We start from the raw sequence: 57671 nt of genomic DNA, 5'->3' as shown, positions 1-57671 counted from the left end.
GTTTTATGCCAGACTAAGTACTCAAATTAAAAAAGACGGCATCTATTTGAAGTTTTTTCCCTTTCAATGGTCATATAAGTATTACAATTGGGATATGATTGATAAATGCTACGTTAGAACGTATAATCCATTAGGAGAATATGGGGGCTGGGGTGTTCGTTACAGTATGTCTGGTCAAGGAATGGCCTATAATGTATCTGGGAATAAAGGATTGCAGCTGGAACTCAATAATCATAAGAAGGTATTGATAGGTACCAATAAATCTACAGAACTTGAAGAAGTACTTACTAAGTTAAAATAAATAGACCTTATCAAAATGACAAAAAACCCTTCCATTTTGGAAGGGTTTTTTGTTTTGTGCCCTGAAACTTATTCTTGCTATATATTGTTGTGTATTGATAATCAGATATTTACCTCTTATTGTCTGATTGTGGTATGCCAATTGGCTATTGCTCATCAAAAACAACACAATTATGTTAACAATCCTTTTGCTTCTTGCCCTGCTGCTACTGTGCTGGGTGTTTTACAAATCAATCGACTGGTTCGAGAAAATCTAAAAATCATGATCGCATTATTCATTATCGCATTGGCCGTATTCATCTATATGATTTACGTGCTCATTAAACCCGAAAAATTTTAATTAATAGCTATGAACACTGAATTACTTGGAATTATCGCTACCTACCTGCTTACGCTGGCTATAGCCATTCCACTGGGAAAATACCTCGCAAAGGTTTTTGCCGGAGAAAAAGTCTGGACGGACTTTTTGAAACCTATTGAAAACGGCATATTTAAACTGTCTGGTATCAATCCTAAAGAAGAAATGAACTGGAAGCAGCACATGAAAGCGCTTTTAACCATCAATCTGGTTTGGTTGGTGTATGGTTTTTTTGTATTGCTATACCAAGATAAACTGCCGCTAAACCCTGATGGAAATCCGGGTATGTCGCCAGATCTTTCCTTTAACACGATAATTAGTTTTGTGGTAAACTGTAACCTGCAACATTATTCTGGTGAAGGTGGCGTAAGTTATTTAACCCAGCATTTTGTATTGATGTTCTTGCAGTTTGTAAGCTGTGCGACAGGAATAGCAGCTGCAGTGGTTTTATTTAAGGCTTTTAGAGATAAAACGTCAGCTAAGCTAGGTAACTTCTGGGATTTCTTTGTGAAATCGATCACACGTTTGTTGTTGCCTTTATCATTAGTTGTCGCTTTAGTTTTAGCTTTCAATGGTACACCGACCAGTTATGAAGGTAAAGATCAATTTATATCAGTACAGGGTGATACCGTAAATGTATCTCGTGGTCCGGCAGCTGGATTTATTGCCATAAAACACTTGGGTACAAACGGTGGGGGATGGTTTGGTGCAAACTCTGCACATCCATTAGAAAATCCAAGTTATCTTACAGCTATGGTTGAGCTGTTTGCTCAGGTAGTTATTCCTATTGCCATGGTTATTGCTTTTGGTTATTTCATCAGACGCAAAAAACTAGCCTGGATGATATTTGGCGTAATGACTATTGGGATGCTACTCTTGCTTATTCCAACGCTTAGTTCGGAGCTTGGTGGAAATCCGGCTATTGCAAAAATGGGTATTTCGCAGGCTACAGGGGCTATGGAGGGTAAAGAGGTTCGTTTCGGTCCGGCCTTATCCGCATATTGGAGTACCGTAACGACGATTATTTCTACAGGTTCGGTAAACAGTATGCACGACAGTACCATGCCACTTACTGGTGTTTGGCAATTGTTGGGGATGATGATCAACTCCTTCTATGGTGGTTGTGGGGTAGGTATCCTCAATTATTTCATCTATCTGATTATCGCCGTATTTATTTCCGGATTAATGGTTGGGCGTACGCCAGAGTTTTTGGGCCATAAAGTAGAAGCCAGGGAGATTAAAATAGCTGCATTGGTAACTTTGCTGAGTCCTTTCTTAATTCTCGCAGGTACAGCAATTGCGAGTTACGTATTTACCAATTATGGAGAAGCAGCCTGGGCCGTTCAACCTAAGAATTGGTTAAATAATCCGGGCTTTCATGGTTTCTCAGAAATGTTGTACGAAATGACTTCATCCAATGCCAATAATGGGTCAGGATTTGAAGGTTTGGGCGATAACAATGTGTTCTGGAACGTAGCTACTGGATTTGTATTGATGCTAGGTCGTTTCTTACCTATTATAGGCCCTATAGCCATTGCAGGCTTGCTAGGTGCTAAAAAACACATTCCTGAATCTGCTGGTACACTGAAAACAGATACACTGACTTTCAGCTTAATGACCTTCGCAGTTATTGTGGTGCTTAACGCCCTTTCATATTTCCCTGCGCTGGCTTTAGGTCCATTGGCAGAATACTTTACGATGCTTAAATAGAAAATATTCAAATGAAAACTTCTAATAAATTATTTGAACCTGCTTTAGTGCAAACTGCATTGAAACAATCCTTTATCAAGCTAGATCCACGGGTTATGGTTCGCAATCCGGTGATGTTTACCGTTGAGATTGGTACGCTTGTGATGGCTTATGTTACAATTTACTCGTTTACGCATACTGATCAAGGCTCGCCTTTATACAACTTCCTGATCTTTCTGATCTTATTGCTCACTGTTCTTTTTGCCAACTTTGCTGAGGCTATTGCCGAAGCGCGAGGTAAAGCACAAGCCGATAGTTTGAGGAAAACAAGAGAAGAAACTCCCGCAAAAGTGCTCTTGGCCGATGGTAAAACTGAAATTCGCTCTTCCAATCTGCTTAAAAAAGGTGATGTCTTTATATGTGTAGCAGGCGATACCATACCCACCGATGGTGAGATTATTGAAGGTATCGCTACCATTGATGAGTCGGCCATTACCGGTGAATCTGCTCCTGTGATCCGCGAATCTGGAGGTGACAAATCATCTGTAACCGGTGGTACTAAAGTGTTATCCGATGAGATTAAAGTACAGGTGAACACACAGCCCGGCGAGAGCTTTTTGGATAAAATGATTGCACTGGTAGAAGGGGCATCCCGTCAAAAAACACCTAACGAGATTGCATTAACGATCTTGTTGGCCAGTTTTACACTCGTGTTCATCATTGTATGTGTAACCTTAAAGCCTTTTGCGGATTATGCGAATACACCTATTACAATTGCAGCATTAATTTCCCTGTTTGTATGTTTAATCCCTACCACCATTGGTGGTTTACTTTCTGCCATCGGTATCGCTGGAATGGACAGAGCATTGCGTGCCAATGTGATCACTAAATCCGGTAAAGCAGTAGAAACGGCTGGTGATATTGATGTGTTGCTGTTAGATAAAACAGGTACCATCACTATTGGTAACCGTAAGGCAACCAATTTTTATCCTACAGCAGGCGTGATGATTAAAAACTTTATGGATGCCTGTGTATTGAGTTCTTTGGCAGATGAGACCCCCGAAGGGAAGTCTATTGTAGAACTTGCAGGGGTTCAAGATACCCATGTTTTGACTACAGCACCTGAGGGCGCTAAGTTCATCAAGTTTACAGCCGAAACCAGATCAAGTGGTATCGATACGCCAGATGGTAAACGGATTAGGAAGGGGGCTTTTGATTCGATTAGAAACATCGTTCTGACGGCAGGTAATCCTTTCCCTATAGACATTGAGGATCAGGTAAAAGCCATAGCTAGTAATGGCGGAACGCCATTGGTCGTTGCCGAAAATGAAAAAGCATTGGGGGTAATTGAATTACAAGATATTATAAAACCAGGTATTAGCGAGCGTTTTGAACGCTTGCGTAAAATGGGGGTAAAAACAGTGATGGTAACTGGTGACAATCCACTTACTGCTAAGTTTATTGCCGAAAAAGCTGGTGTTGATGATTTTATTGCAGAGGCTAAGCCTGAAGATAAAATGAACTACATCAAAGAAGAGCAAGCTTTAGGTAAGCTGGTAGCGATGATGGGTGATGGTACCAATGATGCTCCTGCTTTGGCGCAAGCTGATGTTGGTGTAGCGATGAATAGTGGAACGCAAGCAGCTAAAGAAGCTGGTAACATGGTGGATTTGGATAATGATCCGACAAAGCTGATTGAGATTATTGAAATAGGTAAACAGCTGCTGATCACTCGTGGTACATTAACAACCTTTTCTATTGCCAATGATGTGGCCAAGTATTTTGCCATTGTGCCAGCCTTGTTTATCGCATCTATTCCTGCTTTGGAACATTTGAATATCATGGGCTTGCATACTCCGGAAAGTGCGATTCTATCGGCCGTAATTTTTAATGCCATCATTATTCCCTTCTTGATTCCTCTGGCCTTAAAAGGTGTGGCTTATAAGCCTATCGGAGCTACTGCACTGTTGCGTAGAAACCTGTTTATATACGGATTAGGAGGTGTTATTGTGCCATTTATTGGCATCAAATTAATTGATTTGTTTGTTGGATTATTTGTTTAAAACATAAAAATATCATGAAAAAGTATTTGTTACAATCTATACGCCTTACTGCAGTGTTGTTGGTGCTGCTGTGCGTTATATATCCTTTAATTGTTGCCTTTGGAGGCGGTTTTTCTAAAGGAAATGGTGGCGGTGAGAAAATTACTAAAAACGGTAAAGTTGTTGGTTATGCTTTAATTGGGCAGAACTTTAGCAAACCAGAATATTTCTGGGGCAGACCATCGGCAGTTGGTTATAATGCTGCTGGATCAGGAGGTTCTAATAAAGGTCCATCTAATGAAGAATACCTGGCTGTGGTGTCGGGCAGAATTGATACACTATTAAAATACCACCCTTATTTGAAAAAAGCAGATATACCCGCTGATATGGTAACTGCATCGGGTAGTGGTTTAGATCCTAATATCTCTGAACAAGCTGCAATCATTCAGATTAAAAGAGTTGCTGCAAATCGTGGTCTTACCGATAGGGCGGTTGCAGAACTTGTCGTAAAAAATACGGAGGGCCCTTTGCTGGGCATGTTTGGTCCCTCTGTTGTAAATGTCTTAAAATTAAACCTTGCCCTTGACGAATTAAAAAAGTAAAATGAAGAAACTATTATTGCTTACAGCGGCCTTAAGTTCGGCCGCCTGTACTTACGCGCAGGAAGAAACCAAAATTAAAGTATCGGGTTACCTGGAAACATATTATGGATACGATTTTAACAGGCCATCGGATAACAACAGACCGGGCCTTATTTACTCACACAACCGCCATAATGAGGTGAATTTAAACCTTGGCTTTATCAAAGCAAATTACGACAATGGATCGATTAGAGCCAATGTGGCTATCATGGCTGGTACTTATGCCAATGCCAATTTAGCTGCAGAACCGGGGGTATTAAAAAACATTTTTGAAGCCAATGCAGGTATAAAACTCTCTAAAACAATTAATTTATGGGCAGATGCAGGTATATTTTCTTCGCACATAGGTTTTGAGAGCGCTGTATCAAAAGATTGCTGGGTATTAACCAGAAATATCTCTTCAGAAAACACGCCTTATTATGAATCGGGCGCCAAGGTAAGTTATGCAACTAATGATGGTAAGTTTTCTGCAGTATTGTTATATTTAAATGGATGGCAGCGCATTAACCGCTTAAATGGAAATAGTAAACCAGCAGGTGGTGTACAGTTAACCTGGAAACCTACGCCTAAAATTACCGTAAATTACAGTAATTATTTAGGAACTGAAGGTGCTGATAGTGTTCGGGTAAAACGTTTTTATCACAATGTATACGCAATATATCAAGTGACAGATGATTTCGGTGTAACGGTTGGCTTTGATTATGGAACGCAGCAAAAAGCCAAAGGTAGCAGCGAACGTAGCGAAGTATTGTCGCCAGTTGCCATTGCACAATACGCCATTGCCAGTAAATGGAAAGTTGCTGGTAGGGTAGAGTATTACCAGGATAAGGATGGTGTTTTGATCGCCACAGGTACAGAAAATGGGTTTAAAACCACTGGTTATTCTGTAAACCTGGATTATGCTCCATTTAGCAACGCAGTGGTTAGAGTTGAAGGAAAAGTATACGATAGTAAGGATAAGATTTTTATCCGCAATGAAAACCCCGTTAATCACAACGCTGCAATTACAGCGAGTATAGCGGTTTCTTTTTAAGATCGTATTTTTTACAGGGCTGGTTTTGGTGTGGCCGGTCCTGTATTAATATTTAATAGCATGGATAGAAAAAATATTGGTAAACTGATTCCTGTTTTAAGTGTTTGTTTATTGTTATTACTCGGGATTTGGTACTTAATAACTGAAGCGTATATCATCATTAAATGGTAATCCCTGATGGAAGAAGAGCATAAAGAAAGTTCCGTACGTAAATTCCTCGATCTTGTAAAGAAGTCAAGAAGGGGGAAGTTTAAGGTTTATATAGGCATGAGCGCAGGGGTTGGTAAGACTTACAGGATGCTGCAGGAGGCACATGCCTTAATGAAAAACGGGATTGATATACAAATTGGATATGTTGAAACGCATAATCGTGTAGAAACGCAAGCGCTTTTGGCCGGCATTCCCTTAATCGCCAGAAGGAAAATATTTTACAAAGGTAAGGAGTTGGAAGAGATGGATGTCAACGCCATTATGACCCTGCATCCCGAAGTTGTTATCGTTGATGAGCTTGCGCATACCAATGTTGAAGGAAGTAAGAACGGAAAAAGATGGCAGGATGTTGTGGATATTCTGGAAGCTGGAATTAGTGTAATATCAGCCGTAAATATCCAACATCTGGAAAGTATGAACGATGATATTGAAAAGATAACCGGCATACCCATTAGAGAAAGGATACCCGATAAGATTTTAGAGCTGGCAGACGAGATTGTAAATATCGATTTAACGGCTGATGAATTGATAGACCGTTTAAAAGCGGGTAAGATTTACGATGAAAGTAAAATAGGACCTGCGTTAGGAAACTTTTTTCAGTCGGAAAGGATATTGCAGTTGCGGGAGATGGCTTTAAAAGAGGTGGCCCATCATTTGGAAAGAAAGATCAGTATAGAAATTCCTAAACAGATTAAACTAAGACAAGAGCGGTTTATGGCTTGTATTTCTACCAATCATGAGACGGCTAAAATTGTGATTCGTAAAACTGCCCGGTTGGCTTCGTATTATCATTCGCCCTGGATTGTTTTGTATGTACAGACTGATCATGAGCGTGGAGATCGTGTAAAGCTCGATTTACAGCGACATCTGATTAATAATTTTAAGCTGGCAACAGAGCTGGGAGCAGAAGTGATTAAGGTGAAAAGTAACGATATCACTAAAACTATTATAAAAATGGCTGAAGAAAAGGAGATCACTACAATATGTATGGGCAAGCCACATTTAAATTTATTTCAAATTATCATGAGAACTGCGATTTTTAACCAACTTTTGCGAAGTATTTCGGCTACGGAGACAGATTTAGTCATTTTGAGTTAGCTTCGTCATCCTTTAAAGCGATACGTTGTCCTGAATTTATTTCAGGATCTCAAAAGAGAAAGGCGGCTTTGCAGGTGCGAGATCCTGAAATAAATTCAGGATGACGACAGTTACAGCAGGTATAGCAGAATGACGACAGGCAAACAGGATGATGACAAGTATAATGCAATAAAATAAAATAATAATGAAGATAAAAAATAAACTTCGCCTCGGATTCGGGTTCTTGTTCGTGGTGATCCTCTTTTTTGGAGGTGTTTCCTTATACTATATGAATGAAATCTCCATCAGATCGAAGGTTATTTTGAAAGATAATTACGAGACGCTGAGCTTTACCAGTAAGATGCGATCTATCATAGATGAAGATTCGCTGCCTTTATCGGCAAAAGCTCAGGAAATGTTTAATCATCAATTGGCACTGGAAGAAAAGAACATTACTGAAGCAGGGGAAGGCAAGGCGGTAACGGCGTTGAAGGTGGCTTATGCCCGTATTATAGATCCTGCAACTGATTTAGCTACCAAGCAGAAAGCTCTAAGGGAGGTAAGATGGCAGTTAAAAATAATCGATGATGTGAATATGAATGCCATTGTAAGGAAAAACGCAGTTGCGCAGAGATCAATAGAAAAGTCGGCAATGTATGTGATTTTTGCGGCATCTATCTGCTTTCTAATCCTGTTTTCTTTTATCGTTAACTTCCCAGGCTTTGTGGCCAATCCATTAAGGGAGTTTGCTGATGCCATACGCGAAATTAGTCGTAAAAATTATAAACAACGACTGGAGTTTAAAGGTTCTGACGAATTTTCGGAATTAGCTGATTCTTTTAATGTTATGACTGCGGAGTTGAATAAATGGGAGAATAGTAACCTGGCTAAATTACAATCCGAAAAGTTAAGGATTGAAACTATTATTGAGCAAATGCAGGATGCTATAATCGGGTTGAATGAGCGGCAGGAAATTATTTTCTTTAATAAAGTAGCAGGCCAGTTGTTGAATCTTGATCAACAACAAGTGATAGGTGCGAATGCCATGGAGCTTAGGAAAAAGAATGATCTGCTAAACAGAATCTTGCAGGAAGATAGTGTGAGCAAACCCATGAAAATCTATGCGGATCAAAAAGAGTCATATTTCCAATTGGAACGTAGAGAAATCAGGATACCTAATTACGATGATGGTGCTGAACATGCTTTGGTTGAGATAGGGAAGGCAGCCGGAGAGGTTTACATCCTTAAAAATATAACGAAGTTTAAGGAGCTGGACGAAGCGAAAACTAATTTCATAGCTACGGTATCCCATGAGTTAAAAACACCTATATCGTCTATTAAAATGAGCTTAAAACTAATGGATGATGAACGCGTGGGACCAATGAATCCAGAGCAAAAAGAATTGGTGCAGCACATTAAGGAAGATTGTGGTCGTTTGCTAAAAATTACTACAGAATTGCTTGACCTGGCTCAGGTAGAAACCGGTAACCTCCAAATGAATGTTGTAAAATCTGATCCACGAAAAATTGCCATTTATGCTATGGATGCAGTAAGGTTTCAGGCAGAGCAGAAATCTATTGAACTGGAACTGATTTCCAGGAATAATTTGCCTCATATCAGTGTAGATATTGAGAAAACAGCATGGGTGCTGGTTAACTTTCTGTCCAACGCGCTTAGGTATAGTGCTGAGAAGTCAAAGATTATTGTTCAGGTAATAGAAAATAACGACGCAATAGAGTTTTCTGTTCGTGATTTTGGTAAAGGGATTGAAGAACAATACCAAAAGCGATTGTTTGAGAAGTATTTTCAGGTGCCTACCGATGGAAACAATAAATCAGGCTCTGGACTGGGATTAGCCATATCCAAAGACTTTATAGAAGCAGAGAACGGTACAATATGGGTTGAAAGTGCAATAGGAGAAGGCAGTAGGTTCTGTTTTTCTTTACCTGTTGTCAGTTAATCCGGTTCTACAATTGGGCCAGTGCTAACTTTTGCCTCAAATTTTCCTTCAGAAAACATTTTGAACTCTGGAACGTGATTTGGGTCGGTTGAGATTATAGCGACTTCTCCTTTGAATTGAAATTCTCCTTTTATACTTTTTCCTTCAGTAAATTCGGTGATTTTAATTGTGCCTACACTGCCGATTATGCTCTGTTCGAACTCTGGACTGGTATAAAGTCCTAAGATATTTTCTTCACCGCTATATTCTCCAACGCCATGGAAATTGTTAATCAAGAGAGAAATTTGCTGATCGCCTGCGGCATCCATATTTCCGATAATCATCATTACCTTTTCCTCCTTTGCGTGCAGGCCGAATACATTTTGAATTCCCTTGGCTTCTTTATATACCCCGTCAACTTTGAAGGAGATACTAGAATTTGTGTATTCGACCACAGGTATTTTTTTGCAAGATCCTGTTATCAATATCACAAGCAGTAGCAGAGCGGAAAAGTAGAATTGTTTCATTAGCGTTATTTGATTTAAAAACGGAAGGTAACAAAAATCAAAAGAATATAAATAAAATGTTTTAAAATTCAGGCTTTACACTACCTTTACGCGATATAAGTTCTTTACTTTATTTCTTCATCAACCGATAATGGTTTTACTTAATTGTAGATTAATAGGGAATCGTGTGTAAATCACGAACTGTCGCGCAACTGTAAGTAACATTCAAAGTTTTTACCCATAGTTTATCCACTGTTTCAAAATGAAATGGGAAGGATGGTAAAAATGTTACAAGTCAGGAGACCTGCCTTTATCGAATTGACAATGCTTTCGCGATATAAAGCACGAGTTAAGTTTGATGCATTTTAAATGCAGACATTCAATAGAATGCCTGTGTCTGTGCATTTCTATTTTTTCTCTTCTTTTATTTCCGACAGCATTGCGATTTAAGCAAAAGAGCTTTTAACTGATCTTTTCATCAATTAAAAAGCAAGAAAATGCTAACAAACAATCTGGGCTACCCGCGTATAGGTAGTAAAAGAGAACTCAAAAAAGCCTGCGAGCAGTATTGGTCAGGCAATTCAAGTATTCAAAGTCTGGTGCAAACCGGACGGGACATCCGTAAGCAGAATTGGGAACTGCAAAAGGAGGCGGGTATAGACCTGATCCCTTCTAATGATTTTTCATTCTATGACCAGGTATTAGATCTATCTCTTACTGTAGGGGCTATCCCTAAGCGTTACCACGAGGTAATCTTAAACAAAGGCAACTCAGAGCTCGATCTTTATTTTGCGATGGCCAGAGGGTATCAAAAGGATGGGCTTGACATTACAGCTATGGAAATGACCAAATGGTTTGATACAAATTACCATTATATCGTTCCTGAGTTTTTCAAAGATCAGCAGTTTAAACTGTTTTCAACTAAGCTGTTAGATGAGTATCATGAAGGATTAAGATTAGGGATTAAAACCAAGCCGGTGATTATTGGTCCGGTTTCCTATTTGTTGCTGGGTAAAGAAAAAGAAGCTGGGTTTGATAGAATTGACTTGGTGAAAAACCTGTTGCCTGTTTATATTGAACTACTTAAAAAGCTAGAAGAGCAGCATGTAGAGTGGGTACAATTTGATGAACCTTTTCTATCCCTGGATCTTACAGATAAGGATAAAGCGGCTTATAAGTATGTTTATAGCGAGCTTAAAAAGCAATTTCCTAAACTAAAAATATTATTGGCTACTTATTTTGCTGCGCTACAAGACAATGCGGTGTTGGCTACATCATTACCAGTACATGCCTTACACATTGATTTGGTACGTAGTCCGGAGCAGCTAAAAACTGTTTTGGAGCTGATCCCTGCTAATATGACCTTGTCTGTAGGCGTGGTTGACGGCAGAAATATCTGGAAGAATGATTTTCAAAAATCGCTGGTATTAATTAAAGAGGCACTCGAGAAAGTAGGAGATGACAGGTTAATCATTAGTCCATCATGTTCATTGATTCATTCACCATGTGACTTAAACCTTGAAACGAATGAAGATACTTTAACTCCTGAAATTAAGGATTGGATGGCATTTGCTAAACAGAAGGTTTATGAGGTAGTGGTATTGAAGCAATTGGCTAATGATGAGGAGATTGCTGATGCTAAACTCCGTGCAAATTTTGATTCAAATGAAAACCGCAGATCATCAAAGTTGATTCATAATCCTGTTGTAAAGCAACGTGTAGCGGGTATTTCATCGAGAGATGATCAGAGAGCTAGCGAATTCTCTGTTCGTCAGAAATTGCAAGGCGAATCGCTAAAACTTCCTTTGTTTCCAACTACAACGATTGGTTCATTTCCACAAACGGCAGAAGTGCGCAGTTGGAGGGCTAAATATAAAAAAGGTGATTTAAGCCTGGCTGAATATGTTGCATTAATAGAAAGGGAGACCGCAGAAACGATCCGTTTTCAGGAAGATACTGGCATCGATGTATTGGTACATGGTGAGTTTGAACGGAACGATATGGTTGAATATTTTGGGGAGCAGTTGGCTGGGTTCGCCTTTACCAAAAATGGTTGGGTGCAAAGCTATGGTAGCCGCTGTGTAAAACCACCTGTAATTTATGGAGATGTATATCGCCCTGCGCCGATGACGGTAAGGTGGTCTGCTTATGCGCAATCCTTAACTGATAGATGGGTAAAAGGAATGCTTACAGGCCCTGTAACTATTTTACAATGGTCTTTTGTACGAAATGATCAGCCAAGATCAGCAACCTGTACACAAATAGCACTTGCAATTAGGGATGAGGTAGTTGACCTGGAAAATGCGGGCATCAAGATTATTCAGATTGATGAGCCTGCAATAAGAGAAGGATTGCCTTTACGTAAAGCGGATTGGCAAAATTATTTGGCATGGGCGGTACGTGCTTTCAGGATTTCGGCAAGTGGAGTAAAAGATGATACACAAATCCATACGCATATGTGTTATTCGGAATTTAACGACATTATTCAAAATATAGCGGATATGGATGCGGATGTGATCACGATTGAATGTTCGCGTTCGCAGATGGAATTGCTCGATGCCTTTGCTGATTTTAAATATCCTAATGAAATTGGTCCAGGCGTGTATGATATTCATTCACCCCGTGTGCCGGCTAAGGAAGAAATGGTTTTTCTGCTTGAAAAGGCCAAAAAAGTGATTCCGGCAAGCCAACTTTGGGTCAATCCAGACTGTGGTTTAAAGACCAGACATTGGGACGAAACGAAAAAAGCTTTAACAGAAATGGTCGCTGCTGCAAAAGTACTGCGGGAATCTGTGGAAGAAGCTGTAACTTTGTAAAAAAAAGAAGGTAGGTGCTATGCGCCTGCCTTTCTTTACAGAATTACGTACGCACAAATGAGAATAAGGAAAAATGCGGTGATTACCGCGATTGGAGGTTATGTTCCAGATACGGTTTTAAGTAACCATGACCTCGAAAAAATGGTGGATACCAATGACGATTGGATAGTTGCAAGGACAGGGATTAAAGAGAGAAGGATTGTAAACGACCCAAATATTGCTACTTCGGATATGGCCACTTATGCCTTGAAGAGACTAATGGAAGATGGTGATGTGAATCCGGATGAAATTGATTGCGTAATTGTATCAACTTCTACACCTGATTATGTGATGGTAAGTACAGGAAGTATGGTATGCGAAAAAGCAGGTTTGAAAAATGCCTGGGGAATTGATACCAATGCTGCTTGTAGTGGCTTTTTATATGCTTTAACACTTGGTGCCAGTATGATTGAAAGCGGTCGCTGTAAAAAAGTGATTGTAATTGGTGCAGATAAGAACAGCGCTATCGTTAATTATACAGACCGTAATACTTGCATCCTTTTTGGTGATGGTGCCGGAGCAGTTTTATTGGAGCAAACAGAAGAGCCTGTAGGCTTAATGGACAGTTTTTTTAGAACAGATGGTTCTGGTAAAGAGAATCTGATTGTGACTGCGGGAGGATCTAAATTCCCTGCATCTCAAGCTACGCTTGATGAAAAGCTGCATTATGTGCGTCAGGATGGAAGAGTGGTGTTTAAAGCCGCTATTCAGGGTATGACTGACACTTGTAATGAGGTTTTGAGATCAAATGATCTGGTAAGTGCACAAATCGATCACTTGATTCCGCATCAGGCAAATTTAAGGATCATACAATCTGTAGGTGATTATTTGGGTTTATCTCCTGAACAGGTGAAAGTAAATATCGACCGTTATGGCAATACGACCGCTGCAACCATTCCTTTGTGTTTGTGGGATTTTAAAGATGATTTTAAATACGGCGATAAGATGATATTGACTGCGTTTGGCGCCGGGTTCTCCTGGGGGGCAACGTACTTGAAGTGGGGGAAGCTTCGCCAGCCTAAAAAAGATTAAATGACATTAGAAGATAAAATTGGGGCTTCGGAAACACGGATTTTTAAAGCCGTATTTCCGAATACAACAAACCATTACGATACTTTATTTGGTGGTACTGCCATGCACATGATGGACGAAGTCGCTTTTATTACAGCTACTCGTTTTAGCAGACAGCGAATGGTTACGGTAAGTAGTGACCGTATTGACTTTAATAAGCCCATTCCGGCAGGTACTATTGTGGAACTGATAGGAAGGGTAAGCCATATTGGTAATACTAGCTTAAAAGTTAGGGTAGAGATCTACATTGAGCAAATGTATTCTGATACTAGAGAGAAGGCCGTAACTGGCGAGTTCTCTTTTGTAGCTATAGATGAAAATAAAAAGCCAACTTCTATTCTTAAATAGAAGCGTAATTGCATACATTTGCCCCGAAATGCTATTGAAACTAATTTCTGTATTGTTGCTTTTTAGCTTATTGAGTACAAACTTTGCAAACTTGTTTGTTTTTGCAGGGTTTGAACTCAATCGGAAATATATTGCTGCGGAACTTTGTATCAATAAGAATAAGCCTGAGCTGCATTGTAATGGTAAGTGTTTCCTTATGAAAAAGCTAAAACAAGCTCAGGATAAGGAACAAAAGCAGGAACGCCAGGCTCAAAAAACACAAATTCAAGACGCTGTTGTGGTTACACAACTGGTTTTTAAACAGTACGCTTTAGCGGAAACAAAACTTCATATCCCAGCTTCTATGGGGATGCCGCAAAGTATTAAAAATTCTATATTTCATCCTCCACAGTCAAATTAACTGTTCTCATCGAAGTCTGCATTGCTTGTCGCTGAAAAAGCTCCAAGAACGCTGAGGTCTTCTCTGAGAAAGTAAATTTGTAACCAAATTGCATAGCAATATGGTTACTTAAGCCTATACATGCTATCAGGATTTGTGACCAAGAAATTTACCTTCTGTGATGAGGCCTAGCGTTGTTTCGCTTCTTCAGCGAAATTAATGCAGCCTCGGAAGAGAACGGTTAATTTATTTTTTTAGAATTTTTATTAATAATTTAATGAGTCCATACAGATATTTTATTTTATCTATTGGCTTGGTGTTCTGTTTTTTACAGAGCCAGGCCCAAACACAGGCTATAAAAGGCCATATTTATGATTCTCAAACACGTGCGCCACTAGCGGATGTAGTGATCCTTAACAGTTTGAAACAGCCACTTACAAAATCAGATGCGAAAGGCTATTTTGTGATTAACGATTATCAGTCGCAGGAGGTTGTAAAAGCCGTTTTAGTGGGATATAAAACACAAAATATACAATTAAAGCCCGCAGAGGGTGACCTTAATGTGCAGTTAGATGCAGATGGGCTGAGCCTAAATGAAGTTCGGGTAGCGGGGTATAATGGCAACAAAACCAGTAAGGAAACTGCAGGTGCCATTGCCTTGGTTACGGCTAAGGATATCAATAGGGGCAGTGCAGTCTCATTTCAATCTGCATTAAATGCTATACCAGGTGTTCGCATGGAGCAAAGTACGCTTTCTGAAGCGCGCATTTCCATTAGGGGAAATGGTGTTAGGGCGTCCTATGGTATCCGGAATGTTAAAGTTTATGTCAACGAAATCCCTGTCACAGAGGCTGATGGCACCACCCGGATTGAAGCACTTGATGTGAATAGCATTGGACGTGCGGAAGTGATTAAAGGTCCAGCTTCAAGTATTTATGGAGCAGGAACGGGGGGCGTAATTAACTTCCAACTGCAGCGCTCTCCGTATCAGGAACAAAGTCTGGAGGCTTCTGGATTGATCGGGGCCAATGGCTTGCATCGTTTGGCAACGATTTATCGCAACGGTGGTGATAAGGTGAATAGTTATGTTTCTTATGGATGGCAGGAATATGATGGTTACCGGGAACACAGCAACGATATGCGGAGGTTTTTGACCGGAAACTTTCAGCTCTTTCCAAGTGATAAACGAATTATTACCTTGTTGGTGAACAGGACTACACAGCACTCGCAGATTCCGGGCTCACTTACAGCAGATCAGGCTGCTGCAAATCCACGACAGGCCAATGCGACGAATCTGGATAAAGCAGCTGGTAGGTATCAGACCTGGACAAGGATAGGATTGGGTCAGCAATATCGTTTTAATGATCAGTTTTCAAATACAACGAGTGTATTTACTTATTTCTATGATTTGGATCACCCGCTTCCTTATGCTTATATCCGTAATTTTTATCAAAGTTATGGTGGCCGCACGCGGTTTTCTTATGATCCTGGGTTTAGTACTTTTTCAACCCGTTTTACGGTTGGCGCAGAGTTTAATGAAGGATTAACCAAGGGGACACAATATGTAAATAACAAGGGCGTAGAAGGCGCTATTAATTCCAATATTGATTATCAGAATACTCAATATTCATTGTTTTATCAATCGGAAACAGCTTTGACCAATAAAACTACATTGACATTGGGTTTAAGTTACAACAGTTTGAAGTATGATGTGAATGATTATTTAAAGCAGAACCAAAGCGGTCTTAAGAAGTTCAATCCACAGGCTACGCCACGTATTGCACTGAGTCATACCTTTAGTTCAGCACTAAGTCTGCATGCCAGTGTAAGTTCAGGCTTTTCTCCACCATCAAGTTCAGAGATCAAGAATGTGGACGGTTCCATTAACCCAGGCTTACAGGCTGAGAAGGGGATAAACTATGAGCTAAATGCTAAGGGAAATCTGCTAAAATCCCGCCTTGAATATGATCTGGCTTTATTTAAAATGGACATGAAAGGGGAGTTAATCGGACAATCTATACAACAGGGGATTACGATTTATAACAATGCAGGCAAAACTAGTCACAATGGTGTTGAGTTGGCTTTGTCTTATCAAATATTAAAGCCGGAGGATCAAAATGAGGTATTAAGTCTGCGACCTTTTGTTGCGGTTACTTATTCCGATTTCAAGTTTAAGGATTACAAGACGCTAAATGCACAGAGTCAGGTTACTGCGACCTATGATGGAAATAAGTTGACGGGTATTGCTCCCTGGGTATTTAATGCAGGTATTGATCTGGAAACTAAAGTAGGTTTATACTTTTATGGAAGCTATTATTATACTGATCGCTTGCCTTTAAACGATGCCAATTCAGCATTTAATCCTTCTTACCAGGTCGCAAATGCAAAAGTTGGGTATAAGAAGCAAATCCTTAAATGCCTGGAGACAAATGTGTACGCGGGTTTGGATAACATCCTGAATAAAAGCTATAGTTCTATCGTTTCCTTAAATGCTGTAGGATTTGGTGGTGCAGCACCTGCTTATTTTAATCCATCGCCTAAAAGAAACGGTTATGGCGGTTTAAATGTTAAGTATTTATTTTAATGAATATGAAGAAGATTTATTTTTCTTTAGTTATCGTTACATTACTGGCTGCTTGTAAAAGCAAGCCAGTAATTAATGAAGCTAAAGCACTAAATACAGCTGGGATTGCAGCTGTTGGGCCTTATTTTACAGTAGATCATAAAGGGAATCCAGTACTGTGCTGGTCTGAACAGGATGGGAAAGACTCTTTATATAGATTGAAATATGCGGTATATGATCAGCAGAAAGAACAGTTTGGTAAAGCTTTCACTGTACCGCCTTCTGCAGGGTGCGGTGTTTCTGCAGAGAGCATGGCTAAGATTGCCTTTAAAGACGATGGGACAGTAATCGCCATTTTTGCCAAGAGATTTCCTAATGAAAAGAACCCTTATGCGGGTGCTATTTACTATAGTATGTCAGAAAATGAAGGTAAAAGCTGGTCGGACGCCAGATTTTTACATTCAGACACGAGCCATACCTATGGACGTAGTTTTTTTGATGTCGCCAAATTAAAAGATGGTGAATTGGCTGCTGTATGGTTGGATGGCCGTTATGGCAAATCGATTAAAGGTTCGGCCTTGTTTTTTAGCCGGACGGAAAAAGGAAAGGGCTTTGCTACTGATTATTGTTTGGATAAGGGAACTTGTGAGTGTTGCAGGACAGATCTTTTGAGCGATAAGGATGGAAATTTACACCTTGCTTATCGAAGCATTATATTTCCAAATGCGCTTTCAGGCAAGCAGGTTCGTGATATGGTATATAAATTATCGACAGATAACGGGAAGACTTTTACACCTGCAAAGCTGATTAGTAACGATAACTGGGAAATTGAGGGCTGTCCGCATTCAGGTCCTTCACTTGCTGTCGCTAATCATACGCTTCAGGCGGTTTGGTTTACTGCAGGTGGAAGTTCGGGCTTGTATGCTACTTCGGCTGTGGATTCTGGTTTTCGTCGTCGTAATTTGATTACAGCATCTGGTAAGCATCCTCAAATGGTGGCTTTAGTCGATGGAAAAACAGCTATGGTATGCGAAGAAGCGGAAGAGATGGAACATGAGCATATGAAGATGGATCATTCAAAAGGAGGAATGATGAAGCATGGTCCGGCCGGGATGTCAAAGATTATTTTAAGGATTCTAAAGGATGGGAATCAGGAAAAAAATATAGCCTTAACCGACGGGCAACAAGCGGATAATCATGCTGTTTTAACTCCTATTAATCAGGGATTACTTGTAGCTTGGCTGAGAGAAGGAACAACAGGATCAACAATATACTATGCTGGTTTAAAGCAGCTATAGCTATATTAATAGTACTTATTATTTAATTAAAAAACAAAGATGAAGAAATCAATTGGAGCACTGTTTATCGCTATTGGAGCAATAGCTTGCACACAAAAAGGAGATTATAAGGCGGTGCGTGATGATGTGATGAAATTTCACGATGTGGTGATGGCTGATCATGGTAAAATAGTAAACAACCAGATGGCATTGGATACCTTGATGAAAGATATTAAAGGACTCAAAACTAAATTTCCTGAACTGGATACCCTAAAAGAGAAAACAGAAATCACCGCTTTACTGAGCAAGTTGACTCAGGCCGAAGACAGCATGAATGATTGGATGCATAAGTTTGAGCCTGATGTAACCGGTAAATCAAATGAAGCGGCAATAAAGTATTTTGAATCTGAAAAAGCTAAAATAGCGGCCATTGATAGTCTTTACAAATCGGAGATCAAATTATCGGATGATTATTTAAGTAAATTCAAGAAAAAATGAGCAGATCGGGATTATATGTAATACTATTGAGCTTGTTTCTTTTTAGTTGTAAGGATAAGCCAAAGCATTTGCCATTCTTGCAATTGGAAACCACTGAACGGGTAGTTGATGGAAAAACTGTAATTGATTCTACATTTAGAACCATCCCTGCTTTCAAACTATTAAATCAAGATAGTGCTGTAGTTACTGAAAAGAATTTTGATGGAACTATTTACGTTGCCGATTTCTTCTTTACCTCCTGTCCGACCATTTGTCCTACAATGCATCGGAATTTGCTAAAGGTATACCAAAAGTATAAAGGTAATCCTGAAGTTAAACTAGCTTCTCATACGATTGATGTAAAGTATGATACCCCTTCAAGAATGAAAGCTTATGCCACGAAATTAGGGGTAGAGGGTACGCAATGGGAATATTTGTGGGGTAGCAGAGATGAGATTTATGCCCTTGCTGAACGTAATTATTTGGTAGCTGCACAGGAAGACAAAAATGCACCTGGTGGATTTGTTCATCAGGGTTATTTAGTGCTCGTTGATAAAGAAAAGCGCATCAGAGGAGCTTATGATGGTACACAGGATAAGGAAGTAGAACAGCTGATGAAAGATATGGATGTACTGTTAGCTGAGTACTAGAAATAGTTAATCCGAGTATGATTCACATAATAATGTCTCTAGCAAAAAGCCACCCTTTTTGTCAGAAGCACGAAGTACGTGAGATCATACTCGGATTTACTTTATATTTTACAATCTGCCAGACTATTTTCTGCTTGTTTCAGTCGCTGTTGCATTTCGGTGATGGCGATGTTACTTTGTCTTTTTAGTTCAGGTATTAATTCCTGATAATAAGTAATGCCTTGCAGGAGCTGCTCTTTAAATTTTATAAAATACTTTGCTTTTTTAGCACTTAGCTCATTCAGTTGATTGGAAATATCTTTCTTTAAATAATCAATGTATAGATTTAATTCATTGATAAACAGGTTCGGACGATCTATGCTGCCTAGTAAGTCAACCCGGCCATAAATATGGCTTACCATTTCTTTTAAGCTATATTTTCCAGAAAAGTAGGCGAGGTTAGGTCCTGGACAAATGCTGACAGCTTTATTCTCTTTAGGCTTTAGCATATCATTTTTTAGGTAGGCAGAAGCACATAAACCTTCACACAAACATATTTTTTCTGTAATCGCGTCAAACTGTTGCTGATAGGCAGATTCAGAAAGTCCTTGCGCTTTCAGTTGCTTGATCTTTTGGTGCTGATATGCTCTGGATGCTGTGCAAATAGGTAATGCGGTAAACTCCGTATTGGTACACAAAAATTTCTTGGTACAGGGGCTACCTGGTCTACCTTTTTCTATTCGTTCCAGTCGTTGCTGCTCTATGCTGCTGTTTTTAAAGTTATTAAAAAGTACGCCAAGCGGAGATGAGTTACTGATATAGAAATCATCCTGCTCTGCATTTACGAGATTGTTTAAGGTAACATCATCGACATTTGTAGCTTCTGGAACCAGTAAAAACGGACTTCCCCAACCTGCAGCGTCCAGTTGATAATGATTGATTAAAAACTGGTGCTCATCTGCTGTGCCAATGCCACCTTGTGCGGTAATTCGTTGAATAGGATTAATTTCTGGGCTTATGCCTTTTGCGGTAAGTGCCGCATGGTAAATGGAATGTAGCTCCAGGTATAATTCAGTCCGCTTTTCTTTAAACTCTTCCAGGATTGGTCCCAATAAAAAACCTTCGGTCGCAAAAGCATGTCCACCACAGTTTAAGCCAGATTCGACTCTGAATTCGGAGATCCACAATCCTTTTTTGGCCAGCATTTTAGCCTGTATCGTTGCTGATCGGAAATCACTTACTTTAAGGATGATGCTTTTGCTGATCTGGCCTGCTGGATCAGGATAAAACGCTGCACATTTTTCCATGTAGGTATAGAGCCTCGGGTTTAATCCGGCAGAAATGATTACAGCCGAATTCACCTCGCTATTGGCAAAGCCACGCATGGCGGCAAGGGCATCCGTATAATCATCGCCAAGATATTCATCAGCTGTATTGTAATTGGCTTTGTCTACTTTAGACATGATATTTACATCGATCGCACCGGGTTTGATGGCTGATTTAAGGGCGTTTTCTGCTGATTTTTTCTGTTCTACATCAGTCATTTCCAGCATTGACGTAAACATTTTTTTTAGGGAAGAAGTATCAGGCAAAAGGTCAAAATATCTACTTAAATCACTTCCTGCTTCAAAAACACCTTGCTTTAGTATTTCGAATTGTTGATTAACCAGATTGTTCAGTAAATTTAAGTAAGCTGTGATCCTTAAAGCACGACTATCTTCCGTTTTTTTCTCAATGGGGATGTATTTTTTATTGTTCTTTTCCGAATGGAATTTTCGCATACGTTCGGTAAGTTCATCATCAACAATAGAAACGACGGAAGAAATCCCATATTTAGCAATTTTTAAAGGGGTGTCTATTGAATAGCCCAGGCCCAGCACTGGAATATGAAAGGTATGGTTCATGAAATTTATGTATGATTTAGATCACAAAGTAGCGTACTATTTTTAGCTTAAAATATGATATGAGTCACTTTTTAATATGATTTACGTGATAAGTTGATGATTGATAAAATTTATATATTTGTGAAAACAAGGTTATGGAGCAAGTCAGGTTATTGGAGGCAATTATTGAAACGGCTATTGATGGTATAATCACTATCGACAGACGAGGAAATATTGAAAGTCTTAATCCTGCCGCACTCAAACTTTTTGGTTATAAGCTGGATGATGTAAAAGGCCGAAACATTAAAATGTTGATGCCTGAGCCGGATCAAAGTGGGCATGATGGCTATTTAAATAGGTATCAGACAACAGGCGAAAAGCGTATTATTGGTAAGGGTAGAGAGGTTCGTGGCCTAAGAAAAGATGGGAGTACGTTTCCTTTTAGATTAGCGGTGAGTGAAGTACAGTACGATGACCGTATCATTTACACTGGGTTTATACATGATCTTTCTAAAGAAAAAGAAGCTGAAGAACGTTTACGGGAGTATGCTGCCGAGCTGGAAGAATTGGTAGAAGAACGTACTAAATCTTTAAGAAAAACTGTTAGAGCTTTAAGCGAGGCTAAAGAAGAAGTGAGTTTATCCTTAGAGAAGGAAAAGGAACTTAACCAAATGAAAAGCAGGTTTGTATCTATGGCTTCGCATGAGTTTAGAACCCCGCTAAGTTCAGTTCAACTTTCTTCCTCATTAATTGAAAAATATGCCCAGCCTTATGATAATAAAAATATCACTAAGCATGTTGGCAAGATTAAAAATGCGGTAGGTAATTTAACGACCATTTTAAATGATTTCCTTTCGTTGGAACGATTGGAAGCTGGAATAGTTGAGCCTACTTTTGCGGCATTTGATTTGGTAAAACTATCTGAAGAGGTAACCGAAGAAATGCAGATGATTGCCAAGCAGGAACAGCATATCATTTATCAGCATACTGGCTTGGAAAGTATCGCAAAGCTAGATCAGAATCTGATCAGGAATTGCATGATCAACTTGATTTCTAATTCTATTAAATACTCGGGTGAACATACATTTATTGAGTTTAATACGGAGATTAATGATAACCAATACATCATCACTATAAAAGACAATGGGATAGGAATTCCTGATACTGATCAGAAGCATTTGTTTCAGCCATTTTTTAGAGCCAACAATACCGGAAACATTCCGGGTACTGGGCTAGGACTGAATATTGTGCTCCGATATGCTACTTTGATGAATGGAACGCTCCATTTTGAAAGTGTGATTAACAAAGAGACTACCTTTAAACTATCTTTTAATAAATAGATGTCGATGAAGAAGACGCGTATACTGATTATAGAAGATAACGAGGACATTAGAGAAAGCACTGCTGAAATACTGGAACTGGCAAATTATGAAGTATTGCAAGCTCATAATGGAAAAGTAGGCGTTGAATTGGCATCTGCACATTTTCCTGATCTGATACTTTGCGATATTATGATGCCAGAACTGGATGGCTATGGCGTTTTATACCTTTTAAATAAAAACCCTAAAACTGCAGCAACACCTTTTATTTTTCTTACCGCAAAGGCAGAACGCTTTGACATGCGGAAAGGGATGGAGATGGGAGCGGATGACTACCTGACTAAACCTTTTGATGATGTTGAATTATTAAATGCCATTGAAAGTAGATTAAATAAGAAAGATAAGCAGGAGATTTTTTATAGTCAGTCGTTGGATAGGCTCAGTAACCTGATTAGTACTACGTCTGGTATTGCCGAACTGGAGAAAATGATCGCTGACCGAAAGGTAAGAAATATTAAAAAAGGGCAGGTTGTTTATTATGAGGGCGATGATGTTGTAGGCATTTACCTGGTGTTGGCTGGGAAGATTAAGACGGTGAAGATGAGCATGGACGGTCGAGAGTTTTTGACTGGTATTTATTCGATGGATGAGTATTTTGGAATCCCTTCACTAATTAGTCATGAGCCTTACAGTGAGACCGCTGAAGCATTGGAGGATGCTACGGTATGTTTGTTGCCTAAGGATGTGGTGGAGGAATTGCTCAATAAATATCCAGATGTAACCAGGCAGTTTATCCATATGCTTTCTAATAATCTGTTGGAAAGAGAAGAGCAATTGTTGCAACTCGCTTACCATTCGGTTAGGAAACGTATGGCCGATGTGTTGGTTAGATTGTGCAGACAGGAGAAGCAAGCTGCCGAGCTGAACTTGAAAATCTCAAGAGATAACCTTGCCGCCATGGCAGGTATGGCTACCGAAACGGTAAGCCGAATACTGAGTGACTTTAGAGATGAAGGTATTTTGGATAAGAAAGGTAATCAGATCGTTGTATTGGACGAGCTACGATTACAACATATGAAAAACTGACGAAGATCATTTTTTGTACTGACTGAAATCATTCCCTGAAAGGGATCGCAGTGTTAAATTTGATTATTAATAATCAATTTGAATGAAAGTAGTCGCTTACAGCATAAAGAAATTTGAGAAAGAACCCCTGGCAATCGCCAATCATAAGAAGCATGAAATTACCCTGATTTCTAATGTGCTAAGTACCGATACTGTAAGTTATGCTACAGGAAAGGAAGCTGTAATTGTATTTGAAGATGATGATGTATCAGCCGATGTAATTAATAAACTGGCTGATATGGGAGTGAAATACATTGCAACCCGATCTACTTCATCTGATCATATTGATCGGACAACTGCAACAGCGAGAGCGATAAGAATTGCAAATGTTCCTTCATTAGCTTTAGCAGGTCTTACAGCGGCCGAATTACCAATGGCCCTTGCTGAAGAAACTATTTTAAATCTGGACAAATGGCAGCAGAAAAAATGCCTGGGCTTAGCCTGTGTTTGTTCAAGATCTTGCGACCAAGTAAACCATTCTACTTTAAATAACCACAATTCTCATTCTCATGAACACAACCACGCTGACTGAAAAGTATCACGTAGCGGCACCACGCTATACGAGCTATCCAACTGTTCCTTATTGGGACGAGGAGGGTTTTGATGCCAAGAAATGGAGTAAAGCAGTAGTTAATGCATTTAATGAAAGTAATCTTGATGAAGGTATTAGTTTGTACGTTCACTTGCCTTTTTGTGAGGATTTATGTACCTATTGTGGTTGTAATACTCGGATTACTAAAAACCACAATGTAGAAAAACCTTACATAGATGCTTTGCTTAAAGAATGGCAGCTTTATCTGGGGCTTTTTAAAAGCAAGCCGCTGATCAAAGAATTACATCTTGGTGGTGGTACCCCAACATTTTTCAGTCCGCGTAACCTGGACTTCTTAATTAGAGGGCTCTTAGAAAATGCCCAATTGCATAAAGATGCTGAGTTCAGCTTTGAAGCTCATCCAGGAAATACAACTGAGGCCCATCTTTTTACACTGAGTAGATTAGGCTTTAAAAGATTAAGTCTAGGTATTCAGGACTTCGATCCTAAGGTTCAATTGGCCATCAACAGGGTACAAACCGTTGAACAGGTTGATGATATTACGCAATTGGCACGTCAAAATGGTTATCATTCTGTGAATTACGATTTGATTTACGGACTGCCAAACCAAACACGTTCGGGGCTTTGCGAAACCATAGAAGAGGTGTTGCAGTTAAGACCAGATCGTATTGCTTTTTATAGTTATGCCCATGTACCATGGATTAAACCTGGACAACGTAGATATACAGAGGCTGATCTTCCTTCGTCAGAATCGAAACAAGAGCTGTATAACATAGGTCGGAAACTACTGAAAGAAGGTGGATATGTGGAAATTGGTATGGATCACTTTACTTTGAGTACTGACAGCCTTTACGAGGCTGAGCAGACAGGAACGCTTCACCGCAACTTTATGGGCTACACACACCAATACAGCAAATTGATGATTGGTTTAGGCGTTTCCTCAATTAGTGATACCTGGAATGCATTTGCACAAAATGTAAAAACAGTAGAAACCTATATGGAAATGGTAAACAACGGAGAATTTCCTCTACTTAAAGGTCATATTTTAAATGAAACGGATTTATTGATCCGTAAGCATATTCTAAATATCATGTGCAAAGGACGTACTTCCTGGACTGTATTGGATGCTGAAAATGATGCTTTCGCAGAAGGCTTGAATAGGATGCGATGGCTTGCTCAGGATGGATTGGTGTTCATGTCGGCCCATGAATTGCAGGTAACAGCTTTCGGTAAACGATTCCTTCGAAATATATGCATGACGTTAGATGTGCGTTTGTGGGAGAAGCAATCAGAAACACAACAGTTCAGTCTGGCTGATTAACGAATTTTTAATACTTCTTTTTATAAATCTAAATTAGGCCCGCAAATTTTTGTTCTCAAATTCCTTATCTCATTGGCTGGTCTCTGACCGGCCAGTTTGATTTTAGGTTATTTACAAATGCTTGTGCCTGCTGCTGAACTAGCAGGGCTTAAATAGGGGATATCCAGCGCTAGACCTCTCAGTATAAACCATACGCCAATAAAAAGCATCAGATAGGGGACAACACGGTTAATTTTTCTCCGTAGCATCGCTCCGGTAAAGCCTAGGCCAAGCGTAGCAATAAACATCAAAGGCAAGGTACCTAGCCCAAACCAAAACATATAAGTCACTGATCCTTGAACGCTTTCCGTGTTTAATGCAGCAGCAAGGGCTAAGTACACAAAACCACAAGGTAAAAAGCCATTGATAAAACCTATAATCAGGTGATTGGCTTTATGCTTTAAAGCATAATTAAACATGCGGTTAAATGGGGCCAATATAAAAGATGGATTGCTGTTTAAAAAGCTTAGCTTAAACAACCTGGAGCAGGCCGCCATCACAATTAAAATACCACTTAGAATACTGATCCCCTGTTGAAAGCCAGCCAGCCAAATTTGTTTGCCTATTAGTCCTATCACAATTCCCAATAGACAATAAGCGATAATACGCCCAAGTTGATAGATCAGTTTGTCGGCCACCAGAAAGAACCAACCTTGTTTTAATGATGGAACGGCAAACGCAAGTGGGCCACACATGCCAATGCAGTGTACACTCCCTAAGAGTCCAATCATAAAGGCTAGCTTTTCTGCACTCATGGTATGATAAGCTCTTGTTCGTTTAAATAAGCCTTTCCCTCAGTTGTCCAGGATATGATCAATCGCCATTGTCCTTTTTCTATTCCTTTTAAGGGTATTCTTACTTCCTTAGCTGAATCTGTTTGTATGGAAATCTTTTTGTCCATTCTTTGGTCAGCATTCCGTACTAGTTTTATATCTCCTTCAGCTTTATTTTTAAATAGTAGGACGATATGATCAGCTGCAATTCTTATAGAAGGAGCAGCATTGTCGGATTTTACCTGCTCTTTACGGTTATAGTCTTTATCATAGTCTAAACCTTTTTCGTAATAGTCAGTATCCACCAGTGCATCTGGTTTACTATTGATCATCAATACGGCGAGCACAATAATAAAGCTCATAAAGCAAAGCATCCCAATTATTAGTTTTGTTCCCCAGTTCATTTTTTAATTGTTAGGTGGTGCAATAAATGTTGTTTCAAAGTGGTCTACAACTTTGCCATCTGCTACTAGTTTAAAGCCAACTTCTGACTTGTAGGTATTGATCTCATTTTGTGGAAGTATCACAAAGAAAGTAAGTTTTGCCGCCCCGCCATAGACAATAGAATCCGGTTTTTGGATGTATTGTATCTTTGCTTTTGGATTGTTGGGGACAATTTCAAATTTGATATTTCTGTTTGTCTTATTAATCAATTCTGCGTTGTATAAGTTGCTGACTGTTTCGTCTTTATCTCTCAATTGATATAGTGTTCCGCTAGCTCTCAAAATGGTTGTTTTTACATCGCTTCGTGTAATCAATAAGTAAGACAGTACGCTTATTAGCATCACTAAGACTACTGCGTAACCGTAAATACGTTTATTGATATGGAAAGGTTGTTTAGTTTTGATTTCGTCTTCAGATTTAAAGCCAATAAGCCTTGTTGGACGGTCAATCTTTTCCATCACCATATCGCAGGCGTCAATGCAAGCTGTACAGTTTACACATTCCATTTGTGTACCATTGCGAATGTCGATACCGGTAGGACAAACATCTACGCATAGTTTGCAATCGATGCAGTCCCCCGCAAGATTTTCCTGGCCTTTAACGCGTTTTGCCCTGGGTTCGCCACGTTCATAATCATAAGCAACAATAATGCTTTGGTTGTCTAATAAAACACCTTGTAGGCGCCCGTATGGACAAACTACGGTGCACACCAACTCGCGCATTTTAGAGAACACAAGGTAAAAGACAAATGTGAAAACGGAAATGGATAGAAATCCGGATAGGTGCATGGATACCGGTTCGGTGATGATCTTTCTCAGCGCTTCAGTTCCAATAATGTAGCCAAGGAAAATATTGGCGATGAAAAAGGATAAGCAAAGGTAAATGCCATGCTTTAGCGTCTTTTTAAAGATCTTTTGACCGGTCATTGGGCCATCATCCAGCTTTTTTCTTTTTAGATGGTCTCCTTCAATCCAGATTTCAATTTTGCGGAAAACCATTTCCAAAAATATGGTCTGTGGGCAGGCCCATCCGCAAAATACCCTGCCAAATACAACCGTAAATAGCACTACGAACACTATAAAAGTGAGTAGTGCCAATACAAAAAGATAAAAATCCTGCGGCCAGAAAACGATTCCTAAGAAAACAAATTTTCTTTCCAAAACATTTAAGAGTACCAATTGCTCACCATTTAGTTTGATAAAAGGAGCTGCAAATAATAGCGTTAAAAAGAAATAGCTAAGGACAGATCGATACTTGTATAGTGTTCCTTTTACTATCCTTGGATAAATCCATTTGCGGCTTTTTCCATCATCCGTTAGGGTTGAAATCTGGTCTCTAAAATGTTTCGGGCTTTGCGACATATTATTCTTTTTTCCCCTGAGGGGCTTTAGCTCCCGGAGGGTTACTTCCTTTGATTGACATAATGTAACTGGTGATGTCAGAAATCTGTTTTGTATTCATCGATTTCTCCCATGCAATCATCCCTTTTTCAGGAACGCCATATTTAATGGTCTTAAAGATGTCTTTTACAGTTCCACCATGTAGCCAGTAATCGTCAGTTAAGTTTGGTCCAACTGCACCTTCAGCATGTTCACCATGACAAGGTGAACATACGTTTTTAAATAGGGCAGCTCCGGCTTGTAATACCGCTTTATCTGTTGATGCTTCAACGTTGTTCTCGTTGATTTTGTTGGCGCCACCACCGCCTGGCTTTTGTAGCAAGGCAATGCGGTCTTCTTCTGCTTGCTGCAGTTCTGCTGCATACTCTTGTTCTTGAGATTTGCCCCAACCGATAACATGGTAGTTGATCATATAGCCTGCCGCAAACATTATCGTCCCATAGAAGAGCACCATAAACCAGGCAGGCGTGGGGTTGTCCAGTTCAGCAATGCCATCAAACTCATGTTCCATAACCAGATCTTTCTCTTCAGAAAGCGGTCTAAGGCCCAATAGCCAATTCCATAAGGACTTTTTCTCCGGTTGCTCTGTCTCCAGTTTTTCCTGTGCTAAGCGGTGTGTTGCTTTTTCTTCTTCAGTAGCGAAGTAGGTAGGATTTAGGCTTTGCTGGACGTAGATTTTGAGTGTTTTCAAAACCAATAATGCAGCTATTAATATAGTTACTGCAACAAACAGTAAGGCCCAGATTAAGATATCATTCATTGTACATCATCTTTTAAAGGGAGTTCGCTCATATATTTAACTTCTTCTTTTTTCATGGTGAGTAATAGTATGGCCACCAATATGAAAAAGAGCATGAAAATTCCAAGTGAAGTGAGTAGATATACTTGGTTTCCTGTGGCTTGATCTAAAAATTGTTTAAACATGGTGTTGTAGGTTAGATGTGTTACTTTGCTTTAATATCAGTTCCTAGTCGTTGTAAATAAGCAATCAATGCAATGATCTCTTTGTCGCTTTTTACTTTTACATTGTTCTTTCTCAGGTCCTCAGCTATTCCTTTAGCCTGGATATCCAGATCGCGGTTTGCGCTATGCTCATAGCCTTCAGGATAAGGGACGCCAAGTGTACGCATGGCATTGATTTTACTACGGGTAGTGGTGGTATCTAAGGTTTGCGTAATCAACCATTCGTAGGGAGGCATGATACTGCCTGGCGACATGGTCTGCGGATCCAGCATATGGTTAAAGTGCCATACATTACCATACTTACCACCTTCACGCTGTAAATCAGGTCCGGTTCGTTTAGAGCCCCACAAGTGTGGATGATCGTATACAAACTCACCAGCTTTGCTGTATTCGCCATATCTTTCTGTTTCGGAACGGAATGGACGGATCATTTGAGAGTGACAGTTTACACAGCCCTCTTTGATGTAGACATCACGACCTTGTAATTCTAATGGTGAATATGGTTTTACGCTACTGATGGTAGGAATATTAGATTTAATGGTAAAAGTTGGCATCATTTCAATCACACCACCAATAAGGATAACAATTAATGAAAGCACCAGGAATACCATTGGTTTACGCTCTAATACACGGTGGAATTTTTTATCTGAACCTACTGGTACATATTCTTCTGGTAGTGGCATAGCCTCTGCAGCTTCATTGGCTAGTAGCTTGCCTGTACCGACAGTTTTGATTAGGTTATAAGTCATCACAATTACACCGATCAGGTATAATGCACCGCCTATTGCCCTTAATACATACATTGGAAGAATTTGGATTACTGTTTCCAAAAAGTTAGGATATCTCAACATACCCTCTTCGGTAAATTCTTTCCACATTAAGCCTTGTGTAAAGCCTGCAAAGTAAAGTGGAACCGCATAGAAGATAATACCCAATGTACCTATCCAGAAGTGGAAGGAAGCTAGTTTTTTAGAGTATAGTGATGTTCTGTAGATTCTAGGAATCAACCAATACAAGATACCGAATGTAAGGAAACCATTCCATCCAAGTGCACCTACGTGTACGTGTGCTACGATCCAGTCGGTATAGTGAGCAATGGCGTTAATTTGTTTTAAGGCTAACATCGGACCTTCAAAAGTAGCCATACCATAAGCAGTTAGGCCAACTACCATAAATTTAAGGGTAGCATCTTCACGAACTTTGTCCCATGCACCACGAAGGGTAAGCAAGCCATTGATCATACCACCCCAACTTGGTGCAATTAACATAATTGAGAAAGCTACACCTAATGACTGTGCCCAGCCCGGAAGGGAGGTGTATAATAAATGGTGAGGGCCAGCCCAGATGTAAATGAATATGAGTGACCAGAAGTGCAGGATACTTAGTTTGTACGAATATATTGGCCTTTGAGCCATTTTAGGTAGGAAGTAGTACATCATACCCAAGTACGGCGTGGTTAAGAAGAAAGCCACAGCATTGTGGCCATACCACCATTGTACGAGTGCATCCTGAACTCCAGCGTATAAATAATAGCTTTTAAAAGCTGATATAGGCAATTGAACAGAGTTTACAATGTGCAGCACTGCAACAGTAACGAAGGTGGCGATGTAAAACCAAATGGCCACATACATATGCTTTTCTCTTCGTTTAATGATGGTGCCAAACATGTTTATTCCAAATACTACCCAGACTATGGTGATGGCAATGTCAATTGGCCATTCCAGTTCAGCATACTCATGCGAGGAGCTTAAGCCTAAAGGAAGTGTAATTACAGCTGCAACAATAATCAGCTGCCAGCCCCAGAAATGTATTTTACTCAGTACATCACTAAACATACGCGCTTTAAGGAGTCGCTGTAATGAATAATAAACGCCCATAAAGATGGCGTTACCTACAAATGCGAAGATGACGGCATTGGTATGCAGTGGTCTGATCCGTCCGAAAGTAGTGTACTGTGAGCCCATATTTAATGAGGGCTTAAAGAGTTGCATGGCAATGAGCAATCCAACCGTCATGCCTATAATACCCCATACTATGGTGGCTATGGCAAAGTTTCTGACGATCTTATTGTCGTAGTAGAATTTTTCTGTCATGTGAAATTAATGAAAGGTTTGTGGATGTAAAATTACCCGGGTATCTGTATTATAGGAATGATGGGCATTTGAGTTAAATATGATCTTCATCAGTTTTATCGGGCATTTTTTCTTCAATGATGTCATCATCAAAAAGGATCCGGACGCTAGGGGTATAAGTATCATCGTGTTGTCCGATTTTGCTGGCCCAGAAAAAGGCGGCCAGAAAGATAAGGGCCAGTAAAATACTACAGCCTATCAGAAAGTAGATCATGTTCATAACAATTTGTTTTTACGCGCATATAGCCTGGCTGCTATGCTGGTGAATAAAATAATGGTGACAGTACTGATAGGCATTAATATCGCCGCAATGAGTGGTGATAGTAAGCCCTGCACTGCAAAATATAAACCCAGTGTATTGTATATTAGTGAAATGACGAAGCTGATGTGTATGACCTTTACAGCGTCTTTGGCTTGTTGTATAAACTGTGGTATTTTATGGAAAGCTGCACCATCTAATATGGCATCACAATCTGGAGAAAAGTTGTTGATGTTGTCGGTTACTGCAACACCAAGGTTGCTTTGCCTTAATGCACCAGCATCGTTTAACCCATCTCCGAACATCAGCACTTTTTTGCCAGAATTCTGAAGGTTTCTGATATAGTCTAGCTTGTTTTGTGGAGTTTGTGCGAACTGCATTTGCTGCGCACGTGGGAAAAAGGGGATAAGTATTTGCTTGTCGTGATCCTGATCGCCCGATAGCAAATGTAAGTCGGCCTGTTTACTCAGTTTAAAAGTCAGATCCTTAAATCCTTCGCGCCATTGTTGCTGGAAGGTAAAATATCCAAGGTATTGATTATTGATCATGACATGAACGCTACTGTTCATTGGAGAGTTGATCAGCGGTAGGCCAATAAAAGCGGAACTTCCCAATTTCACTTCATTTCCATTAATCCTTCCGCTGATTCCTCGTCCAATTTTTTCTACATATTCATCCACGGGATGAACCTTGCTTATATTTAATAGTTTTACCAGTTCCCGGCTTAAAGGGTGGCCGGAGTTTCTTGCCAGATCACTCAGTAACTGTTTTTCTTCTTCAGTGATATTTCCTTCGAACTTAAAGCCCGCAGCCTCAGGATTGGTAATGGTTCCTGTTTTATCAAATACAAAAGTGTCTATACGGGCCAGTTCTTCTACCACCGCAGTGCTTTTTAAATAGAACTTGTTCTTGTCAAAAATGCTCAATACAGCGGCTAATGTAAAGGGAGTACTAAGCGCTAGTGCGCAAGGACAGGCAATAATGAGTACTGCGGTAAAAGCGGCGATGGCTTTTGTGATGTTTCCATCGTAAAGCATCCAAAAAGCAGCAGAACCTATCGCAATGAGTAATAGAAATATACTGAAATATTTACTTGCGGTATCACTAAAGGTTTTAATCCTGTTTTTATCAGCAAAAAAAGCTTCGTTGTTCCATAATCTAGTTAGGTAACTTTGCGATACAGGTTTAACCACTTCAAGCTCAATTGCGCCTAACAGTTGTCGACCGCCAGCATATACAACTTCGCCCAACGTTTTCTTTACTGGCAAAGACTCGCCGGTAACAAAGCTAAAATCGATCTCAGCTTCACCTTTCAATAGAATTGCATCTGCTGGAATGATTTCGTTGCTTCTGATCAGCATTCTATTGCCAATACTCAATTCATTTAAGGGTACAGGTTTTTCCTTACCATCGTTAATCAAGGTTACTGCAACAGGAAAGTAAGACCTGTAATCTCGCTCAAAAGAAAGATGGTGGTAGGTGCGTTGTTGCATCCATTTCCCAATCAATAGAAAAAAGACCAAACCACATAGGGTATCTACGAAACCTGCACCCGAGTTGCTGATGATTTCGACAAGAGAGCGGATAAACATGACTGCAATACCTAAGGCCAGTGGGAAATCAAGATTTAAAACTCCCTTTTTTAGATTCTGATAAGCAGAACTGAAATAATCTTTGCCGCAGTAGAATACTACAGGTATGGCAAATGCCAGATTTAACCAGCCAAAAAAGGATTTGAATTGTTGTTCCAGATCCGACAAGCCAAAGTATTCTGGAAAGCTGAGTAGCATTACATTTCCAAAGCAAAAGCCGGCAACAGCTATTTTAGCAACCAGCGACCGTTCTGAAAAATCAGCTTGCTGCTTTTTTACCACATCCTGCGAACTTATTAATGGCTCATAACCGATGGAAACTAGCGTTTCCACGACTGACCGCAAAGAAGTTTGTTCATTTTTAAACGTGATGGCTACCTGCTTCTTTAAGAAATCTATTCTTGATTGAGCAACGCCGGAGTTTATTTTATGTAGATTTTCGAGTAGCCATATACAAGAACTGCAATGAATAGCCGGAATGTATAAAGTAATGGTGGTGATTTTTTCATCCTTATAGTCCACCAGTTTAGCTGCGATTTCCGGCTCATCCAGGTACTCAAAGTGCTTTGATTGGACTTTTTGGGATTGGCCTGGTATGTCATTATAAGCATAATAGCTATCCAGGTTGTGATCAGATAGGATTTGATAAACACCTTTACACCCTAAACAGCAAAACTGTTTGTCATCATAAAAATACAGGTTTTGGGGAAGATCATCTCCACAATGGTAGCAGTACGTTTTTGTTTTGAGCGTTTTTTGCTGTAACATAGATCAAATCAATTTTCATCAAAGTTCAGCTTAGTCGTCAATTTTTACTATGATGAGCGTCATGGCTAAATATGATATTAATCATTGTTTTTAGTAACAGCGTTGTACATTGTTTTGTTTTTACATCTTTTGGGAGTATTTAAAAATTAAAAACCTCATATTTATACGTTGAATAGAACATAGTGATCATGGCAATTTTTAATGTAAAAATATAAGAGATGCAGTACCGGGAAATATTAGATCAGCTTCGTACCCATGTTGCAAGCTTATTTCAAGCGCATAAGGACGAGCGCTTTGTTTATCACAATTTACATCATACAGAACAAGTCGTAGAGAATGCGGTTAGAATTGCCAATCATTATCAATTGTCTGATCGGGACTTTTTTATCGTGATGGCAGCCAGTTGGTTCCATGATATGGGCTATCTGTTTGATTGTACTCAACACGAGGTCCGGGGTGAAAGTATTGCTGCCCAATTTTTAGCAGAAAAAGAGGTAGATAAAGACACGATTGCTTTAGTTGGTGGTTGTATTATGGCTACAAAAATGCCTCAAAGTCCTGTTGGCTTGTTGCAACAGATTGTTTGTGACGCAGATCTTTTTCATTTGGGGAGCGACAGTTTTAAGGAAAGAAATAAGCTCATGCGCAAGGAAGTTGCCGCATTTTGCAATAAAGAGATCGATAAAAATGATTGGAGAATTAAAACCATAGCACTTTTTAAAGCCCATCATTATCATACCGATTTTTGTCAACAATTACTAAACGATAAAAAAGCACAGAACCTTGCCGAAATGGAAAACAAGCTAATCAGCCCAGCAGAAGGCGGGACAACAGCAGTTTCAACAACAGGAAAAACGAAAAAGGGTGAAGAACCGAAGCGTGGAGTTGAAACCATGTTTAGGATCTCTTCTACAAATCATCAGCGATTGAGCGATATGGCGGATAATAAAGCACATATCATGATCTCTACCAATTCTATTATTCTGTCAGTAATTTTAAGTTTACTGTTGCGTAAACTGGAAGATAACCCACACTTAATTATTCCAACGCTGCTGTTGTTGATTGTCTGTGTAGTAACTATGGTATTTTCAATTTTGGCTACTCGACCTTCGATTCCGGAAGGTGTATTTACACCTGCTGATATTGAGGACAAAAAAGTGAATTTACTGTTCTTTGGTAATTTTTACCGGATGAGCCTTTCTGATTACCAGAGTGGGATGCTTAAGATGATGGATGACAGAGATTTTCTTTATGGCAGCTTAATTAAAGATGTGTATTCTCAGGGAGTTGTACTTGGTCGCAAATACCGTCTGTTAAGGGTCGCTTATAATGTATTTATGTTCGGTATTGTGGCAGCTGTTTTAGCCTTTATCGTCGCTTCGGCAATTGTAATGTAAATTTTTTATGGAAGATGCTGTTTTTTTTAACAGGGATTTAAGCTGGTTAAGTTTTAATGAACGCGTGCTTCTGGAAGCAGATAAAGCCACAGTTCCTTTGTTGGAACGCATAAAGTTTCTATCTATCTATTCTTCAAATTTAGATGAATTTTACAGGGTAAGGATACCAGTTTTAATGGCGCTAGATGAGTTGGGTAAGGATACGGAGCGGCGGAGCGATTACGAATTGGCAAAAACAGAGATTGATAGGCAGCAGCAAAAATACGGATCTATCCTGGCTGAACAGATTATACCCGAATTGGCAACGCATCAAGTTTATTGGATATACAATAAGCCTATGCCTGCAAATATATCAGCTAAAGTTGCCGATGTGTTTTTTACGGAGATACTGGCTTATATTCATTCTATTCGTATTGATGACGACCTTAGTGATTTTTTTGCCGAGAATAATAAACTTTATCAGGTAGTTATACTGGAGGATCAGCAGGGAAGGGAACGATTGGAGTTGATCAACATCCCATCAGATACTATACCCCGTTTATACGCTATAACTGAGAATAACGACAAATACATCGTGTTTTTGGAAGATATCATTAAGCACAAGATGGCTTACTTGTTTCCAGACGACCAAATTAAGGGTGTTTTTAACCTGAAAATTACCCGAGATGCAGAATTGAAAATAGAAGATGTGGATGATGAAGATGTTACCGCCTCACTAGAACGTCAGTTGGAAGCACGTGATTTCGGCTTTGCTACTCGTTTTTTATGTGAACCGGGCATTCCGCTTAGAAATCTCTATTATCTCATTTATAGGCTAAATTTGCAAAAGGCCTCGATTGTTGAGGGGGGTACCTATCATAATTTAAAGGACTTAAGTAGTTTTCCGTTAAGTGATGCTATATATAGTTACCCAAAATGGCCAGCCATCAAATCTTTGCAGATCAATGAAAAGGAAACCCTTTTTGACGATATTTTGAAGAAAGATATATTGATCAATGTTCCTTATCAAAGCTATGATCCCATACTTCGTTTTTTTAATGAGGCTGCTAATGATCAGAATGTGGTAGAAATCTATACAACACTATATCGTGTTGCTCATGATTCTAGAATTGTTAGTGCTTTAAGTACTGCGTCCAGAAATGGGAAAAGAGTGGTGGTTATGGTCGAGTTAAAAGCGCGCTTTGATGAAGCAAACAACATCAAATGGGCAAAGCAAATGAAGGCGGCTGGTGTAAAGATCATTTATAGCAATATAGATCTGAAGGTTCATGCTAAAGTAGCACTTGTTAAGCGGGCATTTAACGGTACATATGATTATTTGGGACTGTTGGCCACGGGTAACCTAAACGAAAGCACCGCAAAATTTTATACAGATCAGATTTTGCTTACTGCTCATCGACCAATGTTAGAAGAGCTTGAAGCGTTGTTCGGCTTTTTAAGTAAAAGTAAAAAGGCACCTTCGGCAGAAGATATGATCGAATTTAAACACTTGTTGGTGGCGCAGTTTAACCTGCAACAACGGTTTTTGGATTTGATACAGCGGGAAATAGATCATGCTAAAAATGGTCAGGCCTCAGGCATTACCATCAAATTAAATAACCTTGAAGAACAGGTGCTGATTACGAAGTTGTACGAAGCCGCACAAGCAGGGGTGAAGATCAAGCTTATTGTTCGCGGGATTTGTTGCTTGCTTCCTGGAAAGACTGGCTTAAGCGAAAATATTAGTGTAACAAGAATTGTAGATCGGTATCTTGAGCATGGGCGTATATTTGTGTTTGAAAACAATGGGAATCCGGAAGTTTTTATGGGCTCAGCAGATTGGATGAACCGGAATATCTACAGCAGGATAGAGGTTTGTTTTCCTGTCTACAACGAAGAATTGAAAGAGTTGTTGCTTAGAATAATTAACTTACAGCTAAATGATAATGTTCAAGAGTCAATTTACTTACTTTTGCAACAGAAAATAACTAACCAAACACGCTTATGAGACGATTTTACATAAATTTTCTATACACCACGATTATCCTATCCGTCCTTGGATCATACGCCTGTAAAAACCCGATTAATAAATATACGAGTCCTAAGGGATACGATTTCAATAAGCCTGATAAGTTTAATATGCCATCAAGTTTGCTGGAAATATCCGGTATAGCTTTTCGTAACGGCAATAGTGATACTGTTTATAGTATTCAGGATGAGGATGGTAAGTTATTTCGTCAAAAATGGGACGTTAAAAAGCAGTATCATATGAAATTTGCGACTAAAGGAGATTTTGAAGACCTGGCGATCCTTAACGAAACCGTATTTATACTGAAAAGTAATGGAACGCTGTATTCATTCCCCTTTTCAGAAACCGTAAAAGAAGAGACCGACAAGGTTAAAGAAAGAAAGAAATTGATGCCGAGTGCCGAGTATGAAGGTATGTATGCCGATGCTCAAAGTAACAAGATTTACATTTTATGCAAAAAATGTGATTTAGATAAACAAAAGAAACAGGTTACAGGTTATGTTTTCGATTACAAACCTGAAATGGATAGTTTAGTGTCAGCAGGAAGCTTTAAACTTGATCTAAAACAGATCAAAGTACTTAAGCCTAAATTTAAGGCGAATTTAAGTCCGTCTGCTTTGGCGAAAAATCCAAAAACAAACGAATGGTATGTGTTGTCATCAGTTAACAAAATGTTGCTGGTTACTGACGCCAATTGGAAAATTAAGGAAGCCCATCAGCTAAATTCGTCAATGTTTAATCAACCAGAAGGAATTGCCTTTGATAAAGACCTGAATCTGTATATATCTAATGAAGGCGACGAGATTACTGATGGTAATATTTTGAAATTTAGCTTCCATAAATAATGCAAGCCATAACGCTAGATCTAAATAAGGGTGTAAAGGGCCCTGGCCAAGAGTTGGTTAAGGCTAATATTAAACTCTCTCTACGCCCTTTTATCAATTATATTGAAAGGAGATTAGAGACTGAAAAGACTGCTAAGATCAACTTTTACAGGTATATACTCGAAGAGTTTAATAAATACCCGGAATTAAGACACCCGATTTCTAATGAGGATGCGGGTAAGTATACCGCGCTTTTTGAGCTGATTTATACCGCTTTATCGCCAATTATCAATGATGAGAAACAGCAATACTGGGCATTAGGGACGCCTATATCTCCATGTTTTCACTACGGTACAGATGCTTTTTATGGCTTTTTGATGGATGCCACAAGTTGTAGTTTGAAAACGGATCTCAGCCTGCCTTCTAAGCGGGAAATGGAGAAAAATCTATTGTCTGCATTTTATAACATCATCATGGAGCGGTTTTATAACTTCTCCTTAGCTGGTACTCAGTTGGTTATTCATTCTGTTATAGATCCTGACACCCGTTTACTTAAATATTATAGGTTAAATGTAGATACGCGGTTTTTGGATATCACGACAAGTGTTAAACTGCCTGAATATAATCTAAAGGATGTTAAGGATTATATAAAAGATGAGCGAAACACCTTAAAGATCTTAACTAAGCTTATTCCACCACAATTGTTTACAGTTGAGGGGATTTCGATTGTTACCTTAACTGATGTTACAAGTGAATACGCTTTGGAAACAGTTAAAAATCTAGTCATAGATCATAACGAATCGCAGCAGGGTTTGCATACGAAAGACATATCGACCGCTTTAAAAACACTTGTTGGGACTGATCAGATTGATTTTGGAATGATTCCTTATATCAAGCTAAATAACAAGCTTCAGATCAATGAACTTTCAGGTTTTAACAGCATTTTAATTCAACTTGGAAGAGAGGAAGGGCAGCATGAAATTGAACATGATGGGCTGATCGAGGAATATATCAGAAACCCTCGTACCTTAATTTTTCCTGAAATTTCTGAAGAAGACCAGCATAAATACCCAACGTTAAAGCTATTGGGGCAGGTAGGTATTAAATCTTATGCTCTTTTTCCGTTGTATTACAACGCGCGTTTGGTAGGCTGTCTTGAATTATATACGAAAGATTCGACTCAGTTTAATGGAAATACATTGAGCAAGATTGAAGCTGCATTTCCGTTGCTCGCGCAACTGTTTCAGAATGTTATTATTGATTTCAATAACGAAATTCAGGATGTAATTACAGATAAGTTTACTGCTTTACAGCCTTCAGTACAATGGCGTTTTCATGAGGCTGCTTATAATTATGTACAATCTGGTGCAAGGGATAGGAATTTCCCTATAGAACAGGTGTTTTTTAAAGATGTTTATCCATTTTATGGAGCTATAGACATTAGAAATTCGAGTATTCAACGTAATGGGGCGATAAGAAGAGATTTATATGCTCATTTTGAAATCCTGGAAAATACCTTAAATGCAATAAGGGAAAAGTCTACAGCGTGTGCGGAAAATGAAATTCCGGAAGGCGTATCCCTATGGAGTAATAAACATTTGGATGAGCTGTCGGATCGGGAGATTTTTAAAACTGAAGACTATTTACAGCGGCAGATACCAAATTCATTACAACATTTAAAAAACACTTATCCAGAAGTTGGTCATATTGTAGATGATTACTTTAAACTGATTGGTGATAAAAGGAAAAGCTTCGAGAACAGGGATCGCTATGAGAAAAGCATGCAAATGATCAATGTGGCGGTAACCAGGCACCTTGATGAGTTTAATGCCGAATTGCAAAGTATTTATCCTTGTTATTTCGAGAAATTTAGAACTGATGGTGTGGAGTTTGATATTTATCTCGGTCATTCTATCTCACCGGGGATCCCTTTTCCTCATGATATCGTTCAAGATTTTAGGTTAAGGCAACTGCGTATACTTGCAGAAATAGCACGTACAACGAATAATTTAGGTCCTTATTTTTCTATCCCTTTAGAAACTACACAGCTTATTTTTGTGTATGAGAAGCAGATTGATATCAGCTTTAGGATTGACGAGCAGAGGTTTGATGTAGAGGGTAGTTATAATATTCGTTACCAGATGGTAAAGAAAAGGATTGATAAAGCATTGATAAAAGATACCACTGAGCGACTTACGCAACCTGGTAAAATAGCTATTGTATATTTTAACAGTTCTGAGGCTAAAGCTTACCTGGGTTACATTAAAAAGTTGCAGAGCCAACGCTTACTAAATGATGATCTTGAGCATCTTGAATTGGAAGAGTTGCAAGGTGTTGAAGGATTAAAAGCCCTTAGAATAGGGGTTAAGTATTAAATTGCCAGATATGTATTTAAAGAAAGTGCTTTTTGCGGTGTTGTTGTCCGGTTCAGGTCTTATGGTATTCACGAATACGAAAGCTCAGGGACTCGTTTCAAAAGATTCCATTACGATTGCAGTTGCACCCGAATACAATAAAGTAAGCGCTTTCCATAGGTTCTGGTTAGGCGAAAGCTATCGTGCAATATGGGCTACGCCTGTGAAAATGCGCATCATCGATCTTCAGAAGGAAAAAGGTGGGTTAACTATCGTAAAGCTTGGTGGCGGGATGCAAACCCGCTCTTTACGTCTGGTTGATCCTGCTGGTAAGGAATGGGTATTGCGTACGGTACAGAAATACCCGGAGCGAGGTATGGCAGAAAACCTGAGGGCAACTATAGCTAAAGATATTGCACAAGATCAGGTATCCACCAATCACCCTTTTGCAGCTTTAGTTGTACCTGATTTGGCAGGAGTATTGGGATTGGGACACGCTAGACCTGAAATCGTATATGTGGGTGATGATCCCGGATTAAAAGAATATAGAAAAGAATTTGCCAATGCGGTTTACCTGATTGAGGAAAGAAGCCCTTTTGAGGAGAAGACTGACAATACGGAGAAAGTTCAAAAAAAGATTCAGAAGAATAATGATACCAGGGCAGATCAGCGACTGACACTAAGGGCAAGGTTACTCGATTTTTTACTGGGCGATTGGGACAGGCATGAGGATCAATGGCGCTGGCTGGTTAAAGCCGATGGTAATGAAACCATTTATGAGCCGGTACCACGCGATAGGGATAAGGTGTTTTATAAAACATCGGGTGTATTTCCTTGGGTACTAAACCATCAATGGCTTAAAACACATTTGCAACCTTATAGCGATAACATTAGGGATGTAAATCACTGGAATTTCAATGAAAGGTATTTTGACCGATATTTTTTAAACGAGCTGACTACACAAGATTGGAAGGAGGAGGTTAAGTATGTGCAAACTAAGCTCAGCGATAAATTGGTCCATGAAGCATTTAAGAAGATGCCGGATACAGTATTTAAATTATCTGGTTCAGAATTGATCAGGTGTTTTACCTCAAGAAGGGACAAGTTGGACACGCTTGCTATGCAGTATTACAAATTCCTATCTATAAATGTCGATGTGCCCGCATCTGAAAAGAAGGAAAGTTTTAAGGTGAAGAATCTGGAGAATGGTGATGTTGAGGTGATCATTCATAATATCAATAAAGAAGGAAAAGAAGGTCGTTTGGTTTATAGAAGAACCTTTACTCAGGGAATTACTAAGGAAGTAAGGTTGTTTGGAATAGGTGGAGAGGATAAATTTTCGGTGGATGGACCTTCCGCATCGCGTATTCGCGTACGTTTAATTGGTTCTGAAGTCGGCAATCAATACCAGGTTGCGGCGGATGTGAAAAACAAGCCATTTATCTATGATGAACCTGCAGAGAGTAACCAGTTTCCTGATAAATCTCAGGCCAAATTAAGGTTGTCGAATGATTCATTAGTTAATCGTTTTGATAAAACCAGTTTTCTGTACGACCGCTCAGGAGTCCTGGTTAATGGTGGATACAATATTGATGAGGGAGTGCAGATTGGTTTAGGTTATATAATTGAGAAACAAGGCTTCAGGAAATCTCCTTATGCGCGTAAACATGAGTTTTGGGCCAATTACAATTCTGGCAGGAAGTCCTTCGTGCTAGATTATGTGTCTGATTTTAAGAAGGCTATCGGCAATAATGATCTTACAGTACATGCTAATTTATTAGGCCCCAATAACCTGAGTAATTTCTTTGGCTTAGGCAACAATACGGAGCGGACTCATCCTGATTTTGAGGCTGAAGATTTGGATAGAGAAGATGGTATATCTTATTACAGGAATCGCTACAATTACTTTAATGTTGATGTTAAGTTGGGTAGGGAAATTACTAAACGCTTAAGAGTCGATGCAGGGGTATTGTTTTCTTATTATACCAGTTCGGCGGAAGCAAACGAGGAGCGTTTTTTTAATGATTACAATGCTGCAAACCCAGATCAGCAGATCTTTTCTGATAAATTATATGGTGGTTTAACAGCTGGATTGGTTTATGATAGCAGGGATAATGTATCGATACCTAAGAAGGGTGTTTACTGGAAGACTGCGGTGGTAGCTCAACACCGATTGGATAAAACCGCCGATAGTTATGGTGCATTAACCACTGAATTCCGCTTTTATATCAATCCTGCGAAATCAGGATTGGTCATTGCTAATCGTTTGGGTGGGGGAACAACTATAGGTGATCCTACTTTCTTCCAGCGTATGCAGATGGGTGGTGCAAAGAGTTTACGTGGGTTTAACAGCAAGCGTTTCACGGGGACTAGCATGGTGTATAATAACTTAGATTTAAGGCTTAAGCTTTTTAATTTCACTTCTTACCTGGTTCCCGGAACTGTAGGTATGATTGGTTTTACGGATGTAGGCCGTGTATGGGAAAAGGGAGAGCATTCTAATAGATGGCATCATGGTTATGGTGGCGGTTTATATGTAATGCCTGGTGAAACCATTTTAATACAGGCAAGTGTTGGTGCTTCTAAAGAAGCCAGTATGCTGTATTTATCTGTAGGATTTAACTTTTAATATATTTCTGCTCCACGTCATCCTGAATTTATTTCAGGACCTCGCACCTGCAAGATTTTCTTTCTCTTTCGAGGTCCTGATACCGGCCTACGCCGGCACGACGAATTCAGGATGACGGTCGTATTAATGATACAAGCTCATATTTTGAATATTAACAAATAAGCCCTAATTTAAGTCCCTTATTTTAACCAGATATTTAACCACAAATAGGAACACAAACCACACAATAAAACCACAAAGAACAATGAACAGAAGAGATGCGCTTAAAAATACCGCGGTCTTGCTCGGAACTGCAATTTCGGCAACAACCTTTGGTATTTTATTTGAAAGCTTTACACTTCCAGAAAATGAGAAAAACTTTGTTTCATTTTCGGCAGATCAGGAAAAGGTATTGGGAGAGCTTGCTGATATTATTATTCCACCTACAAAAGATTCCGGTGGGGCTAAGGCCGCTGGATTAGGAAGTTTCATTCCAATGATGATTACAGATTGTTTCCCGCCTAAAGTACAACAAGCTTTTGCTGAAGGTTTAAAAGACATGGAAGCTAAATCATTAAAAGACTTTAATAAAGATTTCTTGTCTCTTACTGTAAAGGAACGGGAGCAATTGGTTGCTAACTTAAGAACCGAAACGATTGAGAAACAAAGAGCCGATAGGACCGCAAAAAGAAGCGGTGTTACCTATTTCTTCGTGTTGGTAAGAGATCTGACCATTTTGGGGTACTATGCCTCTGAAATAGGTTGTACACAATCACGTGAATATATAGCCATACCAGGCCGCTATGATGGTGCTGCAGATCTTAAGCCAGGACAGAAATCTTGGGCTACTTAACGTTTAATTATTAAAGAATAATCAATCATGAATATAAATACCGACTTAAAGAAGGAAAATACATACGATGCTATTGTAATAGGATCAGGGATAAGTGGTGGCTGGGCTGCAAAAGAATTAACTGAAAAGGGGTTAAAGGTATTGATGTTGGAACGTGGGATGAACATTGAACACGTAACAGACTATGAATCTGCTATGAAAGATCCATGGGAGCTGAAACATGCCAACCGTTTAACTGAAGAGCAGAAAAAAACTCACCCTGTTCAGATAAGAGATTATCCATACAGTGAAGCCAATGAAAAATGGTGGGTAAACGATTTAGAGTGTCCTTATACAGAAGATAAACGATTTGATTGGTACAGAGGCTTTCATGTTGGTGGTAAATCATTAATGTGGGGTCGTCAGAGTTACCGTTTTAGTGATCACAACTTTGAAGACAATGCAAAAGATGGTCATGGTAATGATTGGCCGATTCGTTACAAAGATTTGGCACCATGGTATGACTATGCGGAGCGTTTTGCTGGTATCTCTGGGCAAGCCGAAAACTGGCCTTTATTACCTGATGGACAATTTTTGCCACCAATGGATTTGAATATTGTTGAGAAATCTGTTAAAAAAAGGATAGAAGAGCATTATAAAAAAACAAGGATTCTGACGATTGGTCGTGTGGCCAATTTAACAGTTCCTCATAAAGGTCGTGGCAATTGCCAATATAGAAACTTATGTAGTCGTGGCTGTCCATTTGGCGCTTACTTTAGCACGCAATCATCTACTTTACCGGCTGCTGTAGCTACAGGAAGGTTAACATTAAGACCATATTCTATCGTGAACCATATCATTTATGATAAGAATACGAAGAAAGCTAAAGGGGTAATGGTAATTGATGCCCAAACCAACAAAACGATGGAGTTTTATGCAAAGATCGTTTTTGTGAATGGTTCTACATTAGGCTCTACTTTTATCTTGCTAAACTCTACTTCAGAGGCGCATCCTAATGGTTTAGGAAATGGAAGTGGTCAGTTAGGACACAACTTAATGGATCATCATTTCCGTTGTGGTGCATCAGGCGAAGCGCCTGGCTTTGAGGATAAATACACTTTTGGTCGTAGGGCAAACGGAATTTATGTGCCTAGATACCGTAACGTAGGTACCGATAAACGTGATTATTTACGTGGATTTGGTTACCAGGGTGGTGCAAGTCGTAAAAACTGGCAAAGCGATGTTGCTGAGCTTGCCTTTGGTAATGATTTTAAAGAAAAAATGAGCAGTCCTGGTGAATGGACTATGGGACTTGGTGGTTTCGGAGAAATGTTGCCTTACTACGAGAATAAGGTGTATATCGATAAAACTAAGAAAGACAAATGGGGACAACCTGTATTGGCTATCGATTGCGAGTACAAAGAAAATGAAAAGAAAATGCGTGTTGATATGATGAATGATGCTGCCGAAATGTTGGAAGCTTCAGGTATGAAAAATATCAAAACGTATGATAGAGGTTGTTATCCAGGTATGGCGATTCACGAAATGGGAACGGCTAGAATGGGTAATGATCCAAAAACATCTGTGTTAAACAAATGGAACCAAATGCATGAAGTAAGCAATGTATTTGTAACAGATGGTTCTTGTATGCCTTCTATTGCTTGTCAAAACCCTTCGTTGACTTTTATGGCCTTAACAGCCCGTGCATGTGATTATGCCGTTAAAGGACTGAAGAATAAGAGCATTTAATGAAATGCTTTAAATAAAAAACCCGGTAGGCTATTGGCTTACCGGGTTTTTTATTTTAAAACAGCTTACTCAGCGTCGTTATCGACAAATAGTTTGATCTCATGATCAGAAATGGTGATCAGTCTATCTTTATACAATCCACCAATTGCTTTCTTAAAAGCGCTTTTACTGATTTTGAAACGGTGGTAAATGTCATCTGGAGTGCTTTTGTCGCCCAATGAAATCACACCGCCACTATCTTTCAGGTCAGCAAGCAACACGTCCTTAGTCTCCAGGATGTGGCCATAGCCCATAGGTTGTAAACTCAAGTCTATTTTTCCTTCTACACGAATCTTTTTGATCCAACCTTTGCGTGTTTCGCCAGGGTTTAGTTCATCAAATAATTCGTTGGTATATAAAAGACCAATGTATTTATTGTCTACTATTGCGTTGTAGCCCAAATCTGAGCGATCAGCGATCAATAAACTTACTTCATCACCTTCTTCAAGGTCTATATCTTCTTCCTCTACAAAATTTACAAGTTTAGATGAGGCCAGCATACGGTCGTTGCCTTCATCCAAAAATACGTAGACAACATGTTTATCACCTTTAAACATTGGGCGTTTCTGCTCACGTTTAGGTACGTAAATATCTTTACCTAAACCAATGTCCATAAATGCACTACCATCTTCAGCTTCATCTACAACAGTTAGATAAGCGAAATCACCAACGCAGGCATAAGGTTTTTTAGTAGTCGCTTGTAATCTGCCATCCTTTGGCATGTAAACAAATACATTCAGGTTGTCACCTATTTCAGCATTTTGAGGGACATCGACATAGGGTAGAAGTACTTCTTTTTCACCATCAGTTAAAATCAGACCCTCTTCCGTTTTTGTTACTATCCTAAGGTCGTTGTATTGTCCTATTGCTATCATTTTACAAAGGTAGCATTCTATTGTCGTTTTCTATGTTCTTCAACGATTTCTAAGTAATGTTTACCCTTAGTTTTTTTAGTTTCTAATCCGCCGCTTTCCAATCCGAACAAAATTTCAAGTTTCCTGGCAATTTTAAAGGGAATATCCTCTTTGTCGTTAATACATATATCGCGATAGTTATAAAAGGTGGTTAGCCCTTTACCAATGATGCCAGGAATAGCCTTAAGAATGATCTTGTATTCGCTTCGTTTTAAATTCTCTATACATTCTTGAATTTTGTATTTCTTAGGCAAGAATTCTTTGTTTTGAGCATTTTCTTCCATTTAATAATATGGTTTTGTTAATGATAAGTTTGTCAAAAGATTAAATTATTGCAAGTCTATACAGAAAGCGATATAAGTTGGGTAAAATATTGGCTTTATTATTTTTATTGTTTTAGCGCTGTTATGCAGGATTATTTTTCCGGAAGAATTAAGGAGAATATAGGGCCATCAAACCTATCTTTAAGTAAATGCATCGCTATTTTGCTGCGCTTACCAGATGAGCAACAACATACAATTCTTTGCGTATTCGAAAGTTTATCTAGATGATCATTGAGATTGTAAAGAGGGATGTTAATGCCGCCAATGTTGTATTCCTCGTATTCGTAGGGTTCTCTAAGGTCTACCAATTGATAATTAAGCTGATCGTTTTTCCATTGCTCCAAATCTTGCATATTTATCTCTTTGGTATTGTCTTGATCTGTATTTTTTAGCGGATTGCTACTATTATTAGCTTCCCCAAAATTAAATCGTTGTGTTTCATTGTTTAAGGCATTAAACACAAGGAGTTGTCCTGATAAAACCTCGCCGAAGTCACAGATGACTTTAATCGCCTCATTGGCCATGATGCTGCCAATAATCCCTGGTAAGGTACCAATTACACCACTTTCTCCACAATTTGGAACCTCATCAGGTAAAGGCGGTTCCGGATAAATTGAACGGTAATCAGGTCCAGCATTAAAATTAAATACCGATACCTGGCCTTCAAACTGAAATATAGAACCAAATACGAGTGTTTTATTTAGTGCAACACAGGTGTCATTTACCAGGTAGCGGGTTGGGAAGTTATCAGATCCATCAATTACCAGATCGTATTGCCCAATCAACTCTTCTGCATTTTTAGCAGTTAGCCGGAAAGGATAGGGGGTAAATTGAACATCAGGATTGAGCAGCTGCAGCTTTGCTACAGCAACATTGACTTTATATTTACCGATATCAGCCATGTGGTACAATACCTGTCTATGCAAGTTTGTTTCATCAACTAAATCGTTATCTACAATACCAATATGGCCGATTCCAGCAGCCGCAAGGTATAGCAGCAATGGGCAACCTAAGCCACCAGCGCCTATAACCAGTATCCTCGCATTAAGCAGTTTGTGCTGTCCCTCAATTCCCAATTCAGGAAGTATGATTTGCCTGTCGTACCGTTTTAGTGTGCTCAACGTTCTCAACGTTCTCATGTTTCAAGTCTTTTATTTCAATTCCTCCCTCAGTGCATTATCCCAGTCTTTCCAAACTGCTTCATAACCTTGTTTGGAAATCATTTCTGCTATTTCTAAGGCAGATCGTTCATCCGAAATCTCAAACTGTTCTAGCGACTGTGGTTCTACTGCATAACCGCCAGGGTTAGTTTTAGACCCTGCACTCATCGCTGTGATGCCGAGTTTAATGATGTTGTCTCTAAATAAATTAGATTCTCTGGTGGAGATGGATAACTCTACTTCCTCATTAAATAACCTGTAAGCACAGATCAATTGGACAAGCTCTCTATCGTTCATGACAACTTTAGGTTCCAATCCGCCACTAAACGGCCTCAATCGTGGAAAAGAAATGCTGTATTTGCTTTGCCAGTATGTTTTTTCAAGGTAATCCAGGTGCATGGCTGTATAAAAAGAGTCTGTACGCCAATCTTCCAAGCCAATCAAAACCCCTAAACCTATTTTATGGATACCTGCCTGTCCCAATCTATCTGGCGTTTCCAGACGGTATTGGAAGTTTGATTTTTTACCCTTTGGGTGATGCTTTTTGTAATCTTCCTCATGGTAGGTCTCCTGATACACCAGTACCGTGTTTAAACCATAAGGCCTCAGTTCTTCATAGTCTGTAAGGTCTAATGGCTGCACTTCCATAGAGATGTGTGAAAAATGTGGCCCAATCAATTCTAGCACTTTTTTAAAGTAATCAGTATGTACGGATTGGTTGGCTTCACCGGTGACTAATAATACGTGGTCAAAGCCCATTTCCTTAATTACAGCAACCTCCTGCATAATCTCCATGGGAGAGAGCGTTTTTCGCTTTACCTTATTGTCGTAGCTAAATCCACAATAGGTGCAAATGTTATTGCACTCATTAGAAAGATATAAGGGCACGTACATTTGAACCACACGGCCAAAACGCTTTAGGGTTAGCTGCTGACTGATCTGGGCCATTTGCTCCAAATACGGAGCGGCAGCGGGGGAGATCAATGCCTTGAAATCTTCCAACGTTCTTCTGCGTGCAGATAAAGCACGCTCCACATCAGCAGCCGTTTTGCTGTAAATGCTTCGGCTCGTTTCATCCCAGCTGCATTGCTCAAAAATGTCGTTAAAACCAGACATAGTAATTAATCTAAAAATGAAGTAAGGGGACTGCTGGCTATCGCATGGCTGCCAATTGCACCTAGTTTTGCTTTATAAGCCATTCGGCCTGCCTCAACTGCGATTTTAAATGCTTTTGCCATCTGGATCGGATTCCCAGAAACCGCAATGGCCGTATTTACCAATACTGCATCGGCACCAATTTCCATGGCTTTAGCGGCATCAGAAGGTGCACCAATTCCGGCATCTATAATCACGGGTACGTTACTTTGATTGATGATGATTTCCAGAAAGTCGATGGTTTTTAAGCCTTTATTACTACCAATTGGAGATCCTAAAGGCATTACGGCTGCCGTTCCTACATCTTCCAGCCGCTTACACAAAACCGGATCAGCATGGATGTATGGCAATACGATAAAGCCAAGTTTAACCAATTCTTCCGTAGCTTTTAAGGTTTCAATGGGGTCGGGCATCAGGTATTTTGGATCAGGATGGATCTCTAGTTTTATCCAGTTGGTTTCTAATGCTTCTCTGGCTATCTGCGCAGCAAATATGGCTTCATTGGCATTTCTTACGCCTGATGTATTGGGTAATAAGTTGATGTGGGGATACTTTAAATGTAATAAGATATCGTCTTCATCAGTATGCATATCCACTCTTTTAAGAGCTACGGTAACTAGTTCAGAACCTGAAGCCAGGAGTGCTTCTTCCATTTGTATTGCGGAGCTGAATTTTCCGGTGCCTGTAAACAGACGGGAGTTAAATATTTTATCTGCTATTTTTAACATAGTAGTTGATTGATGGTATTTAAGATAGTTGTGGTATCGTTTTGATTGGTTAGTGCTCCGGATAATGCTACACCATGAACTCCAGTTTCCAATAGCAAAGGAATATCCAGAATTTCTATTCCGCCGATGGCGATAACAGGTAGCAACATGCCCGCTTCTCGAGCTTGTTTCATTAGTTCCATATATCCATGTAAACCAATTATAGGACTTAAATTTTGCTTGGTCGAAGTAAATCTATATGGTCCTAAGCCGATATAATTAGCCCCATCTTCAGCTCTTTGCAGCATGTGAGCTAAAGTATTTGCTGTACCACCAATGATCATATCTGGACCAACAATAGTTCTGGCTTCTGCAACTGGCATATCCGCTAAACCCAAATGCAGACCGTTAGCCCCGGCCTTTAATGCTACCGATGGGTAATCATTTACAATTAGTCTGGCGCCATGTTTTTTACACAGAGCTGCTGCTGCCATAGCCAATGGCAATACCTCGGCCTCAGTTTGGTTTTTAACCCTTAGCTGTATCCATTTACCACCAGCAAGTAGTACCTTTTCGATGGATGCTAAATGAGAGCTACCAGCGGGCGACTGGGATATATAATGTAGTTTGTCTATCATAACTTATGGTACCCTAATAGGGTGTTGTTGCTGTTTAAAAAATGTTCAATGTATTGCTTAGCCTGGGTACAGGCGTTTAAAAGCGTAAATCCTTTTGCTAAGTAAGCTGTAGCAGATGCCGATAATACGCAGCCTGAGCCATGTTTCTGATGGATTTTAGGCGTGTTGGGTTTTAGCTCATGTATTATGTCCAGTTCAAATAGGTAATCTGTACCCATATTATCCTCCAGGTGCCCACCTTTTAATAGAACCGGACAATGAGTGGCCCAAGCCTTCGCAGTGGCGTGTACCCCAGCTTTGCCGCCCATGCTTAGCATTTCCGGGAAATTGGGGGTGATCAAGTCAATCTGTTTTAAAATGGGAGCTAATATTTCTAAACTATCTTTCCAATCGTGAAACTCATAGCCTGAGCTGGCTTTTAAAACAGGATCAACTACAATTTTTAGACTTGGCGCATGAAATTTTAGGTAATTGATCACTTCAAGTAAAACTGCGCTATCTTTAATCAGGCCTATCTTACAGGCTGCGATCGGAAACTTAAGCAGAAGTGGAGCCAACTGGTCTATAATCTGGGCTGCATCCAACCAATCATTCGTTATAAAGTCGCTATCTGTTTGCACTGTTAAAGCAGAACAAATGCCAAAACCATAAACCTCATGTTGCTCAAAACATTTCACATCCGATAAAACCCCAGCCCCAGCACTTGGATCAAATCCTGCTATACTCAATACATAGGGCCTGTTTTTCTTAGTGGTTGTCATATTTAATTAAATGAATTAGATGAAGTTTGTTTATTGCTATTTATTAGGTGTTTAAGATTTTGTATTTCTTCTTCTTTCTCAGTCCATATTGCCCCAAGTACTGCAAATCCATCAAAACCCATTTGTTTAACAGGATCTATTTTTTCTGCTGTTATTCCACCAAGGGCGATAATTTTTGGGCTGTGGATATGCCTGGGTAAGACAAAATCAATATTGGCAATTCCAGCATAGCCCGGCTTAGAAATACTGTTAAAAACGGGACCGTAAAAGGTATAATCAAATCCTGTCAAATCATTCAGCTCATCTAGATGATGAATAGAAGTGCTATGGGTATAGTTGCCCATAGCAATAGGTAAGCCTTTAACGATAGTTTCCTTTCTGAGCCATTCTGGATAATGAAGGCGATTAAGCGAAGGGAAATCTACAACCAGTTCATGAAATTGATGCAAGGCGATCCTATCGTGGAAACGTTTATCTATTCCGTCAATCAGCGCTGCATATGCTTGCCTGCTAAATCCTTCCTTTCTCAAGTGAAAAAGTAGCATGCCAGCATCAAAGAGCTGATTTATCAAATGAGCTTCATCCTTAAAATAAACAGGATCAGATATGACGATCAATTTCATTTAACTGGTTTTAATAGTTTGTTGATTTACAGGTATATTTCACTGCCTTTCTCAGTAAACTCTTTAGATTTATCTGCCATTCCTTTTTCTAATGCTTCTTGCTCATCCATCCCTTGTTTTGCTGCGTATTCTCGCACATCCTGTGTGATTTTCATAGAGCAAAAGTTAGGGCCACACATTGAGCAGAAGTGAGCAATTTTGGCACCTTCGGCCGGCAAAGTCTCGTCATGAAACTCCTTAGCTGTATCAGGGTCTAGCGATAAATTAAACTGATCTTCCCATCTAAATTCAAATCTGGCTTTACTCAAAGCATTGTCGCGGTATTGTGCGCCCGGATGTCCTTTGGCTAAATCAGCAGCGTGTGCCGCAATTTTGTAAGTAATTACGCCATCCTTTACATCTTTCTTGTTAGGTAAGCCTAAGTGCTCTTTAGGGGTTACATAGCAAAGCATAGCGGTACCAAACCAGCCAATCATGGCTGCCCCAATGGCCGATGTAATGTGATCGTAGCCGGGAGCAATATCAGTAGTTAGCGGGCCTAAGGTATAAAATGGTGCCTCAGAGCAATGCTCCAGTTGCTTTTCCATGTTCTCTTTAATCAAGTGCATAGGTACGTGTCCAGGGCCTTCAATTATGGTTTGTATATCATGTTTCCAGGCAATTTTGGTCAGTTCACCTAAGGTTTCCAATTCACCAAACTGTGCTGCGTCATTGGCATCAGCAATGCAACCTGGTCTCAGTCCATCTCCCAAAGAGAAAGCAACATCATAAGCCTTCATAATCTCGCAGATTTCTTCGAAATGTGTGTATAGGAAATTCTCTTTGTGATGCGCTAAACACCATTTTGCCATGATAGAACCGCCACGGGATACGATTCCAGTTACCCTTTTTGCGGTTAATGGAACATAGCGTAGCAATACACCAGCATGGATGGTGAAATAATCAACCCCTTGCTCTGCCTGCTCAATCAACGTATCTCTAAATAATTCCCAGGTCAGGTCTTCCGCTTTACCATTTACCTTTTCCAGCGCCTGATAGATCGGAACCGTACCGATAGGAACAGGGGAGTTGCGGATAATCCATTCACGGGTCTCATGAATGTTTTTACCAGTCGAAAGGTCCATTATTGTATCTGCACCCCATCTACAAGCCCAAACTGCTTTTTCTACTTCTTCTTCGATAGAAGAGGTGACTGCCGAATTACCAATATTGGCATTGATTTTTACCAGGAAGTTACGACCAATAATCATAGGCTCCAATTCCGGATGGTTAATGTTACAAGGAATAACTGCTCTGCCCGCGGCCACTTCCTGTCTCACAAATTCGGGCGTGATATAGCCTTTTGGGGTATTGGCGCCAAAGCTATGGCCTTTGTGTTGGTGACTCATCACCTCATATTGTTCGCCCAGTTGCTCGTTTAATAGGTCTATCCTTTGGTTTTCTCTAATGGCGATGTATTCCATTTCGGCGGTAATGATGCCTTTTTTCGCATAGTGCATTTGTGATACATTCATGCCTTTTTTAGCGCGGTAAGGTTTATTTAGATGCGAAAACCTGAGTACATCAAGCTTGGTATCTGTCAAACGTTCCTGCCCATAGTTAGATGAAATTTGTTCCAGCTGGTCTACATCTTGTCTACCAGTTATCCACTTTTCTCTTAATCTGTTTAAGCCTTGTTTTACGTCAATATTTGCCTCAGGGTCAGTGTATGGACCGCTCGTGTCGTAAACTGTTACTGGAGGGTTTGGTTCGGTTAAACCAAAGCCATTGTGAATCTTGGTTTCACTTAAACTGATTTCACGCATGGCCACTTCAATGTCGTGCAATTGACCTTTGACAAATACTTTTCGGGATGCAGGGAAAGGTGTACGGCTGATCACCTGTGCGTCGGGAGTTTTTTCTTTTTTCATATTTAATGGGAATGAAGGATGGGTTTATCCGCCTTGAGTGGCTTTAATGAGCATAACCTGATCGCCTTCTTTTAAAAGATGGGCAGACCAGTTAGATTTAGAAACAATAGTTTGATTGATGGCAACGGCAATGCCCTTTGTTGCTCCGGAGAGTACAATAGAAAGCATTTGTTCGACAGAACAAGTGTCTTTAAGCTGATGTGGTTGTTGATTTACAGTTATTTCCATAATTTAAAAAATTGGAAAAACTATAGGATTGCCTGTAACAGGAATGGAAAAAGAACAAACAAGTTTGCTCTTACTTTTCCCTTCGGCAGTACTAACTGCATCAGGTTCAAAGGGTATATCTCAGCGCAAGGCACCCCTAAAGTTTTTTGTAAATCTAGGTTATTTTTTTTAAAATCCTAATTTGATGTTGTAATCTTAAGGATTTACGCCCTGCTGACAGTTGCGCGGCATTCCTGCCAAATGAATTGCTAAATTTGCAGCGCAATATCTATGCAATGATTTCTACAACAAAACACCGTTTCTTTTTAAGTCTGTTTTTTTTCATGTCGGGCTTAAGCTTTGCTACCTGGGCTTCCAGGATTCCAACGATTAAAACCACTTTCGATTTTAATGAAGCCGAGTTGGGCAGTATTTTACTGGCTTTACCTATTGGCTCATTGCTAGGTTTGCCACTTTCGGGTTGGCTAGTATCAAAATACAATAGTCGCGTTCCACTAACCGTAGGGTATGGGCTTAATGCACTTTCCTTAGCCCTTATAGGCTTTGCACACAATACTTTTAGTTTGGTAGCTGCAGTGGTGTTATTTGCTTTTACGACCAGGATCTTTAATATTTCTGTGAATACCCAAGCGCTTACTTTGCAAAAAAGGTTTGAAAAAAAGATTGTGGGTTCCTTTCATGGCTACTGGAGCATTGGGGGGATAGCGGGTATCCTGCTTTCGACACTTTTCCTGGAACTTAATGTACCGATACAGTATCATTTTTTAGCTGTAGCCATTTTAATGTTGATTGTGACCTTATATTCATACCAATTTTTACTAAAAGGCGACCGCTCAGAAACAGGGAATAAGTTGATTTTAAGTAAGCCGGATCCTTATATATTTTATCTTGGCTTGGTTGTTTTTCTATGTGCAATATGCGAAGGAGGGATGTTCGATTGGAGTGGAATCTACTTTCAGGAGATTATTAAAGTTGAAATTTTCACTTACGGATACTTGATATTTATGACCTTTATGGCTATGTCGAGGTTCGTGTCTGACTTAATCGTAGCCAGATTTGGGATGCCTAGTACTTACATTATGAGTGCCGTTTGTATCATCTCAGGCATTAGTCTGGCGATTATTTTTCCATTTTTCTGGACGGCGATGGTTGGTTTTTCATTAGTTGGATTTGGAACTGCTGCTATCATCCCAATGTCGTATGCACTGGCCGGAGCATCAAAGAAATACTCTGCAGGAATGGCTATATCCATTATTGCAACCTATTCAATTACAGGGATGCTGTTAGGGCCACCACTAATCGGTTATCTGGCACATGCATTTAGTTTAAGAGTTTCGTTTATCATATTTGCTATTTGTGGGCTATTGTTAATTCCCATCACGCAAATGTTTTTTAAACATCAAAGGCTTTCAGATAAAGCTGGTTAAACAGTTTATTTGAAAGCCTTTGGCTACTTTATTCAATGAATTCGTTTAGCAATTTTTAGGCTAAATGGAATTGTTACTGCCGTCATGCTCTACCTTTGATTTTGTTCTTTCTAATTCGGAGTCTTTGAAGTCCTGAAAATCTTGCGATACTACGGCAACTTTGTTTTTTACTTTGTCCACCATACGATCTTTCAAATTTACTAAATCATCTTTGCGGGTAAATACTTGCCTTTTTATAGACTGATAGCCATCATTAATGCTATCAACTGTGTCTACGGCTTTATCTGAGATTCGTCTTCTTGTTCTTTTGCCACTTTCTGGAGCAAATAATACACCTAATACGGCTCCAACTGCAAGTCCGGTGAGTAAAGCTACAATTGAACCAGCATTGTCAGATGGTTTGTATGGTAGGTTTGGCATTCGGCTGGGAATAAACTTTTTATAATTCATAACTGTTTTATTTATTGGTAATAAAATATGTCTTGTCTTTTATAACACAGGTCGACGCATAGTGTTTTAATAAAAAAGGATTAATTCATTTGGGCAAATGAGTTGACAAGACAATGCGGTAAGACACTTTCGGCAGGGATACTATGAATACAGGATAAATACAACTTAAAGACTGAACGAGTACATGGTTGCTCCTGTTTTCGTCACGACAATAAAAAACATTTCAAAATATGCGAAAAGAGCGCGGATGGGCCTAAAATTTCGCAAAATTGACTGACCCACGTATCTTTCCTTGGAAATCTATCAGGCTTATTTGATGTTAAAATCATTTCAGACTGACCCATTGACTAAAACAGGAAAGTACAGCATATTAAAATCAATTTCATTCAGAATTAGGGATCGATTCTGTCAGGATGAGCTGATGTTTCTGATCATAATAAGTGCAGGTCATCAATGATAAATTCACTATCCATCTATCGATTCCTGTTTCTGCGCAATGTTTGCAAAAGCTGAGGTAATCAGTTTGTCCTGCCTGATGCATTTTCAAATACTTCGCAAACTTTTTCTTATTACTTGTAGCAGCGACGACTAAAGGTTCATACTTTGCCTTGGAGCTTAGTTGAGGGCCATTATTTCTAAAATACTGGGTATGGCTATCAGCTACATAGGTCACAAATTCTTCTACGCCTAACTTTTTGATCGCTTGAATGTACTGGGGGAAATCTGCTCCACTTTTTACTTTTTCATGTTCCTGCTCAATCGCTTTAAGTGCTATTTTAGGGCTATTAAAAAATTTAGAATCCCTCACCAATTCGATATCATCCCATTTTTCTGTCTGTTCCTGATCTACTGTCCCATCCGCTATTACAGCTCTGAATACAGCAACAGGATTGAAGCTTTTACTATTGATGATCAGGTTACCAGAAAATGTCTTTTGTATAAACTGAAATGAAAACATAGAAATACATAAACAGCCTGGTTCTATTTCAAAGTTAAGTTCCTGAGCTGGCATAACGCTATCTTTTGAACCATTTGGAATTTCAATCGACTGAATCGGACACATCGTTCTATTTCCATAAGTAAGGTCGTACATCCCCACAGCAATATTTAAGAAGCATGAACTGGCTTTTACCGGAAATTTCATGTCCTTTGAAACAAGCATTTCCGGCAACTTGATGGTCAGGATATTTCCATTGATGGTCTGTTCAGGTTGCGCAAAGAAATTATCCATTACAGGAGAATCCGCATTAAATTCAAAACCATTGAGCCGATCAAAACTATTGGTTGTAAAACGATAGGTCTCAGATTGAGCGTCGAATGCCTGTTTCAATGCCTTTTGTACGTCTGTTCTAAAGCGATAAACCATTGTTCCATCATAAAAATCTGTGATGATCTCCGTTGCATCTCGCCGGAATTGTTCTGCCAGGGTACTGGCGATCCCAAATTGAGTTGCTGCTTTGTGTGTGTTTTCAGTTTGCTTCTCCTTTGTCAACCTGGATTTGCCTGTAACCAATTGCATATTGCGATACTTCTTAAAAACAGCAGGTCCTATTACACCTGTCAGGAATTTTCCGTCAAATTTTGCCATGATCTATATGT

General features: G+C 39.5%; 49 protein-coding genes and 2 riboswitches (1 of these 51 running past the window's edge). Of the genes, 28 read left to right on the top strand and 21 right to left on the bottom strand.

Going from position 1 to position 57671, the window contains the following annotated elements; all coding sequences use genetic code 11:
* The 8 genes from FBD94_RS16165 to FBD94_RS16130 all read left to right on the top strand — a co-directional run.
* Window positions 1–301 carry the 3' portion of a DUF6141 family protein gene (locus FBD94_RS16165; protein WP_136880958.1) on the top strand. 203 nt of this gene lie to the left of the window's left edge, so the window shows 301 of its 504 coding nt (coding positions 204–504); its start codon lies beyond the left edge, outside the window; its stop codon occupies window positions 299–301.
* Between the two features lie 15 nt (window positions 302–316).
* Window positions 317–640 carry a potassium-transporting ATPase subunit F gene (locus FBD94_RS26520; RefSeq protein WP_317131567.1) on the top strand — a complete coding sequence of 108 codons (324 nt, stop codon included), beginning with the start codon at window positions 317–319 and terminating at the stop codon, window positions 638–640.
* 9 nt (window positions 641–649) lie between these two features.
* On the top strand, window positions 650–2368 hold the full coding sequence (kdpA, locus tag FBD94_RS16155; protein WP_136880957.1) for a potassium-transporting ATPase subunit KdpA: 1719 nt from the start codon (window positions 650–652) through the stop codon (window positions 2366–2368).
* An 11-nt stretch (window positions 2369–2379) separates the two neighbouring features.
* The gene (kdpB, locus tag FBD94_RS16150; protein WP_136880956.1) at window positions 2380–4410 is read left to right on the top strand and encodes a potassium-transporting ATPase subunit KdpB; all 2031 of its coding nucleotides are present in this window, start codon (window positions 2380–2382) and stop codon (window positions 4408–4410) included.
* A gap of 14 nt (window positions 4411–4424) precedes the next feature.
* On the top strand, window positions 4425–4991 hold the full coding sequence (locus tag FBD94_RS16145) for a K(+)-transporting ATPase subunit C (protein WP_136880955.1): 567 nt from the start codon (window positions 4425–4427) through the stop codon (window positions 4989–4991).
* Between the two features lies 1 nt (window position 4992).
* Entirely contained in the window at window positions 4993–6063 is a 1071-nt protein-coding gene (locus FBD94_RS16140; RefSeq protein ID WP_136880954.1) for a porin, read from the top strand.
* A gap of 177 nt (window positions 6064–6240) precedes the next feature.
* Window positions 6241–7371, top strand: coding sequence for a universal stress protein (locus tag FBD94_RS16135; protein WP_136880953.1), 1131 nt, complete (start codon window positions 6241–6243; stop codon window positions 7369–7371).
* A gap of 184 nt (window positions 7372–7555) precedes the next feature.
* Window positions 7556–9310, top strand: coding sequence for a HAMP domain-containing sensor histidine kinase (locus FBD94_RS16130; RefSeq protein WP_136880952.1), 1755 nt, complete (start codon window positions 7556–7558; stop codon window positions 9308–9310).
* Here the strand turns inward: FBD94_RS16130 and FBD94_RS16125 are convergent.
* Window positions 9307–9816 (bottom strand): hypothetical protein, encoded by a 510-nt coding sequence (locus FBD94_RS16125; protein WP_136880951.1) that lies wholly within the window; start codon window positions 9814–9816, stop codon window positions 9307–9309. The two genes, FBD94_RS16130 and FBD94_RS16125, sit on opposite strands and share 4 nt — an antisense overlap.
* Window positions 9817–9930: 114 nt before the next feature.
* Window positions 9931–10121: riboswitch (cobalamin riboswitch) on the top strand.
* Between the two features lie 171 nt (window positions 10122–10292).
* Between FBD94_RS16125 and metE the strand changes: the two genes are divergently transcribed.
* From metE to FBD94_RS16085, 8 genes are all read left to right on the top strand, one after another.
* Window positions 10293–12611 carry a 5-methyltetrahydropteroyltriglutamate--homocysteine S-methyltransferase gene (gene metE / locus FBD94_RS16120; RefSeq protein WP_136880950.1) on the top strand — a complete coding sequence of 773 codons (2319 nt, stop codon included), beginning with the start codon at window positions 10293–10295 and terminating at the stop codon, window positions 12609–12611.
* Window positions 12612–12668: 57 nt separating this feature from the next.
* Window positions 12669–13682, top strand: coding sequence for a beta-ketoacyl-ACP synthase III (locus FBD94_RS16115; protein WP_131608504.1), 1014 nt, complete (start codon window positions 12669–12671; stop codon window positions 13680–13682).
* Window positions 13683–14069, top strand: a complete 387-nt coding sequence (locus tag FBD94_RS16110) for an acyl-CoA thioesterase (protein WP_131608503.1) — start codon at window positions 13683–13685, stop codon at window positions 14067–14069. It begins immediately after the preceding gene.
* Between the two features lie 196 nt (window positions 14070–14265).
* Window positions 14266–14469 (top strand): hypothetical protein, encoded by a 204-nt coding sequence (locus tag FBD94_RS26310; RefSeq protein WP_235884510.1) that lies wholly within the window; start codon window positions 14266–14268, stop codon window positions 14467–14469.
* 256 nt (window positions 14470–14725) lie between these two features.
* Entirely contained in the window at window positions 14726–17032 is a 2307-nt protein-coding gene (locus FBD94_RS16100; RefSeq protein WP_136880948.1) for a TonB-dependent receptor domain-containing protein, read from the top strand.
* A 5-nt stretch (window positions 17033–17037) separates the two neighbouring features.
* Complete coding sequence (locus tag FBD94_RS16095; RefSeq protein WP_136880947.1) at window positions 17038–18309, top strand: sialidase family protein; 1272 nt, start codon at window positions 17038–17040, stop codon at window positions 18307–18309.
* A 39-nt stretch (window positions 18310–18348) separates the two neighbouring features.
* Window positions 18349–18786, top strand: coding sequence for a hypothetical protein (locus tag FBD94_RS16090; protein ID WP_136880946.1), 438 nt, complete (start codon window positions 18349–18351; stop codon window positions 18784–18786).
* Window positions 18783–19415: an SCO family protein gene (locus FBD94_RS16085; RefSeq protein ID WP_136880945.1), complete on the top strand. Its 633-nt coding sequence runs from the start codon at window positions 18783–18785 to the stop codon at window positions 19413–19415. The genes FBD94_RS16090 and FBD94_RS16085 overlap by 4 nt, the downstream gene beginning before the upstream one ends.
* Before the next feature lie 101 nt (window positions 19416–19516).
* Here FBD94_RS16085 and FBD94_RS16080 read toward each other — a convergent pair whose 3' ends face one another.
* Window positions 19517–21298 (bottom strand): hypothetical protein, encoded by a 1782-nt coding sequence (locus tag FBD94_RS16080; protein WP_136880944.1) that lies wholly within the window; start codon window positions 21296–21298, stop codon window positions 19517–19519.
* A gap of 134 nt (window positions 21299–21432) precedes the next feature.
* On the opposite strand from FBD94_RS16080, the gene FBD94_RS16075 reads away from it, so the two are divergent.
* From FBD94_RS16075 to hemN, 4 genes are all read left to right on the top strand, one after another.
* Window positions 21433–22617, top strand: a complete 1185-nt coding sequence (locus FBD94_RS16075) for a PAS domain-containing sensor histidine kinase (RefSeq protein WP_136880943.1) — start codon at window positions 21433–21435, stop codon at window positions 22615–22617.
* Between the two features lie 6 nt (window positions 22618–22623).
* The gene (locus FBD94_RS16070) at window positions 22624–23682 is read left to right on the top strand and encodes a response regulator (protein ID WP_131608486.1); all 1059 of its coding nucleotides are present in this window, start codon (window positions 22624–22626) and stop codon (window positions 23680–23682) included.
* Between the two features lie 82 nt (window positions 23683–23764).
* Complete coding sequence (locus tag FBD94_RS16065; protein WP_131608485.1) at window positions 23765–24253, top strand: Rossmann-fold NAD(P)-binding domain-containing protein; 489 nt, start codon at window positions 23765–23767, stop codon at window positions 24251–24253.
* On the top strand, window positions 24231–25595 hold the full coding sequence (hemN, locus tag FBD94_RS16060; protein ID WP_131608484.1) for an oxygen-independent coproporphyrinogen III oxidase: 1365 nt from the start codon (window positions 24231–24233) through the stop codon (window positions 25593–25595). Before FBD94_RS16065 ends, hemN begins: the two co-directional genes overlap by 23 nt.
* Before the next feature lie 107 nt (window positions 25596–25702).
* Here hemN and FBD94_RS16055 read toward each other — a convergent pair whose 3' ends face one another.
* The 7 genes from FBD94_RS16055 to FBD94_RS16025 all read right to left on the bottom strand — a co-directional run bounded on the left by FBD94_RS16055 (window position 25703) and on the right by FBD94_RS16025 (window position 33965).
* Window positions 25703–26389: a sulfite exporter TauE/SafE family protein gene (locus tag FBD94_RS16055; RefSeq protein ID WP_131608483.1), complete on the bottom strand. Its 687-nt coding sequence runs from the start codon at window positions 26387–26389 to the stop codon at window positions 25703–25705.
* Window positions 26386–26811, bottom strand: coding sequence for a FixH family protein (locus tag FBD94_RS16050; RefSeq protein ID WP_131608482.1), 426 nt, complete (start codon window positions 26809–26811; stop codon window positions 26386–26388). Before FBD94_RS16050 ends, FBD94_RS16055 begins: the two co-directional genes overlap by 4 nt.
* A gap of 3 nt (window positions 26812–26814) precedes the next feature.
* A complete protein-coding gene (gene ccoG, locus FBD94_RS16045) occupies window positions 26815–28212 on the bottom strand; it encodes a cytochrome c oxidase accessory protein CcoG (protein ID WP_131608481.1) in 1398 nt (465 codons plus the stop codon).
* 1 nt (window position 28213) lies between these two features.
* Window positions 28214–29011, bottom strand: coding sequence for a cbb3-type cytochrome c oxidase N-terminal domain-containing protein (locus tag FBD94_RS16040; protein ID WP_136880942.1), 798 nt, complete (start codon window positions 29009–29011; stop codon window positions 28214–28216).
* Between the two features lie 184 nt (window positions 29012–29195).
* Window positions 29196–31307: a cytochrome-c oxidase, cbb3-type subunit I gene (ccoN, locus tag FBD94_RS16035; RefSeq protein ID WP_136880941.1), complete on the bottom strand. Its 2112-nt coding sequence runs from the start codon at window positions 31305–31307 to the stop codon at window positions 29196–29198.
* Between the two features lie 73 nt (window positions 31308–31380).
* Window positions 31381–31566 (bottom strand): cbb3-type cytochrome oxidase assembly protein CcoS, encoded by a 186-nt coding sequence (ccoS, locus tag FBD94_RS16030; protein ID WP_136880940.1) that lies wholly within the window; start codon window positions 31564–31566, stop codon window positions 31381–31383.
* Window positions 31563–33965 carry a heavy metal translocating P-type ATPase gene (locus FBD94_RS16025; RefSeq protein ID WP_136880939.1) on the bottom strand — a complete coding sequence of 801 codons (2403 nt, stop codon included), beginning with the start codon at window positions 33963–33965 and terminating at the stop codon, window positions 31563–31565. The genes ccoS and FBD94_RS16025 overlap by 4 nt, the downstream gene beginning before the upstream one ends.
* Before the next feature lie 218 nt (window positions 33966–34183).
* Here FBD94_RS16025 and FBD94_RS16020 point away from each other — a divergent pair, with 218 nt between their 5' ends.
* The 7 genes from FBD94_RS16020 to FBD94_RS15990 all read left to right on the top strand — a co-directional run bounded on the left by FBD94_RS16020 (window position 34184) and on the right by FBD94_RS15990 (window position 45737).
* A complete protein-coding gene (locus FBD94_RS16020) occupies window positions 34184–35362 on the top strand; it encodes a Pycsar system effector family protein (RefSeq protein ID WP_131608476.1) in 1179 nt (392 codons plus the stop codon).
* 7 nt (window positions 35363–35369) lie between these two features.
* Complete coding sequence (gene ppk1 / locus FBD94_RS16015; protein WP_136880938.1) at window positions 35370–37349, top strand: polyphosphate kinase 1; 1980 nt, start codon at window positions 35370–35372, stop codon at window positions 37347–37349.
* Complete coding sequence (locus tag FBD94_RS16010) at window positions 37346–38215, top strand: SdiA-regulated domain-containing protein (protein ID WP_136880937.1); 870 nt, start codon at window positions 37346–37348, stop codon at window positions 38213–38215. Before ppk1 ends, FBD94_RS16010 begins: the two co-directional genes overlap by 4 nt.
* Window positions 38215–40569 (top strand): GAF domain-containing protein, encoded by a 2355-nt coding sequence (locus tag FBD94_RS16005; RefSeq protein WP_136880936.1) that lies wholly within the window; start codon window positions 38215–38217, stop codon window positions 40567–40569. Before FBD94_RS16010 ends, FBD94_RS16005 begins: the two co-directional genes overlap by 1 nt.
* 10 nt (window positions 40570–40579) lie before the next feature.
* Window positions 40580–43177, top strand: coding sequence for a BamA/TamA family outer membrane protein (locus tag FBD94_RS16000; protein WP_136880935.1), 2598 nt, complete (start codon window positions 40580–40582; stop codon window positions 43175–43177).
* Between the two features lie 244 nt (window positions 43178–43421).
* Window positions 43422–44009: a gluconate 2-dehydrogenase subunit 3 family protein gene (locus FBD94_RS15995; RefSeq protein WP_131608471.1), complete on the top strand. Its 588-nt coding sequence runs from the start codon at window positions 43422–43424 to the stop codon at window positions 44007–44009.
* Between the two features lie 27 nt (window positions 44010–44036).
* On the top strand, window positions 44037–45737 hold the full coding sequence (locus FBD94_RS15990) for a GMC oxidoreductase (RefSeq protein ID WP_169472328.1): 1701 nt from the start codon (window positions 44037–44039) through the stop codon (window positions 45735–45737).
* A gap of 65 nt (window positions 45738–45802) precedes the next feature.
* On the opposite strand, the gene FBD94_RS15985 is transcribed toward FBD94_RS15990, so the two are convergent.
* From FBD94_RS15985 to thiS, 10 genes are all read right to left on the bottom strand, one after another.
* A complete protein-coding gene (locus FBD94_RS15985; RefSeq protein WP_131608469.1) occupies window positions 45803–46651 on the bottom strand; it encodes a CvfB family protein in 849 nt (282 codons plus the stop codon).
* Between the two features lie 17 nt (window positions 46652–46668).
* On the bottom strand, window positions 46669–46974 hold the full coding sequence (locus FBD94_RS15980) for a hypothetical protein (RefSeq protein WP_136880933.1): 306 nt from the start codon (window positions 46972–46974) through the stop codon (window positions 46669–46671).
* 131 nt (window positions 46975–47105) lie between these two features.
* The gene (locus FBD94_RS15975; protein ID WP_136880932.1) at window positions 47106–48152 is read right to left on the bottom strand and encodes a HesA/MoeB/ThiF family protein; all 1047 of its coding nucleotides are present in this window, start codon (window positions 48150–48152) and stop codon (window positions 47106–47108) included.
* A 12-nt stretch (window positions 48153–48164) separates the two neighbouring features.
* Entirely contained in the window at window positions 48165–49289 is a 1125-nt protein-coding gene (gene thiH, locus FBD94_RS15970; protein ID WP_136880931.1) for a 2-iminoacetate synthase ThiH, read from the bottom strand.
* Window positions 49290–49294: 5 nt separating this feature from the next.
* Window positions 49295–50056, bottom strand: a complete 762-nt coding sequence (locus FBD94_RS15965; protein WP_136880930.1) for a thiazole synthase — start codon at window positions 50054–50056, stop codon at window positions 49295–49297.
* The gene (locus FBD94_RS15960) at window positions 50050–50673 is read right to left on the bottom strand and encodes a thiamine phosphate synthase (RefSeq protein ID WP_136880929.1); all 624 of its coding nucleotides are present in this window, start codon (window positions 50671–50673) and stop codon (window positions 50050–50052) included. The genes FBD94_RS15965 and FBD94_RS15960 overlap by 7 nt, the downstream gene beginning before the upstream one ends.
* Window positions 50670–51434, bottom strand: coding sequence for a hydroxymethylpyrimidine/phosphomethylpyrimidine kinase (locus tag FBD94_RS15955; protein ID WP_136880928.1), 765 nt, complete (start codon window positions 51432–51434; stop codon window positions 50670–50672). The genes FBD94_RS15960 and FBD94_RS15955 overlap by 4 nt, the downstream gene beginning before the upstream one ends.
* A gap of 2 nt (window positions 51435–51436) precedes the next feature.
* Complete coding sequence (locus tag FBD94_RS15950; protein WP_136880927.1) at window positions 51437–52057, bottom strand: thiamine phosphate synthase; 621 nt, start codon at window positions 52055–52057, stop codon at window positions 51437–51439.
* 26 nt (window positions 52058–52083) lie between these two features.
* On the bottom strand, window positions 52084–53967 hold the full coding sequence (gene thiC / locus FBD94_RS15945) for a phosphomethylpyrimidine synthase ThiC (protein ID WP_131608461.1): 1884 nt from the start codon (window positions 53965–53967) through the stop codon (window positions 52084–52086).
* Window positions 53968–53991: 24 nt separating this feature from the next.
* On the bottom strand, window positions 53992–54195 hold the full coding sequence (thiS, locus tag FBD94_RS15940) for a sulfur carrier protein ThiS (RefSeq protein ID WP_131608460.1): 204 nt from the start codon (window positions 54193–54195) through the stop codon (window positions 53992–53994).
* 60 nt (window positions 54196–54255) lie between these two features.
* A riboswitch (TPP riboswitch) is annotated at window positions 54256–54343 on the bottom strand.
* 127 nt (window positions 54344–54470) lie between these two features.
* Here thiS and FBD94_RS15935 point away from each other — a divergent pair.
* Window positions 54471–55622 carry an MFS transporter gene (locus FBD94_RS15935; RefSeq protein WP_136880926.1) on the top strand — a complete coding sequence of 384 codons (1152 nt, stop codon included), beginning with the start codon at window positions 54471–54473 and terminating at the stop codon, window positions 55620–55622.
* A 60-nt stretch (window positions 55623–55682) separates the two neighbouring features.
* On the opposite strand, the gene FBD94_RS15930 is transcribed toward FBD94_RS15935, so the two are convergent.
* Together FBD94_RS15930 and FBD94_RS26305 are read right to left on the bottom strand one after the other, a co-directional pair.
* Window positions 55683–56072: a YtxH domain-containing protein gene (locus FBD94_RS15930; protein ID WP_131608458.1), complete on the bottom strand. Its 390-nt coding sequence runs from the start codon at window positions 56070–56072 to the stop codon at window positions 55683–55685.
* 382 nt (window positions 56073–56454) lie between these two features.
* Complete coding sequence (locus FBD94_RS26305) at window positions 56455–57660, bottom strand: DUF1398 domain-containing protein (protein ID WP_235884509.1); 1206 nt, start codon at window positions 57658–57660, stop codon at window positions 56455–56457.
* Window positions 57661–57671 lie beyond the last annotated feature (11 nt).

The organism is Pedobacter hiemivivus (assembly GCF_005144565.1).
In the GTDB taxonomy this organism is placed as follows: domain Bacteria; phylum Bacteroidota; class Bacteroidia; order Sphingobacteriales; family Sphingobacteriaceae; genus Pedobacter; species Pedobacter hiemivivus.
This window is presented reverse-complemented; position numbering and strand designations above follow the sequence as displayed.

Coding starts and splice junctions, on each gene's coding strand:
- FBD94_RS16040 (WP_136880942.1), bottom strand. CDS start 29,011: ATGAATGATATCTTAATCTGGGCCTTACTGTTTGTTGCAGTAACTATA.
- FBD94_RS15960 (WP_136880929.1), bottom strand. CDS start 50,673: ATGATAGACAAACTACATTATATATCCCAGTCGCCCGCTGGTAGCTCT.
- ccoN (WP_136880941.1), bottom strand. CDS start 31,307: ATGACAGAAAAATTCTACTACGACAATAAGATCGTCAGAAACTTTGCC.
- FBD94_RS15930 (WP_131608458.1), bottom strand. CDS start 56,072: ATGAATTATAAAAAGTTTATTCCCAGCCGAATGCCAAACCTACCATAC.
- FBD94_RS15935 (WP_136880926.1), top strand. CDS start 54,471: ATGATTTCTACAACAAAACACCGTTTCTTTTTAAGTCTGTTTTTTTTC.
- hemN (WP_131608484.1), top strand. CDS start 24,231: ATGAACACAACCACGCTGACTGAAAAGTATCACGTAGCGGCACCACGC.
- FBD94_RS16090 (WP_136880946.1), top strand. CDS start 18,349: ATGAAGAAATCAATTGGAGCACTGTTTATCGCTATTGGAGCAATAGCT.
- FBD94_RS16050 (WP_131608482.1), bottom strand. CDS start 26,811: ATGAACTGGGGAACAAAACTAATAATTGGGATGCTTTGCTTTATGAGC.
- FBD94_RS16025 (WP_136880939.1), bottom strand. CDS start 33,965: ATGTTACAGCAAAAAACGCTCAAAACAAAAACGTACTGCTACCATTGT.
- FBD94_RS26520 (WP_317131567.1), top strand. CDS start 317: ATGACAAAAAACCCTTCCATTTTGGAAGGGTTTTTTGTTTTGTGCCCT.
- FBD94_RS16135 (WP_136880953.1), top strand. CDS start 6,241: ATGGAAGAAGAGCATAAAGAAAGTTCCGTACGTAAATTCCTCGATCTT.
- FBD94_RS15985 (WP_131608469.1), bottom strand. CDS start 46,651: ATGATAGCAATAGGACAATACAACGACCTTAGGATAGTAACAAAAACG.
- FBD94_RS16125 (WP_136880951.1), bottom strand. CDS start 9,816: ATGAAACAATTCTACTTTTCCGCTCTGCTACTGCTTGTGATATTGATA.
- FBD94_RS16140 (WP_136880954.1), top strand. CDS start 4,993: ATGAAGAAACTATTATTGCTTACAGCGGCCTTAAGTTCGGCCGCCTGT.
- FBD94_RS26310 (WP_235884510.1), top strand. CDS start 14,266: ATGAAAAAGCTAAAACAAGCTCAGGATAAGGAACAAAAGCAGGAACGC.
- metE (WP_136880950.1), top strand. CDS start 10,293: ATGCTAACAAACAATCTGGGCTACCCGCGTATAGGTAGTAAAAGAGAA.
- thiC (WP_131608461.1), bottom strand. CDS start 53,967: ATGAAAAAAGAAAAAACTCCCGACGCACAGGTGATCAGCCGTACACCT.
- FBD94_RS16130 (WP_136880952.1), top strand. CDS start 7,556: ATGAAGATAAAAAATAAACTTCGCCTCGGATTCGGGTTCTTGTTCGTG.
- FBD94_RS16145 (WP_136880955.1), top strand. CDS start 4,425: ATGAAAAAGTATTTGTTACAATCTATACGCCTTACTGCAGTGTTGTTG.
- FBD94_RS16065 (WP_131608485.1), top strand. CDS start 23,765: ATGAAAGTAGTCGCTTACAGCATAAAGAAATTTGAGAAAGAACCCCTG.
- FBD94_RS16055 (WP_131608483.1), bottom strand. CDS start 26,389: ATGAGTGCAGAAAAGCTAGCCTTTATGATTGGACTCTTAGGGAGTGTA.
- FBD94_RS16005 (WP_136880936.1), top strand. CDS start 38,215: ATGCAAGCCATAACGCTAGATCTAAATAAGGGTGTAAAGGGCCCTGGC.
- FBD94_RS16100 (WP_136880948.1), top strand. CDS start 14,726: ATGAGTCCATACAGATATTTTATTTTATCTATTGGCTTGGTGTTCTGT.
- FBD94_RS16000 (WP_136880935.1), top strand. CDS start 40,580: ATGTATTTAAAGAAAGTGCTTTTTGCGGTGTTGTTGTCCGGTTCAGGT.
- FBD94_RS15975 (WP_136880932.1), bottom strand. CDS start 48,152: ATGAGAACGTTGAGAACGTTGAGCACACTAAAACGGTACGACAGGCAA.
- FBD94_RS16110 (WP_131608503.1), top strand. CDS start 13,683: ATGACATTAGAAGATAAAATTGGGGCTTCGGAAACACGGATTTTTAAA.
- FBD94_RS15995 (WP_131608471.1), top strand. CDS start 43,422: ATGAACAGAAGAGATGCGCTTAAAAATACCGCGGTCTTGCTCGGAACT.
- FBD94_RS16080 (WP_136880944.1), bottom strand. CDS start 21,298: ATGAACCATACCTTTCATATTCCAGTGCTGGGCCTGGGCTATTCAATA.
- kdpB (WP_136880956.1), top strand. CDS start 2,380: ATGAAAACTTCTAATAAATTATTTGAACCTGCTTTAGTGCAAACTGCA.
- FBD94_RS16020 (WP_131608476.1), top strand. CDS start 34,184: ATGCAGTACCGGGAAATATTAGATCAGCTTCGTACCCATGTTGCAAGC.
- FBD94_RS15955 (WP_136880928.1), bottom strand. CDS start 51,434: ATGACAACCACTAAGAAAAACAGGCCCTATGTATTGAGTATAGCAGGA.
- kdpA (WP_136880957.1), top strand. CDS start 650: ATGAACACTGAATTACTTGGAATTATCGCTACCTACCTGCTTACGCTG.
- FBD94_RS15990 (WP_169472328.1), top strand. CDS start 44,037: ATGAATATAAATACCGACTTAAAGAAGGAAAATACATACGATGCTATT.
- FBD94_RS15965 (WP_136880930.1), bottom strand. CDS start 50,056: ATGTTAAAAATAGCAGATAAAATATTTAACTCCCGTCTGTTTACAGGC.
- FBD94_RS15950 (WP_136880927.1), bottom strand. CDS start 52,057: ATGAAATTGATCGTCATATCTGATCCTGTTTATTTTAAGGATGAAGCT.
- thiS (WP_131608460.1), bottom strand. CDS start 54,195: ATGGAAATAACTGTAAATCAACAACCACATCAGCTTAAAGACACTTGT.
- FBD94_RS16070 (WP_131608486.1), top strand. CDS start 22,624: ATGAAGAAGACGCGTATACTGATTATAGAAGATAACGAGGACATTAGA.
- FBD94_RS16010 (WP_136880937.1), top strand. CDS start 37,346: ATGAGACGATTTTACATAAATTTTCTATACACCACGATTATCCTATCC.
- FBD94_RS16075 (WP_136880943.1), top strand. CDS start 21,433: ATGGAGCAAGTCAGGTTATTGGAGGCAATTATTGAAACGGCTATTGAT.
- FBD94_RS16085 (WP_136880945.1), top strand. CDS start 18,783: ATGAGCAGATCGGGATTATATGTAATACTATTGAGCTTGTTTCTTTTT.
- ccoG (WP_131608481.1), bottom strand. CDS start 28,212: ATGTCGCAAAGCCCGAAACATTTTAGAGACCAGATTTCAACCCTAACG.
- FBD94_RS16115 (WP_131608504.1), top strand. CDS start 12,669: ATGAGAATAAGGAAAAATGCGGTGATTACCGCGATTGGAGGTTATGTT.
- FBD94_RS15980 (WP_136880933.1), bottom strand. CDS start 46,974: ATGGAAGAAAATGCTCAAAACAAAGAATTCTTGCCTAAGAAATACAAA.
- FBD94_RS16095 (WP_136880947.1), top strand. CDS start 17,038: ATGAAGAAGATTTATTTTTCTTTAGTTATCGTTACATTACTGGCTGCT.
- FBD94_RS26305 (WP_235884509.1), bottom strand. CDS start 57,660: ATGGCAAAATTTGACGGAAAATTCCTGACAGGTGTAATAGGACCTGCT.
- thiH (WP_136880931.1), bottom strand. CDS start 49,289: ATGTCTGGTTTTAACGACATTTTTGAGCAATGCAGCTGGGATGAAACG.
- ccoS (WP_136880940.1), bottom strand. CDS start 31,566: ATGAACATGATCTACTTTCTGATAGGCTGTAGTATTTTACTGGCCCTT.
- ppk1 (WP_136880938.1), top strand. CDS start 35,370: ATGGAAGATGCTGTTTTTTTTAACAGGGATTTAAGCTGGTTAAGTTTT.